We start from the raw sequence: 56,866 nt of genomic DNA, 5'->3' as shown, positions 1-56,866 counted from the left end.
AGCTGGCGCAGCTGCGACTCCAGGTACGACTTCAGGCGCGTGCGGTACTCGCGCTCGAAGCCACGCAGGTCCTCGACCTTGCGCTCCAGCGTGGCGCGGGCGGACTCCAGGGAGCCCATCGCGACGCGGTGCTTCTCCTGCGCGTCCCGCTCCAGGGCGTCGGCCTTGGCACGGGCGTCACGCTCCAGACCCTCGGCGCGGCTGCGGGCCTCGCCGACGATCTTGTTCGCCTCGGAGCGGGCCTCGGCGATCGCCTGGTCGGCGGTCTGCTGGGCCAGCGAGAGGACACGGGCGGCGCTGTCGCCACCGGGGCCCTGACCGGGGCCGCCCATCGGGCCGCCCATGGGGCCGCCCATCGGGCCGCCCATCTGCTGCATCGGGGGCTGACCACCCATGGGCCCCTGGCCCATGCCCTGGCCCATGCCCTGGCCCATACCCTGACCCATGCCGGGGCCCTGGCCCATCGGACCCTGGCCCATCGGACCGGGACCCTGCGGACCGCCCTGGCCACTGGGACCGGCCGGCAGCTGCGGAGCACCGCTGGGCAGCTGGGGCGGGCCTCCCATGGGGCCACCCATCTGCTGCTGCGGCGGGCCCGATATGCCGGCGGGCACCGGAGCGCCGGGACCTCGCATCCCCTGCTGAGGCATGCCGGGAGGTCCGTCCTGCTCCGGAGGCTTGCGCATGTTCTGCTGGTTCTGGGCAGCAGCACGCGTCGCCGCGGCCAGTTTGGCGCGCAGGTCCTCGTTCTCGCGAAGCAGTCGGGTCAGCTCGGCTTCGACCTCGTCGAGGAAGGCATCGACCTCGTCCTCGTCATAGCCTTCTCGGAGGCGGACGGTCGTGAACTGCTTGTTCCGCACGTCCTCGGGGGTCAACGGCATCTCTTCACCTCAACGTAGTCGTCGGCATCGGCAAGACGGTAGTTCACATCGCTCACAGCCGGCTCACGATCGAGATCAGGATGTAGACGATGATCATCAGTACGAAGAAGGACAGGTCGAGCGCCACGCCCCCGAGACGCAGCGGCGGAATGAACCGCCGCAGAAGCTTGAGCGGTGGATCGGTGACAGTGTAGGTGGCCTCCAGAACGACCACCATCGCCTTGCCGGGTTGCCATGAGCGGGCGAACTGGAAGACATAGTCCATGACCAACCGGAAGATCAGCACGATGAGGAAGCACATCAGCGCGATGTAGATCACGTCCAGGAACACGCTCATGGTCCGTGCTTCCCTCTCCCCTGTTTCCGTGCGTTCGACCGGTCTGCGTCTCAGCTCTGGTTGAAGAACCCGCCCTCTGCGATGCGGGCCTTGTCCTCCGCCGTGACATCGACGTTAGCAGGCGACAACAGGAACACCTTCTGCGTCACCCGCTCGATGCTGCCGTGAAGACCAAACACCAAACCAGCCGCAAAGTCGACAAGTCGCTTCGCGTCTGTGTCGTCCATCTCAGTCAGATTCATGATCACCGGGGTGCCCTCACGGAAGTGTTCCCCGATGGTACGGGCCTCGTTGTAGGTCCGGGGGTGCAGTGTGGTGATCCGGTACGGCTCTCGTTCCGACACGACCTTGGGCATGATCACCGGTGCGTTCTTCTCCAGGGACTGACGTTCTTGTGTGATGGACGCCACGGGCGCGATCCGCGCGGGGCGCCCGGAATCCGCAGGCAGCGAAGCGGCGTGGGACACCGGTTCGCGTTGCGCGGGCGGCTGCACCACTCGCACCGCTTCGTCCCTTTGGGACTGATGTGCGGCGTGTGACTGATGTGACGGCTCGTGCCGCCGGTGGTCCCGCTCGGGCTCCGGGTCCAGTTCGGGCTCGAAGTCGTCGTCGGGGTCGAATCCGCGGCCGTCGTACCCATCGTCCTCCACGAGGCCGAGGTAGACCGCCATCTTGCGCATCGCGCCGGCCATGCTCTGAGTCCTCCGCTCTGTGGTGGATCGGCTGACGACTGCCAAGTCCCGCGATCCACGAGGTCGTTGTGCCCGCCTTCGGCGGCATTGACCATATTTTCTGCTGTGGTCCGACTTCCTGGCGACGTTACCCGAGGCTGGGGCGGACTCCGAGTACCGCGGTACCGACGCGCACATGTGTCGCCCCGGCCGCCACGGCCTCCTCGAGGTCCGCACTCATCCCTGCAGAGACCATGTTCGCAGCCGGATGGATCCGGCGCAGGTCAGTCGACAAATCCATCAACCGCTCGAACGCAGCCTGTTGACGTCCCGCGTATTCGCCGGTGAGCGGAGCGACGGTCATCAGTCCGTCGAGCCGCAGCCCCGGAGCACGGGCGACCAGGTCGGCCAACTCTTCGATTCCGCCGGGTGCCACGCCACCGCGCTCGCCCCGGCCGGCCGCGCCCGCGTCCAGCGCGACCTGGATGAGGCACCCGACCTCGCGTCCGGCCCGCTCGGCCTCGTTCGACAGAGCCGTGACAAGTCGGGAACGGTCGACGGACTGCACGACATCCGCGTAACCGACCACGGATCGCACCTTGTTGGTCTGCAATTGGCCGACAAAGTGCCAATTAAGGGACAGATCCGAACAGGCGGCGGCCTTGGGGGCCGCGTCCTGGTCGCGGTTCTCGGCCACGTGACGCACACCGAGTTCCGACAGCATTCGTACATCGCTCGCCGGATAGGTCTTGGTGACCACGATCAGGGTCACCTCTTCCCGCTTGCGCCCGGCGGCCGCGCACGCGGCGGCGATGCGTTCCTCCACCTTCGCCAGGTTTCGGGCGAGTTCAGTCTTACGGTCCGTCATGCCCCATCAGTCCAGCCACACATAGCCCGCGAGCCGTCCGGTGGTGCGGTCGCGTCGGTACGAGAAGTGGTCGCCCGACTCGAGCGTGCACACCGGCGACTGCTCCCGGTCGTGCACCCCGAGCCGTTCGAGCTGCGCGTGCACTCCGGCGCTCACATCGACCGCCGGTGTGCCCCAGCTCGTCTCCGAGTGCGCCGTCGGTTCGACGGCGGCGACCTCGGCGCGCATCGCCTCCGGCACTTCGTAGCACCGGCCGCAGACGGCGGGCCCGGTGCGGGCGACGATCCGGGACGGCTCGGCGCCGAGCTCCACCATGGCCCGTACGGCGGCGGGGACGACCCCGGCCACCATCCCGGGACGGCCCGCGTGGGCCGCGGCGGCGATCTTGGCGACCGGATCGGCGAGCAGCACCGGCACACAGTCGGCGGTGAGCACGGCCAGGGCGAGTCCGCGGCGGGCGGTGACGACCGCGTCGACCGAGGGGATCTCGGCGGCGGGGTCCCAAGGTCCGTCCACCACGACCACGTCGGCGCCGTGCACCTGCTTCATCCAGACCACTCGGCCCGGGTCGACCCCCAGGGACTCGGCCGCGAGTTCGCGGTTGGCCCGGACGGCGGCGGGGTCGTCGCCGACCGCGCCGCCGAGGTTGAGCTCTTCGTACGGAACGGCGCTCACCCCGCCCCACCTGTCGGTGAAGGCGAAGTGCGCGCCGTTCACGGTGTCGCGCTGTCCTATCACTTCAGGAAGTCCGGCACGTCCAGTTCCTCGGCCGCGCTGTCTGCGTAGGTCCGCGGCGCCGGGGTGATCGGCGGGACGGCCGGGGTCTCGTTCACCGGGGCGGGAACGGGCTCCGGCTCCTCCTTCGGGGTCACGCTGCCGAGCGAACCGAAGGACGGGCGGCTCTCCGGCTGCCGCACCGGAGCGGGCTCGTCACGACGGGCGGAGGCCGAGGCCGAGCCGAGGACGTTGTCCCGGCGGGCCGGCGGCTGGCCGCCGTCGAAGCCGGCCGCGATCACGGTGACCCGGACCTCGTCGCCGAGGGCGTCGTCGATGACCGCGCCGAAGATGATGTTGGCCTCGGGGTGGGCGGCCTCGCTGACCAGCTGGGCGGCCTCGTTGATCTCGAACAGACCGAGGTCGGAGCCACCGGAGATGGACAGCAGCACGCCCCGCGCGCCATCGATGGAAGCTTCGAGCAGCGGAGAGGAGATCGCCATCTCGGCCGCGGCCACCGCACGGTCGTCGCCGCGGGCCGAGCCGATGCCCATGAGGGCGGAGCCGGCCTCGGACATGACCGACTTGACGTCGGCGAAGTCGAGGTTGATCAGGCCGGGGGTGGTGATGAGGTCGGTGATGCCCTGGACACCGGAGAGCAGAACCTGGTCGGCCGACTTGAAGGCGTCGAGCACCGAGACCTGGCGGTCCGAGATGGACAGCAGCCGGTCGTTCGGGATGACGATGAGGGTGTCGACCTCTTCGCGGAGCTCGGCGATGCCGTCCTCGGCCTGGTTCGCCCGGCGCCGTCCCTCGAAGGTGAACGGGCGCGTGACCACGCCGATGGTGAGGGCACCCAGGGAGCGCGCGATGTTGGCCACGACGGGCGCGCCGCCGGTGCCGGTGCCGCCGCCTTCACCGGCCGTCACGAAGACCATGTCGGCCCCCTTGAGGACCTCCTCGATCTCCTCGCGGTGGTCCTCGGCGGCCTTGCGGCCGACGGCCGGGTTGGCTCCGGCTCCGAGTCCGCGCGTCAGTTCGCGGCCGACGTCGAGCTTGACGTCGGCGTCGCTCATCAACAGCGCCTGCGCGTCGGTGTTGATGGCGATGAACTCGACACCCTTGAGACCGACCTCGATCATCCGGTTGATGGCATTGACACCACCGCCGCCGACACCGATGACCTTGATGACTGCGAGGTAGTTCTGCGGTGCTGCCACGTCGAAGGCCTCTCGCCTCGAATTACGTTGCCGTCGTCTCGCGGGTCCGCCGCGCTCCGCCGACTGATGCCGAATGGGACGGTCCGAGCGCCGACCCGAACCCTAACGCTGAAGTTTAGGGTTACCAGTGTTTCCGTTCCTTGGAGTCTTCTGAACAGGACACTAAGTCGACAAGTGGCGCACGTTCAACGAACACGCCGAACCTCCCGTTTTTCTTTTCACCCTATGTGATCAGGCATAGCGGTGCCCAACCAGGGTGCTGGCCTGCGCTGATGTGCGTCAACTCCCCGCTGACGCAGGGGCGGTGGGAACACTGACATCGAAGTGCCGTGCGCCGGGCGAAGCTTTCATCAGTGCGGTGAGGGTGCGGGCCTTGGCGCGGCCGCTCTCGGAGCTGCCCCAGGCGACCGTGCGGCCGCCGGTCAACTCCAGCGAGATGTCGTCGTAGGAACGGACCTTGACGGCTCTCGTGTCGTGCGCGACGGCGGCCGGAATGTCGCCGGCGACCCGGACCGCCTCCCGCACGAGCCGGTCCGGCCCGAAGCGCCGCAGGCTCGCGGTGGCCGAACCCCGGCGAGGTGCCTTCAATTCCAGCGTCGGAACGCCTTTCGGCGCCTGTGAAACCGTGGCGAAACGGACACCTTCGTCGTCCACTTCGACAAACTTTCCGGCCTTTTGGACAAGGAGGACCGCGGTACGCTCGGTCACTTTCAGCCCGATTCCCCCGGGCCAGGAACGGACCACATCAACCGTGTCAATTCGGGGCAATTTCTTGCGGAGTCGGGCCCCGATCGCATCGGTGTCGACCGAAATCAGCGGCTCCCCGACCGGCACATCGGCGGCCTCGCGCACCTGTGCGGGCGTCAGGACACGGGTCCCGGAGACCGACACATGGTGCACGCGCAGCCACTGCGAGCCGTACAACAGCCAGACGGAACCGGCACCGAGGAGCCCGACGACGACCGCCAGGATGACGATCGTACGAACGCGGGGATTCTTCAACCGTCGGACGAGCGGCGGGCCGGACGACTCCTGCTGGCGGTCACCACGCTCGGTGGTGGTCGGTCCGGCCACGCGCGCGCTCCTTCACGGCTCGATTGCCCTCCGGGGCGCCCCTTCGGACTAGCGGCGGTGCGAGGCGATCGCCTCGTACACCATGCCGACGAGCAGGTCGTCGGCGTCCCGGCGGCCGAACTCACCGGCGGCGCGGGACATCTCGTACAACCGGTGCGGATCGGCGAGCACGGGCAGGACGTTCTGCTGGACCCACTCGGGGGTCAGCTCCGCGTCGTCGACCAGCAGTCCGCCTCCGGCCTTGACCACCGGCTGGGCGTTGAGCCGCTGTTCGCCGTTGCCGATGGGCAGCGGGACATAGGCGGCCGGGAGTCCGACGGCGGAGAGCTCGGCGACGGTCATCGCGCCGGCGCGGCAGAGCATCATGTCGGCCGCGGCGTACGCGAGGTCCATCCGGTCCAGATAACTTACCGGGATGTAGGGGGGCATCCCCGGCATCTGCTGCACGTGCGGCAGTTCGTTCTTCGGGCCGACCGCGTGCAGGATCTGGATGCCGGCCTGCTGGAGCCAGGGAGCGACCTGCTGGACCACCTCGTTGAGGCGGCGGGCGCCCTGCGAGCCGCCGGAGACGAGCAGCGTGGGCAGGTTCGGGTCCAGGCCGAAGCGGGCGCGGGCCTCGGGACGCATGGCCGCGCGGTCCAGCGTGGCGATGGAGCGGCGCAGCGGGATGCCGATGTAGCGCGCGTTGCGCAACTTGCTGTCCGGCGTGGAGACGGCGACCTGGGCCGCGTACCGGGAGCCGATCTTGTTGGCGAGTCCGGGCCGGGCGTTGGCCTCGTGGATCACGATCGGCACACCGAGGCGCTTGGCGGCGAGATAGCCGGGCAGGGCCACGTAGCCGCCGAAGCCGACCACGCAGTCGGCCTTGGTGCGCTCCAGGATCTGCTCGGTCGCCTTGATCGTGCCGCGCAGCCGGCCCGGGACGGTGATCAGCTCCGGCGTCGGCTTGCGCGGCAGCGGCACCGCAGGAATCAGCGCGAGCTCGTAGCCGCGCTCGGGCACGAGCCTGGTCTCCAGGCCGCGCTCAGTGCCCAGGGCCGTGATCCCCACGGTGGGGTCCTGCCTGCGCAGGGCGTCCGCGAGGGCGAGCGCGGGCTCGATGTGGCCGGCGGTCCCCCCACCGGCGAGTACGACATGCACCGAAATTCACCGCTCTCCGGACGAGCGCGCCGCAGAGGCACGCCGTCGCATCGTGTTCCATCTCCGGGGTCCCGGAGTACCCCCGGCCCGCTTTCTACCAAACCGAGGTTGCCGCATGGCAAGTGCCGCCCGCGCGGCGGGCTCGTCGCGCGCGAAGGCGACCAGCAGCCCGATGGCGAACATGGTCGGCAGCAGGGCGGAACCTCCGTAGGAGAACAGCGGGAGAGGGACGCCGGCGATCGGCAGCAGACCGAGCACCGCACCGATGTTGATCACTGCCTGCGCGGTGATCCAGGTGGTCACGCCTCCCGCGGCGTACCTCACGAAGGGGTCCTCCGTGCGTCCGGCCACGCGGATACCCGCATAGCCTAGAGCCGCGAAGAGGGCCAGTACCGACAGCGTCCCGGCGAGGCCCAGTTCCTCACCGGTGACGGCGAAGATGAAGTCGGTGTGGGCTTCGGGTAGTTGGCCCCATTTTTCCACGCTCGCGCCGAGGCCGGAGCCGAAGAGCCCGCCGGAGGCGAGGGCGTAGATGCCGTGCACGGCCTGCCAGCAGTCGGTGACCCCGGAGCGCGGCTCGGTGGCGCCGATGCAGGCGAGCCGGGCCATGCGGTTGGGGCTGGTCTTGATCAGGATCACACCGATCGCGGAGGCGACCGAGAGCACGCCGACGAACAGCCGGGTGGGCGCTCCCGCCAGCCACAGCAGCCCGAACAGGATCGCGGTGAGGATGATCGCCGTGCCCATGTCGCCGCCGAGCATGATCAGCCCGAGCAGCAGGAAGGCGACCGGGACCAGCGGCACCAGCATGTGCTTCCACTGGGTCAGCAGCTTCTTCTCCTGCTTGCGCGCGATCAGGTCCGCGCCCCACAGCACCAGCGCCAGCTTGCCGAACTCGCTCGGCTGGATCTGGAAGGAGCCGCCGAGGGAGATCCAGTTCTGGTTGCCGTTGACCGCCATCCCTATCCCCGGCACCTGCACCAGGACCATCAGGAACACGGCGCCGGCGAGGATCGGGTAGGCCAGCGCCCGGTGCAGTTTCACCGGCATGCGGGAGGCGGCGAACATCAGACCGCCGCCGATGACGGCGGCCAGGAACTGCTTGCGGAAGAAGTACGAGCCCGGCAGCGCCAGCTGGAGCGCGGTGATCTGGGAGGCCGAGTAGACCATCACCAGGCCGAGCACTGTGATCAGCAGGCTGCCGCCGAGGATCAGGTAGTACGCGGTCAGCGGCCGGTCCCAGGCCTTTCGCGCGCGCGTGTAGAGCCGTCGTACGGGGTTCTCACGCGGGACGCGGGGGGCCGTGGGCCGTCCGGCGGTCCGCCGGACCGGCGGACGCCCCGTACGACTACCGGACATCCCCGGCTCCTCCCGGCCCGATCCACATGCGAGTCACGCGTCCCTCCCAGGGTCCCGAAGCACCCGCTGTGGCCGAGACCCGCCGTCAGGCGCCCGCGCCGAGTTCGCGAACCGCCTCCGCGAACGCGTCACCGCGCTTGTTGTAGTTGGTGAACATGTCCATGGAGGCGCAGGCCGGGGCGAGGAGCACCGTGTCGCCGGGCCGCGCGAGCCGCTTCGCCTCCTGGACCGCCTGGAGCATCGCCCCAGTGTCGGTCCGGTCGAGGTCGACGACGGGTACTTCCGGGGCGTGTCGCGCGAGGGCGTCGCGGATCAGGGCGCGGTCGGCGCCGATGAGGACGGCGCCGCGAAGCCGCTTCGCCGACTTGGCGACCAGCTCGTCGAAGGTCGCGCCCTTCGCCAGACCGCCCGCAATCCATACGATCGACTCATATGCCGCCAACGAGGCTTCCGCGGCATGCGTGTTGGTGGCCTTGGAGTCGTCGATGTACGCGACCCCGTCCACGTCGGCCACGTGCGCGATGCGGTGCGCGTCCGGCCTGAAGGCCCGCAGCCCGTCCCGTACGGCCGTGGCGGGCACCCCGAAGGCACGGGCGAGGCCCGCCGCGGCAAGGGCGTTGGCGATGTTGTGCGGGGCGGGCGGGTTGACGTCGGAGACCTCCGCCAGCTCCTGCGCGTTCTTGTGGCGGTTCTCGACGAAGGCGCGGTCGACCAGGATGCCGTCCACGACACCGAGTTGGGAGGGTCCCGGGGTGCCGAGGGTGAAGCCGACGGCCCGGCAGCCCTCCTCGACGTCCGCCTCGCGCACCAGGTCCTCGGTGAGCTTGTCGGCCACGTTGTAGACGCAGGCGACCCGATTCCCCTCGTAGATACGGCCCTTGTCGGCGGCGTACGCCTCCATGGAGCCGTGCCAGTCGAGGTGATCGGGCGCCAGGTTCAGTACGGCGGCCGAGTGGGCGCGCAGCGACGGCGCCCAGTGGAGCTGGTAGCTGGAGAGCTCGACGGCCAGGACGTCGTACTCCTCCTCGCCGAGGACGGCGTCGAGGAGCGAGACGCCGATGTTGCCGACGGCGGCCGTGCGCAGGCCCGCCGCCGCCAGGATGGAGGCGAGCATCTGGACGGTCGTGGTCTTGCCGTTGGTGCCGGTGACGGCCAGCCAGGGGGCGGCGTCCGGGCCGCGGAGCCGCCAGGCCAGCTCGACGTCGCCCCAGATCGGCACGCCCGCCTCGGCCGCCGCCGTGAACAGCGGCTTGTCCGGCTGCCAGCCGGGTGCGGTGACGATGAGCTCGGTGCCCTCGGGCAGGGTCGCGCCGTCGCCGAGGCGCACGGTGATGCCGAGCGCCTCCAGGTCGGCCGCCTGGGCGCGGGCACGCTCGTCGTCGCCGTCGTTGACGACCGTGACGAGGGCGCCGAGCCCGTGCAGCACCTTGGCCGCCGGGACGCCGGAGACGCCGAGCCCGGCGACGGTGACGTGCTTGCCCCGGAATTCGAACGCGCCGGAAGACGCCGAAGCCGCCGAGGACACCGATGAGGTCACTTGTCCGCTGCCCATCCCGCGTAGAAGAGGCCCAGTCCGACGATGACACAGATGCCCTGAATGATCCAGAATCGGACCACTACGAGGACTTCGGACCAGCCTTTGAGTTCGAAGTGGTGCTGGAGTGGTGCCATCCGGAAGACGCGCTTGCCGGTGAGCTTGAAGGAGCCGACCTGGATGACGACCGACATGGTGATCAGGACGAACAGGCCACCGAGGATGGCGATCAGCAGCTCGGTGCGGGAGCAGATGGCGAGACCCGCGAGCACACCGCCGAGCGCGAGCGAACCGGTGTCACCCATGAAGATCTTGGCGGGCGAAGTGTTCCACCACAGGAAGCCGAGGCAGGCGCCCATCAGCGCGGAGGAGACGACCGCGAGGTCGAGCGGGTCGCGCACCTCGTAGCAGGCGTTGGGGTTGGTCAGGGTCCCCGCGTTGGCGCAGGACTCCTGGAACTGCCAGACGCCGATGAAGGTGTAGGCGCCGAAGACCAGCACGGAGGCGCCGGTGGCGAGACCGTCCAGACCGTCGGTGAGGTTCACGCCGTTCGACATCGCCAGGATCATGAACAGCGCCCAGACCACGAACAGCACCGGGCCGATGGTCCAGCCGAAGTCGGTGATGAACGACAGCTTGGTGGAGGCCGGGGTGTTGCCGCGCGCGTCCGCGAACTGGAGCGAGAGCACGGCGAAGGCGATGCCGCCGAGCAGCTGGCCGGCCATCTTGGCCTTGGCCCGCAGACCCAGCGAGCGCCGCTTGACGATCTTGATGTAGTCGTCGAGGAAGCCGACCAGACCCATGCCGGTCATGAGGCCGAGCACCAGGAGGCCGGAGTAGGTCGGCGCGTAGCCGGTGATCACCTTGGACAGGAAGTACGCGGCGATCGTCGCCAGGATGAAGGCGATACCGCCCATGGTCGGCGTACCGCGCTTGCTGGCGTGCTCGCGGGGGCCGTCGTCGCGGATGTACTGGCCGTAGCCCTTGCGCGCGAGGAGCTTGATCAGCAGCGGGGTGCCGATCAGGGTGAGGAACAGACCAATGACACCCGCGAACAGGATCTGCTTCATCATCGGGCGGCAACCTCACCCTCGGCACCGGACTCGAGCAGCGCCTGGGCAACGCTCTCCAGACCCACCGAACGGGACGCCTTCACGAGTACGACGTCCCCCGGGCGCAACTCGCTGCGCAACAGGTCGACCGCCGCCTGTGCGTCGGACACGTGCACCGACTCCTCACCCCACGAACCCTCGTTATATGCGCCCAGTTGCAGCCAGGACGCTTCCCTGTCCCCGACCGCGACGAGCTTGCTGACGTTGAGCCGGACGGCGAGCCGTCCGACCGCGTCGTGCTCGGCGAGCGCCTCGTCCCCGAGCTCGGCCATCTTGCCGAGCACCGCCCAGGTCCGCCGCCCCTTGCCCATGGCCGCGAGCGCGCGCAGAGCGGCTCGCATGGACTCGGGATTGGCGTTGTAGGCGTCGTTGACGATGGTCACGCCGTCCGGGCGCTCGGTGACCTCCATCCGCCAGCGGGAGAGGGTGCCCGCCTCGGAGAGCGCGGTGGCGATCTCTTCCGCGGACATGCCCAGCTCATGGGCGACGGCGGCCGCGGCGAGCGCGTTCGACACGTGGTGCTCACCGTACAGGCGCATGGTCACATCGCTTGCACCGGAGGGTGTGTGAAGCCTGAAGGAGGGCTGTCCGCTGTCCGTGAGTCGTACGTTCTCGGCGCGTACGTCCGCTTCGGCCGACTCTCCGAAAAGGATCACCTTCGCCTTGGTACGGGAGGCCATGGCCCGGACCAACGGATCGTCGGCGTTGAGGATCGCCGCTCCGTCCTCGGGAAGCGCCTCCACGAGCTCGCCCTTCGTCAGGGCGATCTGCTCGCGGCCGCCGAACTCGCCGATGTGCGCGGTGCCCACGTTGAGCACCAGGCCGATCCTCGGCGGGGTCAGCTCGGTGAGGTGACGGATGTGGCCGAGGCCGCGGGCGCCCATCTCCAGCACGAGGAACTTCGTCTCCTCGGTGGCGCTGAGGGCGGTCAGCGGCAGCCCGATCTCGTTGTTGAGGGAGCCGGGGGTGAAGACGGTCGGCGCCTTGCTGCGCAGCACCTGGGCGACGAGGTCCTTGGTGCTGGTCTTGCCCGCCGAGCCGGTGAGGGCCACGAGGGTCGCGCCGAGGCGGCCGACGACATGCCGGGCCAGGGCGCCGAGGGCGCGCTGGACGTCGTCGACGACGATCGCGGGCACGCCGACGGGGCGCGTCGCCAGTACGGCGACCGCGCCCGCCTCGACGACGGCCGCCGCGAAGTCGTGGCCGTCCACGCGTTCGCCGGCGAAGGCGACGAAGAGGCTGCCGGGCACCACCTCGCGGGAGTCCCGGACGACCGGTCCGGTGACCTGGACGGACGGATCCGGTATGTCGTGCGTCTGCCCGCCGACGACTGCTGCGATCTCGGCGAGGGAGAGGGCGATCACAAGTTCATCCCTGGGTCTTCTGGATAGCTTCGCGGAGCACCTGGCGGTCGTCGAAGGGACGGACCACTCCGGCGATGTCCTGGCCCTGCTCGTGCCCCTTGCCCGCGACCAGCACCGTGTCGCCGGGCGCGGCACGGCCCACCGCGGCGGCGATCGCGGCGGCCCGGTCCTCGAAGAGGAGCACCTCACCGCGCTCGTGCACGGGTACGGACGCCGCGCCCTGGAGCATGGTGGCGAGGATCGCCAGGGGATCCTCTGAACGGGGGTTGTCGGAGGTCAGTACGGCCGTGTCGGCGAGCCGCGCCGCGGCGGCGCCCATCGGGGAGCGCTTGGTCCGGTCGCGGTCACCGCCGCAGCCGAGGACGACGTGCAGCCTGCCCTTGGTGACCTTGCGCAGCGCCTTGAGCACCGATTCGACCGCGTCGGTCTTGTGGGCGTAGTCGACGACCGCGAGGTACGGCTGTCCGGCGTCCACCCGCTCCAGGCGGCCCGGCACGCCCGGTACGGCGGCGACGCCGTCGGCGGCGGTCTGCGGGTCGAGGCCCGCGGCGGCGAGGGCGACCACGGCGGCGAGGGTGTTCGCCACGTTGAACGGGCCCGGCAGCGGCGACTTCGCGGTGATCCGCTCGCCCCGGGGGCCGACGACGGTGAACGTCGAGTCCATCGGGCCGATCCGGACGTCCTCGGCACGCCAGTCGGCGTCGGGGTGTCCCTCGGCGGAGAAGGTGACCACCGGGACGGAGGCCTCCTCGGCGAGCCGGCGGCCGTATTCGTCGTCGAGGTTGACCACCCCGCGTTTGCTGCGCTGCGGCGTGAACAGCTGTGCCTTGGCCCGGTAGTAGTCCTCCATGTCGGAGTGGAACTCCATGTGTTCCGGGCTGAGGTTGGTGAAGACGGCGATGTCGAAGACGCAGCCGTCGACCCGGCCGAGGACCAGGGCGTGGCTGGAGACCTCCATGGCGACCGCCTCGACGCCGCGCTCGCGCATGACGGCGAACAGGGCCTGGAGGTCGGTGGCCTCGGGGGTGGTGCGCTCGGACTTGATGCGCTCGTCGCCGATGCGCATCTCGACCGTGCCGACCAGACCGGTGGACTTCACCGTCCTGAGGCCGCCCTCGACGAGATAGGCGGTGGTGGTCTTGCCGGAGGTGCCGGTGATGCCGATCTGGAGCAGATCACGGCCGGGACGGCCGTAGATCGTGGCCGCCAGCTCGCCCATCCGCGCGCGCGGGTCGTCGACCACCAGGACCGGCAGGCCGGTCGCGGCGGCGCGCTCGGCGCCCGTCGGGTCGGTCAGCACGGCGACCGCGCCCAGGCCCGCGGCCTGGGTGACGAAGTCGGCGCCGTGCAGCCGGGCACCCGGGAGGGCGGCGTACAGGTCGCCGGGGCGGACGGCGCGCGAGTCGTGGGTGATGCCCGTGACCTCGGCGGCAGGGTGCGAAGTGGCGGCACCCAGCTGATCGGCGAGCTCCGCGAGGGGTGTGGCGGAGACCTGAACCGGTCGTGGCGGCCCCGGGTAGGTCACGGAAGCGCCCTTCTGGGTGGTTTGGGACTGATCAGCGTGTGGCACGGCGGTGAGCGTACCGGGCGCACCCGCCGTGGAGCGAAGCGAGGGGCCGGAGGGGCCGTGGTTCCCGGGATCCTGGGTGATCGTTCTCACGAGCTCGTTCCTGGTGGTCTGTGCGAGGTACCGGTGCAGGTCAGGGCTTGTAGGTGACCGGCAGGTTCGCGGCCTTGGCCCCGGTCGGCGGGATCTGGAGGGTCTTCAGGGCGAACTCCATCACCTGCTTGTAGATGGGGCCGCAGATCTGGCCGCCGAAGTAGCTGCCGGCGGTGGCGTTCTGGATGGCGCAGTAGACGGTGATCCGGGGGTTGTCCGCGGGTGCGAATCCGGCGAATGAAGAGGTGTAGCCGCGGTACTTGCCGGTGGCCGGATCCACGCGGTTGGCCGTACCCGTCTTGCCCGCGACGCGGTAGCCGGGGATGCGCGCCTTGGTGCCGGTGCCCTCCCGGTCGTCCACGACGGACTCCAGCATCTGGGCGACGGTCTTCGCCGTCTTGTCGCTGATCACCCGGGTCTTCTCGGGCTTGGCGGCGGGGGTGAAGCGGCCGTCGGCGCCCTCGGTGCCGCGCACCAGGGTGGGTTCGATACGGACGCCGCCGTTGGCGATCGTCGAGTAGACGGAGGCCGCCTGCATGGCGTTGAGGGACATGCCCTGGCCGAAAGGAATCGTGTACTGCTGCGACGTCGACCACTTGTCCGCGGGCGCGAGGATGCCCTTGGTCTCACCGGGGAAGCCGAGTCCGGTGTAGCTGCCGAGGCCGAACTTCTTCAGATAGGAGTAGAGGACGTCGTTGGCCTCCCGCTGGGTCTTTCCGAGCTGGCCGGCGGCCAGGATGGTGCCGATGTTGCTGGACTTGGCCAGGACGCCGTTGAGCGTGAGGTACCAGGTCCCGTGGTCGACGTCGTCCTGGAAGAGGCGGTCGCCGCGGTGCAGCCGGTTGGGGACGACGACATGGGTGAGCGGGGTGGCGGCGTTCTCCTCCAGTACGGCCGACATCGACATCACCTTGGCGGTGGAGCCGGGCTCGTAGGCGTCCTGGAGGGCCGGGTTGCCCATCGCGGCGGAATCCGCCTTCGACAGGTCGTTCGGGTCGAAGCCGGGTGAGTCGGCCATGGCGAGGATCTCGCCGGTACGGGTGTCCTGTACGACGACATAGCCGCGGTCGGCCCTGGACTTCTTCACCTGCTCGGCGATGGCGTTCTGCGCGGCCCACTGGATGTCGCGGTCGATGGTGAGCTCGACGTCGGCTCCGGGCACGGCGGGGGTCTCGGTGGAGCCCGCGGTGGGCACCTCGCGGCCGCCGGACTGGGCGTAGCGGATCTTGCCGTCCGTGCCGGTCAGCGTCTTGTTCAGCTGCTGCTCGATGCCGCCGCCGCCCTTGCCCTCGGCATTGACCCAGCCCAGTATCCCGGCGGCGAGGTCGCCGTTCGGGTACACGCGCTTGCTGCTGGGGTCGGAGAAGACACCGGCGAGGACGTTGACGGTGGTCTTGTCGGTGCTCGCCTTCTGGGCGAGCGCGCTCCTCAGGTCCTTGATCTGGTTCCAGACCTGCGGGGTCCGGCGGCCGGCGAGTTTGACGTAGCGCAGGTCCTTGTTGGCGGGCCGCAGCTTGCGGACGAGTGTGTCCTGGTCCTGCCCGACGATCGGCGCGAGGAGTGCGGCCGCCCGCTCCGGGCCGTCGTCGATGCCGAGCTGCTTGCGCGTGAACATCGTCGGGTCGGCCGTGATGTCGTACGCGTCCTCGCTGATCGCCAGGGCCACGCCGTTGCGGTCGGTGATCCCGCCGCGCTCGGCGGCGAGGGTGTGGACGACATACCGGTTCTGCTCGGCCTTGGCCGCGTACGCGCTCGCGTCGACGGCCTGCACCTGGAGCAGCCGCACCACGAAGGCGAGCAGCACCAGGGTCAGCGCGAGACTGACCATGCGCAGGCGTGGGCGGTGGCTGCCGAGGCGCAACGGGCGGGCGGCCGCCGGGCGGGCCTGCTGGGGGCGGCGGACCGGGCGGGCCCCGGGCCCGGGACCGGGTTGCCGACGGCCACCGTTCCCGGGCCGGGACGGCTTGGCGGGGCCGGGCACGCGGCGGCGCGGCGGTTCCCTGTCGGACACTTCCGTCACCTGCCGGGGGTCGGGGTCGTGGCGGGCTGGGGGGTGGAGGCGGGCGTCGGTGGCGCCGCGGAGGCGGGGGCCGGTGAGGTGGGGACCGGGGAGGTGGGGGTCGGGGCGCCCGGTGTGGTCTGCCGGGCCGGGGACGCGGGGGCGGGGGCGGGGGCGGCCGGGAGGATCGCCTCGGGCGGGAGGGGCGCGGTCGTGGTCGTGGCGGACTGCCGCAGGGCGGCGGGGCCGGGGACGCCCTTGACGGTGCCGTCGGGGTCGAGGAAGGCCGGGTCGCCGCCGGGCACCATGCCGAGTTCACGGGCACGGCGCTGGAGGGCGTCGGGGGCGGAGTAGGCGTCGATGTCCCGCTGGAGGGCCTGCTGCTCGTCGGTGAGGTTCTTCGTCTGTTTCTGGAGGTCGTCCAGCCGGAACGAGCCTTCGCTGAGCGCCGAGTTCAGCACCAGGAGCCCGATGAGACCACCGGCGAGGAGCAGGACGACGAGGAGGACGAACGGCGTCCGGGCCGCCTGCCCCCGCCCGGCCGGAAAGAGCCGTGCGAGCCGGGCGGCCCTCCCCCTCAGTTCGGGTTTCCTACTCACATGCCCTCCGGTGAGTTCGGGTACCCAACTCACTCACGCCCCTCATACGACGTCTTCCCTGATGCGCTGGGCCCCGCGCAGCCGCGCCGGAGCCGCCCGGCGGTTCTCGGCGACCTCTTCCTCGGTGGGAAGTTCGGCACCGCGCGTGAGCAGCTTGAGCCGGGGCTGGTAGCGCTCGGGCACGACCGGTAGTCCGGGTGGCGCGGTGTTCGCGGCACCGGCCGCGAACACCTGCTTGACCAGGCGGTCCTCCAGCGAGTGGTACGACAGCACGGCGATCCGCCCGCCCACGTCGAGCGCCTTGACCGCGGCCGGGATCGCCCGCTCCAGGACGGACAGCTCTCCGTTGACCTCGATCCGCAGCGCCTGGAAGGTGCGCTTGGCCGGGTTGCCGCCGGTCCGCTTGGCGGCCTGCGGCAGGGCATCGCGGATCAGCTCCACGAGCCGCGCGCTGTTGTCGAACGGCTCCTTGTCGCGCTCGCGGACGATCGCGGCGACGATCCGCTTGGCCTGCTTCTCCTCGCCGTACGCCCGCAGGATCCGCACCAGCTCGCCCGCCGGGTAGGTGTTGAGGACCTCGGCCGCGCTGATGCCGGTCGTCTGGTCCATGCGCATGTCGAGGGGCGCGTCCTGGGCGTAGGCGAAGCCGCGGTCGGCCTCGTCGAGTTGCATGGAGGAGACGCCGAGGTCGAACAGGACGCCCTGCACGCGCGTGATGCCGAGCCGTTTCAGTACGTCGGGGAGCTCGTCGTACACGGCGTGCACGAGGGTGGCCCGCTCACCGAAGGGCGCGAGCCGCTCGCCGGACAACCGCAGGGCCTCCTTGTCCCGGTCGAGGGCGACGAGCCGGGCCTCGGGGAACCGGCTCAGCAGCGCCTCGCTGTGGCCGCCCAGGCCCAGGGTGCAGTCGACGACCACCGCTCCCGGCCGCTCCAGTGCGGGCGCCAGCAGATCCAGGCACCGCTGGAGCATCACCGGGACGTGTCGACTCTGGCTCAAGGGGGCCTCTCAGGTCCGGCGCGGGCCGTACGCACCGCCGGGTCCCCGCCCGCTCGTGAAGGGGAGGCCTGCCGGCGCCGGAAGCGTCAGCCGACCGGGAGCGGGAGGAGGCCGAGCCGTACGTACGCGCCGCGCACGTGGGGAGACGGTCCGGACGGAGCCGGGATCTCCGGGGAAGTCAGTCCAGCAGGGAGAGTCTCGCCTCCCGCTTCGCGTCACTTTAGTCCACCCTGTCTCGCGGTCAATCAACCGGCCTGCGCGTCGCGGACCGCGCCTCGGGCAGGAGCGCATTTCGACGGCAATCACCCGTCCGGCACAGGTTTGCCCTCCGTGTGGGTTAGCTCACAACAAGCCACGATGACGTTCTTTGTCCACTCTCACAACAGGCTCGTACCAGCGGTGACCAGTAACGTCATGGGTATGACGACTTCCGCAGCAGTTCCCACTGGATCCGAAGGCGCCATAACTCACGGCGGCACCGTGACGGATCGCCTGGTCGAGGCCAACCAGCACTACTCCGCCGCCTTCTCCGACCCCGGCATGGACGCGCACCCCGTCCTCCATGTCGCCGTCGTGGCCTGCATGGACGCCCGGCTCGACCTGCACGCCGCGCTCGGCCTGGAGCTCGGCGACTGCCACACCATCCGCAACGCGGGCGGCGTGGTCACCGACGACGTGATCCGCTCGCTCACCATCAGCCAGCGCAAGCTGGGCACGCGCAGCATCGTCCTCATCCACCACACCGGCTGCGGCCTGGAGTCCCTCACCGAGGACTTCCGCACCGAACTGGAGATGGAGGTCGGCCAGCGCCCGGCCTGGGCCGTGGAGTCCTTCCGGGACGTCGACCAGGACGTACGGCAGTCCATGCAGCGGGTGCGCACCTCGCCGTTCCTGCTGCACACCGACGATGTGCGCGGCTTCGTGTTCGACGTCAGGACGGGTCTGCTGCGCGAGGTCGACCCGGCCTGACCGGCCCGCCGACGGCCCGTCCGCTACGCAACGTCCCGCCACCGGCATCGAAAATGCCGGTCGAAAGCGCCGTAAGACCGACATAGTGCAGGCAGTTGTCCACAGGCGAGTGACACGAATCGGTAACGGCAGCAAGAATGCGGGGTGTGGCGTCACGCGGAACCATTCACGCGTGGTGTCCGTGTTCGGGGTGGGCCGGTCCGCATCGCAGAGCGACGGCCCGGAGTAAGAACGGGCCGAGGAGGGCCGGGTGACGACCTATGACGATCGAGCGAGCCTCACTGATCTGACTGCCACTGTGGAGCGGGTCCGCAGTTCGGTGGAGGGAGTGATCGAGGGCAAGCCCGAGGTCGTACGGCTTTCGCTGACCGTGCTGCTCGCCGAGGGACATCTTCTGATCGAGGACGTTCCCGGGGTGGGCAAGACCATGCTGGCCAAGGCGCTGGCGCGGTCCATCGACTGTTCGGTGCGGCGTATCCAGTTCACGCCCGACCTGCTGCCGTCGGACATCACCGGCGTGTCCATCTGGGACCAGCAGCGGCGGGACTTCGAGTTCAAGCCGGGCGCCATCTTCGCGCAGATCGTGATCGGCGACGAGATCAACCGCGCCTCGCCCAAGACCCAGTCCGCGCTGCTGGAGTCCATGGAGGAGCGCCAGGTCACCATCGACGGGCAGACCTATGAACTGCCCAGCCCGTTCATGGTGGTGGCCACGCAGAACCCGGTCGAGATGGAGGGCACCTACCCTCTGCCCGAGGCCCAGCGCGACCGTTTCATGGCCCGGGTCTCCGTCGGCTACCCCAGTGTGGAGGCCGAGTTGCAGATGCTCGACATCCACGGCGGGGCGAGCCCGCTGGAGGACCTCCAGCCGGTGGCCCACGCGCACGACATCGTGAAGCTGATCGAGGCCGTGCGGGGCGTCCATGTCGCCGAACCGGTCCGGCGGTACGCGGTGGACCTGGTCGCCGCCACGCGTACGCACCCCGATCTGAGACTCGGCGCCTCACCGCGCGCGACGCTGCACCTGCTGCGCGCGGCGAAGGCGTCGGCCGCCCTCAGCGGCCGGGAGTACGCGCTGCCGGACGATGTGCAGGCCCTCGCCGTGGCGGTCCTGGCACACCGGCTGCTGCCGACGGCCCAGGCCCAGCTCAACCGTCGTACCTCGGAGCAGGTCGTCCAGGAGATCCTGCAGCACACCCCGGTGCCCGCGGCGCCCCAGCAGCAGTCCGGCTTCGGCGGCCTGGTCCGGGGCACGCCCACCTATCCCTCGCAGCCTCCGCGGAGGCTGTGATGACGGCCGGGGGAACCGGGCAGGCGGAGACCGAGCGCGACGAGAAGGGCGGCGTCCGTACGGCCCTGGCGGGGCTGACCACCCGCGGGCGGTCCTTCCTGGCCGCGGGCATCGCGGCCGCGATCTGCGCCTACGTCCTCGGGCAGAGCGATCTGCTGCGGGTCGGGCTGCTGCTGGCCGTCCTGCCCCTGATCTGCGCGACCATGCTCTACCGCACCCGTTACCGGGTGGCCGGCAGCCGTCGGCTCGCCCCCTCGCGGGTGCCGGCCGGCAGCGAGGCCCGGGTCCATCTGCGGATGGACAACGTCTCGCGGCTGCCCACGGGACTGCTGATGCTGCAGGACCGGGTGCCGTACGTGCTCGGTCCCCGGCCCCGCTTCGTCCTGGACCGGGTGGAGCCGGGCGGCCGCCGCGAGGTGTCCTACCGGGTCCGCTCGGACCTGCGCGGCCGCTATCCGCTCGGCCCGCTCCAGCTGCGTCTCACGGATCCGTTCGGGATGTGCGAACTGACCAGGTCCTTCTCGACGTTCGACACCCTGACCGTGATCCCGCGCGTGGAGTCGCTGCCGCCGGTCCGGTTCAGCGGTGAGGCGAAGGGGTACGGCGACGGGCGGCAGCGCTCACTGGCCCTGGCGGGCGAGGACGACGTGATCCCGCGCGGGTACCGCTACGGCGACGACCTGCGCCGTGTCCACTGGCGTTCCACCGCCCGCTACGGCGAGTTGATGGTGCGCAGGGAGGAGCAGCCGCAGCGCTCCCGCTGCACGGTGCTGCTCGACACGCGCGGCATCGCCTTCGCGGGCGCGGGTCCGGACTCGCCCTTCGAGTGGGCGGTGTCGGGCACCGCGTCGGTCCTGGTCCACATGCTCGAACGCGGCTTCTCGGTGCGGCTGTTGACCGACACCGGCAGCGCCGTGCCCGGCGAGGGCACCGACGGGTTCGCGGGCGCCAGCCAGGAGACCGCGGACGCCGCCGGGCTGATGATGGACACCCTCGCCGTGATCGACCACTCGGACGGCTCGGGGCTCTCCCGGGCCTACGACGTGCTGCGCGGCGGCAACGAAGGACTGCTGGTCGCCTTCCTGGGCGACCTCGACGACGAACAGGCCGCGGTGGTGTCCAAGATGCGCCAGCGCAGCGGCGGCGCGGTCGCGTTCCTGCTGGACAGCGACGCGTGGATGCGCGAGCCGATCGATGTGCCCGCCCCTACGGCGCAGCAAGGGGAGCGGCTGCGCCTGCTGCGGGAGTCGGGCTGGACCGCCGTGAGCGTCCCCCGGGGCGCCTCACTGAGCGAACTGTGGCGCCAGGCGGACCGCGAACGCACGGGCGTCGCCGCGGTGTCCGGCGGAGAGGCACTGTCATGAGTGGGCGGGCACGGCTGGCCATCTGTGCCGCCGCGGCGACGTTGATGGCGGCGTGTGCGCTGCTGCCGCTGGTGGACAAGCCCACGTGGCTGCTGCAGGCGGTCTTCCTGGTGGCGATGCAGACGGGGGTGGGCGCGGCGACCCGCCGGGTGCCGCTGGCCCGGCCGCTGACCGTGGCGGCACAGGCGCTCACCACGCTGATGCTGCTGACCCTGATGTTCGCCCGGGAGCACGCGATCGCCGGGCTGATCCCCGGTCCGGACGCGATCCGGCACTTCGCCGATCTGTTCCAGCAGGGCTCGGAGGACGTCAACCAGTACGCGATCCCGGCACCGCTGTCCGACGGCATCCGGCTGATGCTCGTCGGCGGCGTCCTGGTGATCGGGCTGATCGTGGACACCCTCGCGGTGACCTTCCGCAGCGCGGCCCCGGCCGGGCTGCCCCTGCTCGCGCTCTACTCGGTGGCCGCGGGGTTGTCCGACGGCGGCGCCGACTGGCTGTGGTTCCTGGTCGCGGCGGCCGGCTATCTGATGCTGCTCCTGGCCGAGGGCCGGGACCGGCTCTCCCAGTGGGGCCGCGTCTTCGGCGGCGCGCCGCGCGCCCCGGGCGAGCCCGCGGGCAACGCGGTGGCGCCGGTCCGCACCGGCCGCCGTATCGGCGCGGTCGCGCTCGGCGTCGCCCTGTTCGTGCCGCTCGCCCTGCCCGCGATGCAGGGCGGCCTCCTGGACGGCACCGGAACCGGCGTGGGCGCGGGCAACGGGAACGGCGGCACGATCTCCGCGGTCAACCCCCTGGTGTCGCTGCGCGACAGTCTGAACGTGAACCAGGACCGCCAGGTCCTGTCCGTGAAGACCGACACCAACGACATCTCCGACCTGTATCTGCGCATCGTCTCCCTGGACGACTTCGACGGCGTCACCTGGAAGCCGTCCCAGCGGCACATCGTCGGCGTACCGGACCGGTTCCCCACGCCGATCGGCCTGGGCCAGGGGATCAAGCGCACGACGGTCACGACCACCATCTCGGCGGCGGACTGGTACGCCCAGGACTGGCTGCCGATGCCCTACCCGCCGAGCAGCGTGAAGGTCGGCGGCAGCTGGCGCTACGAACCCGTGGGCATGACGCTCGTCGGCGACCACGGCCAGAACACCCGCGGCGCGACCTACCGGGTGACCAGCCTGGACGTACAGCCCTCCGCGGAGCAGCTGGCCACCGCGCCGGAGCCGTCGGCGGCGCTGAAGCGCGACTACACCAAGGTGCCCTCCTCGCTCCCGTCGGTCGTGGCCAAGACCGCCAGGGAGGTCACCGACGGCGCGACGAGCCACTACGACCAGGCGGTCAAGCTCCAGGACTACTTCGCCGTCACGGGCGGCTTCCAGTACGACACCCAGGTGGAGGTCGGCAGGGGCCGCAACGCGATCGCCGCCTTCCTGCAGAAGAAGCAGGGCTTCTGTGTCCACTTCTCCTTCGCGATGGCCGCGATGGCCCGCACGCTGGGCATCCCGGCCCGGGTCGCGGTGGGCTTCGCGCCCGGTTCCCCGCAGGCGGACGGCTCGGTGTCGGTCGGTCTGAAGGACGCGCACGCCTGGCCCGAGCTGTACTTCGAGGGCGTGGGCTGGACCCGCTTCGAGCCGACCCCGACCCGCGGTACGACCCCCTCGTACACCCAGACGGACACGCCCGGCAGCTCCCTGCCGGACCAGGTGCGCCCGTCCCAGGCGGCGAGCGCGGTGCCCTCGACGGAGGCCTCGCCGAGCGAGAGCTGCACGGCCCAGCAGCGCAAGCAGGACGCGTGCTCCAGCCCGTCCGCGGCGGCCGTGCCGCACACGGACGACAACGGTCCCCGGTGGTGGGAGTACGCGCTGTGGGCGCTCGGCGGGCTGGCCGTCGTGACGATCCCGCTGGCGCCGATGCTGTGGCGGATGCGGCTGCGGGCCGTGCGGCTGGGCGGGCATGCCCGTACCGACGAGGGCGCGGCGGCCCACGCGCTGGCGGCCTGGCAGGAACTGACCGACACCGCATGGGACTTCGGCATCATGCCGGACGACTCGCAGACCCCGCGCAAGGCGGCCGCCCGGATCGTCCGGCTCGGGCATCTGGACCCGGTGGCCGGGGCCGCGGTGCACCGGGTGGCCGACGCCGTGGAGCAGGTCCTCTACGCGCCGCGGCCGCGCGCGACGGCGGGGCTCGCCGAGGACGTGCGCCGGGCCGTCGGCGGGCTGAAGGGCACGGTCGGCCGCGGTACGCAACTGCGCGCGCGGTTCGCCCCACGGTCCAGTGTGCGGGTGCTGTGGGCGGTCTCGGCCCGGTGGGCGTCGCTCAGGGCCCGCACGGCGGCGGCCCGGCCCACCCTGCGCAGGCCGTCGGGCCAGCGGGGCTGAGGACGGACCAGCGGGCGCCGAGGACAGAACTGAGGGGTGACCACCGGTGGGTGGTCACCCCTCAGGGCGTCTCGCTCGGATCTTCCGGCGAAGCAGGCGCGGTACTAGTGGCCTTGTTCGTCCCGGCGGCGCTGCCAGCGCTGTTCGATGCGGTCCATCATGGAACGCTTCGGCCGTCCCTGACGGCGGGCATGCGGGGTGCCGGCGGGCTGTTCGCCCGGCTTGGGAGCCTTGCGCCACCCCGTTACGGCGAGTACCGCACAGCCCAGCATGACGAGGAAGCCCACCACGCTGACCCAGATCTGCTGTGCGACCATTCCGGCCATGAGGAGCGCGATACCTACGAGGAAGCCCGCCACCGCCTGGTAGACCCGTCGCCGGGTGTACGTGCGCAGCCCGCTTCCCTCAAGCGCTGTCGCGAACTTGGGATCTTCGGCGTACAGCGCTCGCTCCATCTGCTCGAGCATGCGCTGCTCGTGCTCCGAGAGCGGCACGGAGTCCTCCTCATCGTGCAGTCGCCGGGGCGACCCGGGGGTCCCTTCAGGATAGGCAGGGAATCGCCCCCGTGAAACCCGCCCCTCTACGCCAATTGGCCAACCGGAATCCCGCCATGGCCGGCCCGGCTCGCTGAGGCTTCCATTCCCCGGCGGCCGACCCGTCATGCCGGGCGGTCTCCCTCGATCATACGGCGCAAACCGCTCGATCGGGGGGCCTGTGGCGTACTCCATGTGCGCCCGCGGCGCTGATCAGCAGCGTGACTCGGGGGGGGCGGCTCAGGCCCCGGTCGCACCGCTCGTCTCGCCCAGGACGTGCAGCTGGGTGGCGACGGAGTGGAACGCGGGCAGCTCGGCCGCCGCGGCCTCCAGCTTCAGCAGGGCGTCCAGGGCCCCGGGCTCGGTGTCCACGAGGACGCCGGGTACCAGGTCGGCGAAGACCCGTACGCCGTGCACGGCGGCCACCCGCAGGCCCGCGGCCTCGACCAGTTCGGTGAGCTGCTCGGCGGTGAAGCGCCGCGGCATCGGGTCGCCGGTGCCCCAGCGGCCGGCCGGGTCCTCCAGCGCCTGCTTGGCCTCCGTGAAGTGGCCCGCGAGGGCGCGGGCGAGCACGGCGCCGCCGAGGCCGGCCGCGAGGAGGCTGAGGACGCCCTCGGAGCGCAGGGCGGCCACCGTGTTGCGGACGCCCTCGGCCGGGTCGTCCACGTACTCCAGGACGCCGTGGCACAGCACCACGTCGTAGCCGCCGCGCTCGACCACGTCGAAGAGCCCGTGGGCGTCGCCCTGCACGCCCCGGACCCGGTCGGCGACCCCGGCCTCGGCGGTCCGGCGCTCCAGCGCGAACAGCGCGTTCGGGCTGGGGTCGACGACGGTGACGCGGTGGCCGAGGCGCGCCAGGGGCACGGCGAAGTTGCCGCTGCCGCCGCCGGTGTCCAGCACGTCCAGCGAGTCCCGGCCCGTGGCCTTGACGCGGCGGTCCAGGGCGTCCTGGAGGACCTCCCAGACCACGGCGGTACGGAGGGAGGAACGGGGGCGCATCGGATCCGACACGGCAGTTGACTCCTCGGCACGGCACCGCCTGTTGCCCGGCGGCGCGAACGGGGTGCCTCCCCGGCCCGGGGTACCGGAGGAGGGAAGGCTGCAGGCGCTCTCCACCCTATTGCCTCCGGTGCCGTACCAGCTCACCGCGATGGTGTCCCGCCGCGTCCGTCTCGCACGGCGGACACCGGTCGCCCTCGGCCCGCTCCGCGGCGGGTGGTCAGCCCGCGTCCGGGAGCTCTCCGCGGGCGAGGGGGCGGTCCGGCCCGTCCGTGTCCTGGCGTGGCTGTGGCAGGACCGGCTGGAGCACCAGCATCCGCTCGACGAGGCGGACGAACATCGCCACGTCCCGTATGAGGTCGTCGGCGTCCCGCTGGGTGGCCGCGCCCTGGATGCCGGCCTCGGCCCGGGCGCGGCGCCGGGCGCCGGAGGCGAACAGCGCGCTCCACTCGGTGAGCTCGGGCGCGATCTCGGGGAGCACTTCCCAGGCGCTCCTGATGCGGGGGCGGCGCCTGGTGGAGGGCTCCGGGCGGCCTCGCGCGGCGAGGACGGCGGCGGCCGTGCGCAGGGCGGCGAGATGGGCCGTCGCATAGCGCTCGTTCGGTGTTTCGAGGACGGCGGCCTCGTCGAGTCCGGCGCGGGCCTGGGCGAGCAGGTCGAGGGCAGCGGGCGGGGCCGTGGTCCGGCGGAGCACGGGGTGCACATCGCTCGCCGGGCCGGTCAGTGAGGGGGCAGGGCCGGTGGCGCTGCGCCGACGTGCGGCGGCTGCGGACGAGTTGGCCATGACGAACCTCCTGTCGTCTGGGTGACGGCACGACCTGTCCGGTGATGCCGTATGTGCCCATCGTGAGGTATGCCACTGACAATCCGTTCTGACCTGGGGTTTTGCTTCGATCGAAAGTTCGGGCTAGTTTTTGCACTGACCAGTCAGTTCAAATGGGGAACGATCGGGGACGCGGGGAACGTCCCCGGGCCCCAGGGATGGGGGAGCTGTGAGCAGTCCGCCAGGACTCGCCGTCGCCGCCCGGGACTTCGGCCTCAAGGGCCCCCGGGGCTGGGCGTTCCAGGGGGTCTCCGTCGACGCGGAGCCCGGCTCGCTGATCGCCGTCGAGGGACCGTCCGGCTCCGGCCGGACGTGTCTGCTGCTCGCGCTCACCGGCCGGATGAAGGCCACCACGGGAACCGCGGCCGTGGGCCCGGCCCATCTGCCCAAGCAGCTCGCGGTGGTGCGCCGCCTCAGCGCGGTGGCCAACGTCGCCGGTGTCACCGACCTCGAACCGGCCCTGACCGTCGGCGAGCACCTGCGTGAACGGGCGCTGCTGCAGCGGCGGTTCGGGGATTCGCTGCGCGGGCTGATGCGGCCGCACCGGGAGCGGACGCTGGAGGCGAGGCTGAGGATCGACGCCGCGCTGGGTGCCGCCGGGCTCGACCGGGAGGCCCTGCCCAAGGGTTCCCGCACCGCCGTACGCGATCTGGAGCGGCTGGAGGCGCTGCGCCTGTCCGTCGCCCTCGCGCTCATCGGCAGGCCCCGGCTGCTCGGGGTGGACGACGTCGACCTGAAGCTCTCGGACGCCGAACGGGCCGAGGTCTGGGCCCTCCTGAGGTCCCTCGCCGAAGCCGGGACGACGGTCGTCGCGGTGTGCAGCCAGGCCCCGGACGACGCCGTGGTCATCTCGACCGGGACCACGAAGGAAACAAAGACCGAGACCGAGACCGAGACCGAGGCCAGCACCGGCAGCGGCACCGACACCGACACCGACACCACGATCGACGACCTGGCGAAGGAGGACGGCGATGCGCTCGCCGAGGCTGGCCGCGCTTGAGCTGAGGCGCTTCGGCCGGGGGAAGCTGCCGCGTGCCGCCCTGGTCGCGCTCCTGGTCCTGCCGCTGCTGTACGGCGCCCTGTACCTGTGGTCCTTCTGGGACCCGTACGGCCGTCTGGACCGCATCCCCGTGGCCCTCGTCAACGACGACAAGGGGGCGACCGCCGGCGGGAAGAGGATCACGGCGGGCGACGACATCGTCGGCGGGCTGCGGGACAGCAAGACCTTCGAGTGGCACGAGGTCGACGCGGCCGAGGCACGCAAGGGCGTCGAGAACGGCACGTACTACCTGTCGCTGACCATGCCGGCCGACTTCAGCCGGCGCGTCGCCTCCAGCTCGGGCGACTCCCCGGAGACGGGCGCCCTCCAGGTGCGTACGAACGACGCGAACAACTACATCGTCGGGCAGATATCCCGGACGGTCTTCAGCGAGGTGCGCACGGCCGCGTCCACCAAGACCTCCCGGTCCTTCCTGGACCGGATCTTCATCTCCTTCTCCGACATCCACGGGCAGACCGTGAAGGCCGCGAACGGCGCCGACAGGCTCAAGGGCGGCATCGGGAAGGCGGAGAAGGGCTCCAAGGACCTGGCGGACGGGCTGACGGACGCCAAGAGCGGCAGCGGCAAGCTGTCCAAGGGCCTGAAGAAGCTCAACACGGGCGCCGGCGACCTGGAGGACGGTTCGCAGCAGGTCTCCGAGGGCACGCAGACGCTCGCGGACAACGTCAACGGGGTCTACGACAAGGTCGGCCCGTTCCTCAAGGACAACGAGAAGACCATCGGTGACACGGCACAGCTGGTCGCCGACTCGGCCAAGGCGGTCGGCCACAACCTCGACGTCCTGGTGAAGGCCGCCCCGGGCGCCGCCAGGACCGCCCACGCGGCCTCCGAGGCGCTCGACGAGGTCTACCGGACGCACTGCGAGGCAACGGTGCTGCCCGACCCGATCTGCCCCGATCTGAAGAAGGCCAAGGAGGCCGCCGCGGACGTGGCCACGGTGGCCGACGACCTCAACACGCTGATCGCCGACCAGGACGGCGACCTGAAGACGCTCCGCGCCAACCTCGGCACGCTCCAGAAGCAGGCCCAGGCCCTGGCCGACCGCTCGCCGCACCTCTCCGAGGACGTCGACGACGCCGTCAAGAAGATCAACAAGCTGAACGACGGCGCGGGCAAGGTCGCCGCGGGCGCCAAGAAGCTGCACACCGGGCTGGGCACGGCCCGGACCGGCGCCGCCGATCTGGACGAGGGCGTCGGCAAGCTCAAGACGGGCGCCGAGGACCTCAACGGCGGCATGTACAAGCTCGTCGACGGCTCGGGGAAGCTGGCCGGCGGACTGCACGACGGGGCCGGGCGGATCCCCGACTACGACAAGAAGGACCGCGACCAGCGCACCGAGGTGATGGCCGACCCGGTCCAGCTCGCCTCCAGGGACCTGCACAAGGCGCCCAACTACGGCACCGGGTTCGCCCCGTACTTCATCCCGCTGTCCCTGTGGGTGGGCGCGATGGTGGCGTACATGCTGATCCAGCCGCTCAACCGGCGTGCCCTGGCGGCCGGTTCCGCCGCCTGGCGGATCGCGCTGGCGGGCTGGCTGCCGGTGGTCGCGGTCGGCGTGCTGCAGACGGCGGCGCTGATGGCGGTGCTGCACTGGGCGATCGGTCTGCAGATGGCCCGGGCGGCCGGGACGGTGGGCTTCCTGTTCCTGGTGGCGGCGTGCTTCGGGGCGCTCGTGCAGTGGCTGAACGCGCGCTTCGGGGCGGCGGGCCGGATCCTCGTGCTCGCCCTGCTGATGCTCCAGCTGACGTCGGCGGGCGGCACGTACCCCGTACAGACCAGTCCGGGCTTCTTCAACGCGATCCACCCCTTCCTGCCGATGAGCTATGTCGTCGCGGCGCTCAGAAGGCTGATCACCGGCGGCGGCCTGGGCCCGGTGTGGCAGGCGTGCGCCGTTCTGATCGCCTTCACGGCCGGTGCCCTGGCGCTGACCGCCCTGTCGGCCCGCCGCAGCCAGGTGTGGACCCTGGACCGGCTGCACCCGGAGCTGAGCCTGTGACAACCTCGCGTATGACCTCGGCCTCCACGCCCTCCAGGACCACGGTTCCTGTGACAATCGGGCCCATGGAAAGCAGCAGCACCACGTCGGGCGGCCGCACGCGCCGCGAGGCCACCCGGCAGAAGCTCTACGAGGCGGCCGTCACACTCATCGCCGAGCAGGGCTTCTCCGCCACCACCGTGGACGAGATCGCCGAGCGGGCCGGGGTCGCGAAGGGCACGGTCTACTACAACTTCGCGAGCAAGTCGGTCCTCTTCGAGGAGCTGCTGCGACACGGCGTGGGCCTCCTCACCGCCTCCCTCCGGGAGGCGGCCGAACGGACCGAGCGCGAGGGCGGCAGCAAGGTCGACGCCCTGGACGAGATGGTCCGCGCCGGGCTCGTCTTCATCGACCGGTACCCGGCGTTCACCCAGCTGTACGTGGCCGAGCTGTGGCGCACCAACCGGGCCTGGCAGTCCACCCTGATGGTGGTCCGGCAGGAGGCCGTCGCGGTCGTCGAGGGCGTGCTGCGCGAGGGCGTGGCGAACGGCGAGTTCAGCGAGGAGATCGATGTCCAGCTGACGGCGGCCGCGCTGGTGGGCATGGTGCTGGTGGCCGCGCTGGACTGGAAGTCGTTCCAGCCGGAGCGGTCCCTGGACGATGTCCACGCGGCCCTGTCCCGGCTGCTCCAGGGACGGGTGAGCGGACGGCGCTGAACGCGAAAACGCCGGTCCGCCGTGGCCGCGTCCCCCGCGGGCCACCGTCGGACCGGCGCCTTCCGTACTCCCCCGTTGGAACCCCCGTTCCGGTCTTCCCCCGGGTCTCCCCCTTGCTCCCCCCGTGTCTCGCTTCCGCCGACGAATCGGCGGAAGGAGCGGACCAGGGCGCGACTGCCGTTCCGCCGCCCCGTGTCGGCGGTGCCGGACGTGGCGCCCTTTCCGTGTCTCCACTGTCTCGTTCGCGCCGGTCGGCCCCCATCCGCGCGCGTACTCATCTCACTCCCTAGGTACGCGTACTCAGGCCTGCGCGCTCATGCCCAGGACGCGCCGATGCCAGCTGGTTACGATCGCGTCCGTGTCCGTACTCCCTCTCGTCTTCACGAGCGGCTGGGCCAGCGGTGTCAACGCCTACGCCGTGGTGCTGCTGCTCGGCGTCTTCGGCGCGACGGGGCTGAGCGACGACGTCCCCGAGACGCTGCAGCGGCCCGAGGTCCTCATCGCGGCGGGCGTGTTGTTCCTGTGCGAGGCGGTCGCCGACAAGATCCCGTTCGTCGACTCGGTGTGGGACTCCGTGCACACGGTGGTCCGGCCGGTCGCGGGAGCCTGGGTCGGGGCGCTGCTCGCCGGGCACAGCGGTTCGCCGTCCGATGTGGCGGCGGCCCTGGTCGGCGGCTCGACGGCGCTCGCCAGCCATACGGTCAAGGCCGGCACCCGCATGGCGATCAACACCTCGCCGGAGCCCTTCAGCAACATGATCATGAGCCTGGCCGAGGATCTCGGGGTGGCCGGCATCGTCACGTTCGCCATGTTCCATCCGGGGGCGGCGGCGGTGATCGCGGCGGTCCTGCTGGCCGCCGGACTGCTCGCGCTGTTCTTCCTGGTCTCACGGATCCGCCGCTTCCTGCGGCGCAGGGCCCAGCGGCGGGAGGAGCGCCGGCTGGCCGCGCACGAGGGCCGACCACCGGACTGACCCACGGCGGCCCTTCCGGCCGCCGGACCGACCACGCCACCCTTCCCGCCCTCACAGAGCCCCCACTTACCGCGCCCAGAGCCCGCCGAGCAGAGCGGCAGCCGACCGCGCACCAGAGCCTGTCCCGGACCGACCCACGGCGGTCCTTCCGGCCGCCGGACTGGTCGCGCTGTTCTTCCTGCCCTCGCAGAGCCGCCGCCGCTTGCAGCGGCCCAGAGCCCCCCGCCGGGAAGAGCGGCAGCCGGTCGCGTACGAGGGCCGGCCGCTGGACCGACCGCCCGCGGGCGGGATTGTCAGTGGCGGTCGATAAAGTCGCGGGCATGGCACGGATTGCGGTGATCGGCGCCGGGATGGGCGCGATGGCGGCTGCCGCCCGGCTGGCCGTCGCGGGCCACCGGGTAGTGGTGTATGAGCGCACGGAGACATACGGCGGCGCGCTGCGCCGGTTCGAGCGGGACGGGTTCCGCTTCGACACCGGTCCCGGGCTGCTGCCGCTGCCCGCCGTGTACCGCGACCTGTTCGTCAAGACCGGCAAAGAGCCGCTGGAGGACTGCGTCGAGCTGGTGCAGGTCGATCCGTCGTCCCGGCATGTGTTCGCGGACGGCACCGCCGTGTCCCTGCCCAACGCCTCGCGCGCGGGCGTGGTCTCCGCCCTGGAGGAGGCCCTCGGAGCGGGCACGGGCCAGCGCTGGGGCGACTTCCTCGTCAGGGCCCGGGAGGCCTGGGACCGCACCCGCCGGCCCCTGCTGGAGGAGCCGCTGTGGCCCGACTGGGGGGTGCTGGCGGAGCGTGAGCCCTATCCGTCCGTCCCCCACAGGCGTCTGCTGCGCACCCGCCGGGCGGTCACGCTCGCCGAGGTCGGCACCTGGGAGCTGCGCGACCCGCGGCTCGCGGCGCTCCTGGAGAGCCACGCCCTGGCGTACGGCCTCGATCCCCGGGTGGCTCCGGCGAGCGCGGCCGTGCTGCCGTACATGGAGCACGCCTTCGGCATCTGGTATGTCCGCGGCGGCATGCGGGAGTTGGCGCGCGCGGTCCACGAGCGGTGTCTGGCCCGCAGGGTGGAGTTCGTCTTCGGCGCCGAGGTCACCGGGATCCTGGAGAAGGACGGCCGGGCGGCGGGGGTGGAACTCGCCGACGGAAAGGTCGCCGAGGCGGACCATGTGGTGGCGGACGTGGATCCGGTACGGCTGCGGGGGCTGACGGGGCATCCGCTCGACGCGCAGGGCGACGTACGAGCCGAGACCGCGGCCGCCCGGCCCGGACGGTTCACCGTGCTGCTGGCGCTGCGCGGCGCGCGCGAGGCCGGTGCCGCGCACCGCACGGTCGTGCACGCGCCCGACCGGGACGCCGAGTTGGACTTCCTGACCTCGCCGGGCGCCGGGCCGGCGCGCCCCACGGTCACCGTGCTGCGGCCCGCCGACCCCGCCCTGTGCCCGGACGCGGACCATGAGTCGGTGGTCGTGTCGGCGACCGTGCCGACGGAGGCCGGCTGGGAGCGGGAGAGCACCGTCGACGGCTTCGCCGACATGGTGGTGGAGGCCGCGGGGGCGGCCCTGCCCGGGCTGCGCGAGCGGATCATCTGGCGTGAGGTGCGTACGCCCGGCCACAGTGCGGACGAGACCGGCGCCGGGCCGGTGCCCGCTCCCGCGCTCGCCGCGGGCGGGGGGCGCTTCCTGCATCCGGCGAACACCACGCGCCTGCCGGGCCTGTACCGGGTGGGCGGCTGGTCGCACCCGGGCGGTGGACTCCCCCACGCGGGCATGTCGGGCGCGCTGGTCGCGGGGCTGATGGTGGAGGGACCGGACTTCCGGGGCTCCCAGTGAGGCCCCGCTAGCCTTCAGAAACGGTACTGCTCGTCGTAGCCGTTCCCCGGCCGCTGGCCGTTGCCCTGCTGGTACGGGTACTGCTGCTCCTGCGGCAGCTCGCCGCCGTACGTCTCGTCGGTGCGCTGCTGCGGGACCCAGACTCCGCCGGCCGGGGTCTCGCCGTAGCCGCCGGTGGCGTACTGGTCCTGGCCGTAGCCCTGCTGGGCGTACTGCTGGCCGCCGTAGCCGTTGTCGTACGAGGCACCGCCGTAGGTCTCGTTGCCCACGTACGGGTCGGAGTAGTTGGCGTACTGCTGCTGGCCCGTGGTGTCGTAGCCGTACTGCTGCTGGCCGTAGCCGGAGTAGTCGTACGCGTAGTTCTGGTCGGTGCCCTGGGCGGCGGTCGCGTAGCTCTGGTCCTGGGGCTGGCCCGCGGTCGCATAGGCGGGGCCGCCATATATGCCGTACGAGCCCGTGTCGTCGGGGAGCGGCTGCGGCTCGTAGACGGCGGTCGCCTCGGCGGCGGTGGGCTCGGCGGAGCGGGTCGGCGCGAACACGTCGTCGCGGTCGTAGTCGTCGTCGCCGTACGAGACGCTGTCGCGGCGGTAGGCGCCGTCCCGGTCGTCGTCCCCCTCGGCCTCTTCCAGGTCGGAGACCTCAAGGGTGGGGTCGACCGGCTCACCGCGGCGGCGCTTGCTGCTGCCGCCCGCGGCCGGGCCGCGGACCGCCCAGCCGGCCGCGAAGCCACGGCGGAACGACAGCGTGACGTAGGTCTGGCCGATCGCGAAGGCGGCCGCGCCCAGTCCGATGACCACGACGGAGGGGATCAGCACGCCGAGCACGACGCCGAGGAAGCCGACGAAGGCGAGCAGGCGCCAGCGCAGGCGCGCCTTGTACTGCAGCAGCACCTCGCCGAGCAACCACAGCGCGACGATGCCGAACGCGATGTAGAGGACCGTCCAGCCCATGTACGCCCCTCTCCCAGTGACCGCTACGCAGTGTGTCGTATACCCGTGCGGCCGGTCTAGGCCTGCGGGGGGTGGTGCAGGCCCAGGTTCTCGTAGATTTCCAGCGGTGCCGTGGAGTTGTTGAGCGTGATGAAGTGCAGTCCGGGGACTCCCTCGGCCAGCAGCCGTGCGCAGAACTCCGTGGCGAATTCGATGCCAATGGAGCGTACCGCCGCCGGATCGTCTTTTGCTGTGAGGATCCGCTCTTTCAGGGCTTCCGGGAACATGGCGTTGCTGAGCTTGGGCAACCGCTCCAGCATCTTCACGCTCGTGACCGGCAGGACCTCGGGGATGACCGGCGTCTCGCAGCCCGCGGCCACGACCCGGTCGCGGAGCCGCAGATAGGAATCCGGCTGGAAGAACATCTGCGTGATCGCGTAGTCGGCGCCCGCGCGGCACTTGTCGACGAAGTGCTCGACGTCCGTGTCCCAGTCGCTGGAGCGCGGGTGCATCTCCGGGAAGGCGGCGACGCCCACGCAGAAGTCGCCCGACTCCTTGATGAGACGGACGAGTTCGGCCGCGTAGGTCAGGCCCTTGGGGTGCGGCACCCAGTCGCCCATCGGGTCGCCGGGCGGGTCGCCGCGCACGGCGAGCATGTTGCGGATGCCCGCGTCGGCGTACTGGCCGATGATGTTGCGCAGTTCGGCGATGGAGTGGTCGACCGCGGTGAGATGGGCGACCGGCGTGAGCGTCGTGTCGGCGACGATCTGCTGGGTCTCCTTGACCGTGCCCGCCCGGGTTGAGCCGCCGGCGCCGTACGTCACGGAGACGAAGTCGGGCGCGACCGCCTCGACCCTGCGCAGCGCGCTCCACAGGTTCCGCTCGCCCTTGGGGGTCTTCGGCGCTGAGAACTCGAACGAGTACGTCTTCTTGCCGGTGCCGAGGATGTCGCGCACGGTGCGTGCGCGATCCGTCCTGGTCGATGCGGTTCCGAGGGCCATACCGGCAGGTTAGCCAGGGGCGGGCGGAGGCCCAACCGAGGGCCGGAGATTTGCCCGTTTTGTCGACCTTCTGTCCACTCCTTGGACAGCAGACGGGCAGGAATACGGACAGTGACGGGTACTACACCTGCCGCAGCCGCTTCCGGAACTCGGCCGCCGCCGCTCCCGGGTCTTCCGCCTCCGTGATCGCACGGACGACGACCACCCGGCGGGCGCCCGCGTCGATCACCTCGTCGAGGTTGCCGAGGTCGATGCCGCCGATCGCGAACCAGGGACGCTCGGTGCCGAGGGAGGCGGTGTGGCGGACCAGGTCGAGGCCGGGGGCGTGGCGGCCGGGCTTCGTGGGAGTCGGCCAGCAGGGGCCCGTGCAGAAGTAGTCCACGCCTTCCTGCACCGCGGCCGCGGCGGCCTCCCGCTCGGCGTGGGTGGACCGGCCGATCAGCACCTCGTCGCCGAGCACGGCCCGGGCGGCGGGCACCGGAAGGTCCCCCTGGCCCAGGTGGAGCACGTCGGAGGCGGCGGCGTGGGCGACGTCCGCGCGGTCGTTGACCGCGAGCAGCCTGCCGTGCCGTGCGCAGGCCTCGGCGAACACCTGGAGGTGCTCCAGTTCCTCGGCCGCCTCCATGCCCTTGTCCCGCAGCTGCACGATGTCGACGCCGCCGGCCAGCACCGCGTCCAGGAACTCGGCGAGGTCGCCCTGCCGTCTGCGGGCGTCCGTGCAGAGGTAGACCCGGGCGTCGGCGAGACGGGCACGTGCGCTTGCGGTGTCGGGCATGGGTTGACTCCCCCGGTTGTCGGTGCGAAGCGAAGCGATGCGATGCGGTCCGATGGCGATGCGATGCGGTCCGATGCGATGGCGGCGCGGGCGCACGCCACCCAGGGGCCGGGCCGGGCCACGGCCCCTCGGCGTACGTCGCTGCGGCGTATCGGTGTGTTGGGATCAGACGGCGAGCGCCTGGGCGCGGCGCTTCACCTCCGTGCCGCGGTTCTCACTCAGTGCCTGGGCGGGGGTGCCGGGCAGGCTCGGGTCGGGAGTGAAGAGCCACTCCAGCATCTCTTCGTCCGTGAAGCCGTCGTCCCGCAGCAGCGTCAGGGTCCCGGACAGGCCCTTGACCACCTTGTCCTCGTCGATGAAGGCGGCGGGGACGTGCAGCGCGCGGTTCTCGCCACGGCGTACGGCGATGAGCTGGCCCTCCTTGACCAGCTGCCGCACACGTGTCACCTCGACGCCGAGTTGTTCGGCGATGTCGGGCAGCGTGAGCCAGGCGGGGACGAGAGCATCGATCTTTGCGTCAATCTCGGTCACGGAAACAGCCTGCCATCCCGGACTGACACTCGGAAGCCGGGCCCGTCCGAGCTGGGCTTTTTCACTACCGTGCCGCGGCCTGTTTCAAGGGCCGCGCCGGATCCGTCAGCAGCTCCGCGACCACCGGCGTGCCCGCCTCGATCAGCCGCCGCCCCTGGGCCAGGTCCCGTGGCCGGCCCACCGCCAGCAGGGCGACGAGGCGGCCCTCGCGGAGCCAGCAGACGGTCCAGGCGGGCCCGAGCGGGTCGCCGCGCCACAGCAGCGTGTCGGCGGACGCGTGGTGACCGGCGTACTGGACGAAGCGGCCGAACTGCTCGGACCAGAAGTAGGGCACGGGGTCGTAGACGGCCGGTTCCTCGCCGATGATGTTGGCGGCGACCGTGCGCGGGCCCTGGAGGGCGTTGTCCCAGTGGTGGACGAGCAGCCGCTCGCCGTACCGGGCCGACGGGAAGGAGGCGCAGTCGCCGACCGCGTACACGTCGGGGGTGGAGGCGCGCAGATGGTCGTCGGCCACGATCTCGCGGTGCGCGCCGAGTTCGATGCCGGAGCCGGTGAGCCAGTCGGTGGCGGGGCGCGCGCCGATGCCGACCACGACGGCGCCCGCGGGCAGCCGCGCGCCGTCGTCGAGCACCACCGCGCCCGGCTCGATGCGCTCCACGCGCGCGTGGGTGCGCAGCGCGGCTCCGCTGTCGGCGTACCAGGCGGTCATCGGCGCGGCCACCTCGGCGGGAAGGGCTCCCGCGAGGGGGCGGTCGGCGGCCTCGACGACCGTCACCGCACAGCCCGCCTCGCGGGCCGCCGTGGCGAACTCGGCGCCGATCCAGCCCGCGCCGACGACCACGATGTCGTGCTGCTGGGAGAGCACGGGCCGCAGCCGTTCGGCGTCGTCCAAGGTGCGCAGCAGATGCACTCCGGGGACGCCCTCCGTGCCGGGCAGGCGGATCGGTTCGGCGCCGGTCGCGACGACCAGGACGTCGTACGGAACGGGCCCGGACTCGGTGTCCAGCTCGTGGTCGGCGGGGCGCGCGCCGTCCGCCTCGCACCCCAGTCGCAGTTCGATGCCGAGCGACTCGAAGTCGACGTCGAAGGCGGAGCCCTCGGCCTTGCCGAGCAGCACGGCCTTGGACAGCGGCGGCCGGTCGTAGGGCTGGTGCGGCTCCGCGCCGATCAGCGTGACGGTGCCGGTGAAGCCCTGTTCCCGCAGGGCGACCGCGGTCTGCACCCCGGCCATGCCCGCGCCGACGACGACCACGCGCCGTGCCTGTGACGTGCCCCGTTGCTGCGTCTGCTCGCTCACCAGATCACCATAGACAACTGACAAACTGTCAGTCAGGGGGCGTGCTGGGTGACCTGCTCCACAACGCTCGTTCCGCTGGGCCCGCCGCGCCTCCCGATCGGGCCGTGGACGGAGGCTCCCTTACCCGGGCGAAGCTCCGCGGGCTAGGGTGGCCACCGTACAAGCACTCGCGGGAGCCCGGACGCACCGGGCTGAGAGGGAGGCTGGCGGCCTCCGACCGTACGAACCTGATCCGGGTCATGCCGGCGAAGGGAGGGGCTGGACGCCCATGTCGTCACGTACGTCAGACGTCCTCGTCGTGGGGGGCGGAATCATCGGCCTGGTCACGGCCTGGCGGGCCGCGCAGCGCGGGCTCGTCACCGCCGTGGTGGATCCCGAGCCGGGCGGCGGGGCCGCCCAGGTGGCGGCCGGGATGCTGGCCGCGGTCACGGAACTGCACTACGGCGAGCAGACCCTGCTGGGCCTGAACCTCGCCTCGGCCCGCCGCTATCCGGACTTCGTGGCCGAGCTCACCGAGGTCACCGGCCACGACGTCGGCTACCGGCGGTGCGGCACGCTCGCCGTCGCGCTGGACGCCGACGACCGCGCCCATCTGCGCGAACTGCACGCCCTGCAGCAGCGGTCGGGCCTGGAGTCCGAGTGGCTGTCGGGGCGGGAGTGCCGGCGCCTGGAGCCGATGCTCGCGCCCGGTGTGCGCGGCGGGCTGCGGGTGGACGGCGACGATCAGATCGATCCGCGGCGGCTGACGGCCGCGCTGGTGGCCGCGTGCGAGCGCGCGGGGGTGGTGTTCCACCGCACGTGGGCGGAGCGGCTGTCGGTCGTACGGGACCGGGCCGCCGGTGTCGTCACCCGTGAGGGAGACGTCCTGGGCGCGGACCGGGTGGTGCTCGCGGCCGGCAGCCTGAGCGGGCGGCTCGCGGGCGTGCCGGACGGTCTGCTGCCGCCGGTGCGGCCGGTGAAGGGGCAGGTGGTGCGGCTGACGGTGCCTCGGCGGTACGCGCCCTTCCTGAGCCGTACCGTACGGGCCGTGGTGCGCGGCGGGCATGTCTACCTGGTGCCCCGGGAGAACGGCGAGCTGGTCGTGGGGGCGACGAGCGAGGAGCTGGGCTGGGACACGACGGTGACCGCGGGCGGTGTGTACGAACTGCTGCGGGACGCCCATGAGCTGATGCCGGGGATCACCGAGCTGCCGCTGGTGGAGACGCAGGCCGGACTGCGCCCCGGCTCCCCGGACAACGCGCCGATGCTCGGTCCGACCGCGCTCGACGGGCTGCTGATGGCCACCGGGCACTTCCGCAACGGCGTGCTGCTCACACCGGTCACCGGCGATGTCATGGCCCACGTCCTGGTCACGGGTGAACTCCCGGACCTGGCCCGCCCCTTCACACCGCAGCGGTTCGGAAACGCAGTCGCCGTCCCGTCGGCCCCGGTCCCTTCGGAGCAGCCCGCATGAACATCTCGGTCAACGGGGAGCGCCGGGAGGTCGCGCCCGGCACCGCTCTCGACACCCTGGTGCGGTCGCTCACCGCGGCACCGCGCGGAGTGGCCGCCGCGCTCAACGAAACCGTCGTCCCGCGCGCGCAGTGGTCCGCCACGGCCCTGCGCGAGGGAGACCGCGTCGAAGTCCTCACCGCCGTGCAAGGAGGCTGACCCATGGCCGACGATCCCTTTGTCCTCGGTGGTACGCCCCTCTCCTCCCGGCTGATCATGGGTACGGGCGGTGCGCCCAGCCTGGATGTGCTGGAGCGGGCACTGGTCGCCTCCGGCACGGAGCTGACGACGGTAGCGATGCGGCGGGTCGATCCCGGGGTGCACGGCTCCGTGCTGTCGGTGCTGGAGCGGCTCGGCATCCGGGTGCTGCCGAACACGGCGGGGTGTTTCACCGCGGGTGAGGCCGTGCTCACGGCGCGGCTGGCGCGGGAGGCGCTGGGCACCGATCTGATCAAGCTGGAGGTCATCGCCGACGAGCGGACGCTGCTGCCGGATCCGGTCGAGCTGCTGGACGCGGCGGAGACGCTGGTGGACGACGGCTTCACCGTCCTGCCGTACACCAATGACGACCCCGTGCTGGCCCGGAAGCTGGAGGACGTCGGCTGCGCCGCGGTCATGCCGCTGGGCTCGCCGATCGGCTCCGGGCTCGGCATCCGCAATCCGCACAACTTCCAGCTGATCGTCGAGCACGCGCGCGTGCCGGTGATCCTGGACGCGGGGGCCGGCACCGCCTCGGACGTGGCGCTGGCGATGGAATTGGGGTGCGCGGGTGTGATGCTCGCCTCGGCGGTGACGCGGGCCCAGGAGCCGGTGCTGATGGCGGAGGCGATGAAGCACGCGGTGGAGGCGGGCCGGCTGGCACGCCGGGCGGGCCGCATCCCGCCCCGGCACTTCGCGGAGGCCTCCTCCCCCTCCGAGGGGCGCGCACACCTGGATCCCGAGCGCCCCGCCTTCTAGTCGCACAACAGTCACAGCTCTGCTGCATTCCGTCCCCGGATCGGCGTAACCCCCGGCCCTGTCGGTCGCGGCTCGTACACTCACCTGCGTGGATACGACCCTTCAGGACCCTCTCGTCGGGCAGGTGCTCGACGGCCGTTATCGCGTCGAGGCGCGGATCGCGGTCGGCGGGATGGCCACGGTCTACCGGGCCCTGGACACCCGTCTGGACCGGGTGCTCGCGCTCAAGGTGATGCATCCGACGCTGGCGGCCGACGGGTCGTTCGTGGAGCGGTTCATCCGCGAGGCGAAGTCCGTGGCGCGGCTGGCGCACCCCAACGTGGTGCAGGTCTTCGACCAGGGGGCCGACGGGTCGTATGTGTATCTCGCGATGGAGTACATCGCCGGGTGCACGCTGCGTGACGTGCTGCGCGAGCGCGGTGCGCTGCAGCCGCGTGCGGCGCTGGACATCCTGGAGCCGGTGCTCGCCGCGCTCGGCGGCGCGCACCGCGCCGGGTTCGTGCACCGTGACATGAAGCCCGAGAACGTGTTGATAGGGGACGACGGGCGGGTCAAGGTCGCCGACTTCGGTCTGGTGCGGTCCGTGGACACGGTGACGAACACCACGGGCACCGTGCTGGGCACCGTCTCCTATCTCGCGCCGGAGCAGATCGAGCACGGCACGGCCGACCCGCGGGTGGACGTGTACGCGTGCGGTGTCGTCCTGTACGAGATGCTGACCGGCGAGAAGCCGCACGCCGGGGACTCCCCGGCCACGGTGCTCTACAAGCACATCCACGAGGACGTGCCGCCGCCCTCGGCCACCGTGCCCGGACTGCCGTACGAGCTGGACGAGCTGGTGGCCGAGGCCGCCGCGCGCACCCCGGACCTCCGGCCGCAGGACGCCGTGGCGCTGCTGGCCCGGCTCCGCGAGGCCCGCGCGGGGCTCACCGACGAGCAGTTGGACGCCGTGCCGCCGCAGGCGCTGTCCGCGGAGCACGACAACGCCGAGGACCGTACGAGCGTGATCCCGCGCTCGCTGACCGTGCCCCGGCTGCTGCCGGTCAACGAGGACGACGCCCCGGTGGGGGCCGTCGACCGCACCAGCCGGCTGCAGGCCCCGCCCGTGCCCGACCGGCGCGGCCCGGCCCGGCCGCGGCGGACGCTGCTCACGGTCATCGCCGCCGTGCTGCTGGTCTTCGGTGTCGGCGCCGGTGTCTGGTACATCAACTCCGGTCAGTTCACCCGGGTCCCGCCGCTGCTGGCGAAGACCGAGGCGGAGGCGAAAGCGCGGCTGAGCGAGGCGGGGCTCGACGCCAAGGTCGAGCGCGCCTACGACGACACGGTGAAGCGGGGCACGGTGATCCGCACCGACCCGGCGGCCGGCGCCCGGATCCGCGGCCACAACGCGGTGACGCTGATCATCTCGAAGGGCCCGGAGACCGTGAACGTGCCCGACGTCCAGGGCATCCCGCTGGCGAAGGCCAGGGCCCGGCTGACGGCGGACGGGCTGGCGCCCGGGATGGTGACCCGGGAGTTCAGCGACAGCGTCGCGAAGGGCTCGGTGATCAGCACCGACCCGACGGCCGGTACGAAGCGGCACGCGGGCTCGGCGATCGCACTGGTCGTCAGCAAGGGCAGCCCGATCGACGTCCCGGACGTCACCGGTGACGACCTGGCCGACGCCCAGCAGGAACTGGAGAACGCCGGTCTCAAGGTGGAGATCGCCGCGCAGCAGGTGAACTCCGAGTACGACAAGGGCAAGGTGGCCCGGCAGACCCCGGCGGGCGACAGCCGGGCCGCCGAGGGTGACACGGTGACGCTGACGGTCTCCAAGGGCCCGGAGATGATCCAGGTCCCGGACGTGGTCGGGGACAGCGTCGACGACGCGCACAAGGCGCTGGAGGGTGCCGGCTTCAAGGTCGACGAGGACCGCGGGCTGCTCGGGCTGTTCGGGGACACGGTGAAGAAGCAGTCGGTCGCGGGCGGCGACACGGCGCCCAAGGGGTCGACGATCACGATCACCATCAGGTGACGGGAGCGGCCGGCCGGGGCGATCTGTGGGCGTGACACCCTGAACGGGTGAGCAGTCAGCATTCCTCCGGTGCCGTCCCCGGCCCCTCCCGCAACCCCGTCGGCGGTCATGTCCCCGTGGCCGGCGGCCTGCACTCCGTGGGCCTGTCGTACGCCCATGACCTCAAGGCCGAGACCGTGCAGGTCTTCGTAGCCAACCCGCGCGGCTGGGCCACCCCGGCGGGCAGTCCGCGCCAGGACGAGGCGTTTAGGGCGGCGTGCGCCGAGGAGTCGGTCCCCGCGTATGTGCACGCCCCGTACCTGATCAACTTCGGCTCGCACACCGAGGCGACCGTCGAGAGGTCGGTGGAGTCCCTGCGGCACTCGCTGCGGCGCGGGCGGGAGATCGGCGCGCTGGGGGTCGTCGTGCACACGGGAAGCGCGACCGGCGGCCGGGAGCGGGCGGTGGCGCTGGAGCAGGTGCGCGAGCGCATGCTGCCGCTGCTGGACGAGCTGACCCACGACGACGATCCGTTCCTGCTGCTGGAGTCGACCGCCGGGCAGGGCTCCTCGCTCTGCTCCCGCACCTGGGACTTCGGGCCGTACTTCGAGGCGCTGGACGCGCATCCGAAGCTGGGCGTGTGCCTGGACACCTGTCACATCTTCGCCGCCGGGCACGATCTGACCGGTCCGGACGGCATGCACCGGACGCTGGACCTGCTGGTCGGCACGGTCGGCGAGGGGCGGCTGAAGCTGATCCACGCCAACGACTCCAAGGACGTGGTGGGCGCGCACAAGGACCGGCACGAGAACATCGGCTCCGGCCATATCGGCGAGGACCCGTTCCGGGCCCTGATGACGCACCCCGCGACCGAGGGCGTACCGCTGATCATCGAGACGCCCGGCGGGAAGGAAGGGCATGCGGCGGATGTGGAGCGGCTGAAGAAACTGCGCGACGGATAACGCATTGAGGAATACCCCAGGGGGGTATACGGTTCCTGCTCGGTGCGGGAACCGTTACCTGACATTGGGGGCACTCATGCAGCACGAGGCACACGCACACGCGGACACACACACGCATACACACACGCACACGCACGCCGGCCACCACGGGCCGGCCGTGACCACCTGGTCCGTCGCCGCCCGGGCCACCCTGCACTGCCTCACCGGCTGCGCCATCGGCGAGGTACTGGGCATGGCCGTGGGAACGGCACTCGGGTGGGGGAACCTGCCGACGATGATCCTGGCGATCGTGCTGGCCTTCTTCTTCGGCTACTCGCTCACCCTGCGCGGGGTGCTGAAGGCGGGCGTCGACTTCCGCACCGCTTTCCGGGTGGCGCTGGCCGCGGACACCCTGTCCATCGCGGTGATGGAGCTGATCGACAACGGTGTGATCGTGCTGTGGCCGGACGCGATGGACGCACAGCTGGACGACCTGCTGTTCTGGGGCTCACTGCTGATCTCGCTCGTGGTGGCCTTCGTGGTCACGACGCCGGTCAACAAGTGGACGATCGGCCGGGGCAAGGGCCATGCGGTGGTGCACCAGTACCACCACTGAGCGGCCGGCCAGGAGAGGTCAGAGAGGTCAGAGCTCGGGGCCGTCCCCGGGCTCCTCCTGGTAGGAGTAGCGCTGTTCCTTCCAGGGGTCGCCTACGTTGTGGTACCCGCGCTCCTCCCAGAAGCCGCGGCGGTCGGCGGTCATGTACTCCACGCCCCGGACCCATTTGGGCCCCTTCCAGGCATAGAGGTGGGGCACCACGAGGCGGACCGGGAAGCCGTGCTCGGCGGTGAGGAGTTCACCGTCCTTGTGAGTGGCGAAGATCGAGCGGTCGGAGGCGAAGTCCGCGAGGCGCAGGTTCGAGCTGAAGCCGTACTCCGCCCAGACCATCACATGGGTGGCGTCGGTCGCGGGCGGGGCGATCTCCAGGATCGTCCGGGCCGGGATGCCGCCCCACTCCGCGCCGAGCATGCTGTATTTCGTCACGCAGTGCAGATCAGCCATGACGGTGGTGTAGGGCAGGGCCGTGAACTCCTCGTGGTTCCAGCAGTGCTTCTCACCGTCGGCGGTGGCACCGAAGACCCTGAACTCCCAGCGCTCGGGCCGGAACTTGGGTACCGGACCGTAGTGCGTGACGGGCCAGCCGCGCTGCAGTCGCTGCCCCGGCGGAAGCTCGGACCCTGCCGCTTCTCCAGATTCGCGCTCCACCGGATGACCCATGACTCCATCCTGACAGACCCGGAGCAGTGCACCTGACCAGCCCTGCCCCGAATCGGACAACCAATGGCAAGCATGGACTTACTTACTAAGTACGCACTTACTGGACGATCTTCGACGCCGGTGCAATCATGCGGCCGCAGCCTCCCCATTTCCCCCATGCGGAAGGAGCCCGTGCGATGCAGGGCGATCCCGAGGTCATCGAATTCCTCAACGAGCAGCTCACCGGTGAGCTCACCGCGATCAACCAGTACTTCCTGCACGCGAAGATGCAGGAGAACTTCGGCTGGACGAAGCTCGCCAAGTACACGCGCCACGAGTCGTTCGACGAGATGAAGCACGCCGAGGTGCTCACCGACCGCATCCTGTTCCTGGAAGGGCTGCCGAACTACCAGCGGCTGTTCCATGTGCGGGTGGGGCAGACCGTCCGGGAGATGTTCGAGGCGGACCGGGAGGTCGAGGTGGAGGCGATCGACCGGCTCAGGCGCGGGATCAAGGTGATGCGCGAGAAGGGCGACATCACGTCCGCGAACATCTTCGAGGACATCCTCGCCGACGAGGAGCACCACATCGACTACCTGGACACCCAGCTGGAGCTGGTGGAGAAGCTCGGTGACGCGCTCTACATCGCGCAGCTGATCGAACAGCCGGAGAGCTAGGCGGCCGCGGCCGGCTCGGCCCCGTCGAGCTCAGCCCCGCCGAGCTTGGCCAGGATCGGCCTGCCCTGGTCGGCCGGCTCACGGCGCGGGCAGGCACCACGGCCGAGGATCGACTGGATGCGCCGTACGCACGAACCGCAGTCCGTGCCCGCCTTGCACTGCGAGGCGATCTGGCGCGGGGTGCACGCGCCGTCCTCCGCGTGCTTCTTGACCTGCGCCTCGGTCACACCGAAGCAGCTGCACACGTACACGCGGATTCACCTCCCGACGGGATCGATGACTGGCGCCGTCCCGTTTGATCGGTGAGGCAAACCTAACCTTACCCATCACTCAGGAACCGCAAAAGTGGGCAGGGGCGCGGATCGTATGTGATCCGCGCCCCACTTCACTTGTCCCCGACGGGCAGGTCCGTCACTGGTCCCGGTACATCTCGGCGACGAGGAACGCCAGGTCGAGCGACTGGCTGCGGTTCAGGCGCGGGTCGCAGGCCGTCTCGTAGCGCTGGTGCAGGTCGTCGACGAAGATCTCGTCGCCCCCGCCCACGCACTCGGTGACATCGTCACCGGTGAGCTCGACGTGGATGCCGCCCGGGTGGGTGCCCAGCGCCTTGTGGACCTCGAAGAAGCCCTTGACCTCGTCGAGCACGTCGTCGAAGCGGCGGGTCTTGTGGCCGGAGGCCGCCTCGAAGGTGTTGCCGTGCATCGGGTCGGTCACCCACGCCACCGCGGCACCGGACGCCGTGACCTTCTCGACCAGCTCGGGGAGCTTGTCGCGGATCTTGTCGGCACCCATGCGGACGATGAAGGTCAGCCGGCCCGGCTCGCGCTCGGGGTCGAGGCGGTCGATGTACTGCAGCGCCTCCTCGGCCGTGGTGGTCGGGCCGAGCTTGATGCCGATCGGGTTGCGGATCTTCGAGGCGAACTCGATGTGCGCATGGTCCAGCTGCCGGGTGCGCTCACCGATCCACACCATGTGCCCGGAGACGTCGTACAGCTTGCCGGTGCGGGAGTCGACCCTGGTCAGGGCGGACTCGTAGGCCAGCAGCAGCGCCTCGTGCGAGGAGTAGAACTCGACGGTCTTGAACTCCTCCGGGTCGGCCCCGCAGGCGTGCATGAAGTTCAGCGCGTTGTCGATCTCGCGGGCCAGCTGCTCGTAGCGCTGGCCGGACGGCGACGAGCGCACGAAGTCCTGGTTCCAGGCGTGCACCTGGCGCAGGTCCGCGTAACCGCCGGTGGTGAAGGCGCGCACCAGGTTCAGCGTCGAGGCGGACGCGTGGTACATCCGCTTCAGCCGCTCGGGGTCCGGGATCCGGCTCGCCTCGGTGAAGTCGAAGCCGTTCACGGAGTCGCCCCGGTACACCGGCAACGTGACGCCGTCACGGGTCTCGGTCGGCTTGGAGCGCGGCTTGGAGTACTGGCCGGCGATACGGCCGACCTTCACCACGGGCACCGAGGCGGCGTACGTCAGCACGGCGCCCATCTGGAGCAGCGTCTTGAGCTTGTTGCGGATGTGGTCGGCGGACACCGCGTCGAAGGCCTCGGCGCAGTCGCCGCCCTGGAGGAGGAACGCCTCTCCCTTGGCGACAGCAGCCAACCGGGCGCGCAGCTGGTCGCACTCGCCCGCGAAGACGAGCGGCGGATACGACTCGAGGTCCGCGATCGCTGCGCGCAGAGCCTCGGCGTCGGGGTACTCGGGCTGCTGCGCCGCGGGCAGGTCTCGCCAGGTGTTGCCAGCGCTCGCGCTGGTCTTAGCGTTCACGGTCACGCACTCAACACTACGGGGTCGTGTCGTGTCGTTTTCTCCCGGCTCGACAGGTGAGACGGTTGTGCGCTCACCTGTGGACGCACCGGAGATCGGGTAAGGTGCACCGCATGTTCGCGCTTTCGACCCAGAACTGGTGGTGGACCGCTCATCCGGCGGCCCACTGACTGCGCGTACGCAAGACTTCGCGAAGGCCGCCCGAGGGGCGGCCTTCGGTGTTTCCGGGGTCGTTCCTCTCCGTCAAGAAGATCGAGAAGGATCACCGACCCATGAACCTGCTGGACCTGCTGTCCGACTCACGTCCCTTCGCCCTGCTCCGCCGCCGCACCCCGGGCCACGACGAGAACACCGTGGAGGTGTTCCTGGGTCCCGTCACCACGTACGACCGGCTCGCGGACCTGCCCGACGAGGGCCTCGCGCTCGTCCCCTTCCGGCAGATCCGTGAACGCGGCTTCGACGTGCGCGACGACGGCACACCGCTGGCCGTGCTGATCCCCGAGGAGACCCGGACCCTGCCGCTGGCCGACGCCCTGGCGCAGCTGCCCGCGCACGAGGTGCGGGTCGAGGGCGGGGGCTTCGACGTCGGCGACGAGGAGTACGGCGAGATCGTCGGCCGGGTGCTGCGCGACGAGATCGGGCGGGGCGAGGGCGCGAACTTCGTCATCCGGCGGACGTACGGGGGTGAGATCCCGGGGTTCGGACGCGCGGACGCCCTCGCGCTGTTCCGGCGGCTGCTGGAGGGTGAGCGGGGCGCGTACTGGACCTTCGTCGTCCATACCGGGGAGCGCACGCTGGTCGGGGCGAGCCCGGAGGTGCACGTCCGGATGTCCGGCGGCACGGTCGTCATGAACCCGATCAGCGGCACGTACCGCTACCCGGACGGCGGCCCGACGCCCGAGCACCTGCTGGACTTCCTCGCCGACGGCAAGGAGATCGAGGAGCTGTCGATGGTGGTCGACGAGGAGCTCAAGATGATGTGCACGGTCGGTGACATGGGCGGGGTGGTGGTCGGCCCGCGGCTGAAGGAGATGGCGCACCTCGCGCACACCGAGTACGAGCTGCGCGGCAAGTCCTCCCTGGACGTACGGGAGGTGCTGAAGGAGACCATGTTCGCCGCCACGGTCACCGGCTCGCCGGTGCAGAACGCGTGCCGGGTCATCGAGCGGCACGAGGTCGGGGGCCGCGGCTACTACGCGGGCGCGCTGGCCCTGCTCGGCCGCGACCCGGGCGGCGCCCAGACGCTGGACTCCCCGATCCTCATCCGCACCGCGGACATCGACGCGGCAGGGCGGCTGCGCGTCCCGGTCGGCGCCACCCTGGTCCGGGGATCGGACCCGGCGGGCGAGGTGGCGGAGACCCACGCCAAGGCGGCGGGGGTGCTGGCGGCTCTCGGGGTACGGCCCTCCCGGCCCCGCGGGGAGCACACACGCCCCGGGCTGGCCGACGACGCCCGGGTGCGGGCGGCGCTGGACGGGCGCCGGGCCTCGCTCGCGCCGTTCTGGCTGCGGATGCAGGAGCGGTCCGAGGCCCTCGCGGGCCATGCGCTCGTCGTCGACGCGGAGGACACCTTCACGGCGATGCTCGCGCACGTGCTGCGGTCGAGCGGGCCGACGGTGACCGTCCGGCGCTACGACGAGCCGGGGCTGCGGGAGGCGGTGCTCGCGCACGAGGGCCCGGTCGTGCTGGGCCCCGGGCCCGGTGACCCCTCGGACCTCGCCGACCCGAAGATGCGCTTCCTGCGGGAGCTCACCGCCGAGGTGATCCGGGGGCACCGGCACGGCGTCCTCGGTGTCTGCCTCGGGCACGAGCTGATCGCGGCCGAGCTGGGGCTGGAGATCGTACGCAAGGAGGTGCCGTACCAGGGGGCGCAGACGACCGTCGACCTGTTCGGACGGCCGGAGACCGTCGGCTTCTACAACAGCTTCGTGGCCCGCTGCGACGAGGACGCCCTCGGGGAACTCGCGGCCCACGGCGTCGAGGTGAGCCGGGCCGCGAACGGGGAGGTGCACGCGCTGCGGGGGCTCGGGTTCGCCGGGCTGCAGTTCCACCCCGAGTCGGTCCTCACCCTGAACGGGGCGGTGATCGTGCGGGAACTGATCGGCCGGCTGCGCGGGACGAGTACAGCGCCGGACGGACCGGGTTTCGCCGACCGGCGCTGAGAAGCGAGCCCTTGGTCGGCCCGCGCGGGTCAGCCGAAGAACACGCCGACTTCCTCGTACAGCTTCGGGTCCACGGTCTTCAGCTTGGCCGTGGCCTCGGCGATCGGGACGCGGACGATGTCGGTGCCGCGCAGCGCGACCATCTTGCCGAAGTCGCCGTCGCGGACCGCTTCGATGGCGTGCAGCCCGAAGCGGGTGGCCAGCCAGCGGTCGAAGGCGCTCGGGGTGCCGCCGCGCTGGATGTGCCCGAGGACGGTGGTCCGCGCCTCCTTGCCGGTGCGCTTCTCGATCTGCTTGGCCAGCCACTCACCGACGCCGGAGAGCCGCACGTGCCCGAAGGAGTCCAGCGACTCGTCCTTGAGCACCATGTCGCCGTCCTTCGGCATGGCGCCCTCGGCGACGACCACGATCGGGGCGTACGACGCCTTGAAGCGGGAGGTGATCCAGGCGCACACCTGGTCGAGGTCGAAGCGCTGCTCGGGGATGAGGATGACGTTCGCACCGCCCGCGAGCCCGGAGTGGAGGGCGATCCAGCCGGCGTGACGGCCCATCACCTCGCAGACCAGGACCCGCATATGGGACTCGGCGGTGGTGTGCAGCCGGTCGATGGCCTCCGTGGCGATGCCGACGGCGGTGTCGAAGCCGAAGGTGTAGTCGGTGGCGGAGAGGTCGTTGTCGATGGTCTTCGGCACGCCGACGCAGGGCACGCCGTACTCGTCGGACAGCCGCGCCGCCACGCCCAGGGTGTCCTCGCCGCCGATGGTGACGAGTGCCTCGACCTCCTGCTTGGCGAGGTTGTCCTTGATGCGGCGGATGCCGCCCTCCATCTTGAGGGGGTTGGTCCGCGAGGATCCGAGGATCGTCCCGCCGCGGGGCAGGATGCCGCGCACGGCCGGGATGTCGAGGCGGACGGCGTCGCCTTCGAGGGGTCCGCGCCAGCCGTCCCGGAAGCCGACGAAGTCATAGCCGTACTCCTGCACGCCCTTGCGCACGATGCCCCGGATGACGGCGTTGAGCCCGGGGCAGTCGCCGCCTCCGGTCAGTACTCCGACCCGCATGGAAAAGTCCCTTCGCCGCGGTTGCCTGATGCAGGTCACGCTAATGGTGATCCCGGTCACACAGGGATGGGCGGGAAGCGCAATTCCGGTGAAAAGTCAGGCGGTTGGTTGACGGGACCGGTCAGGCGTCGTCGAGCCCGCGCTCTATCGCGTACCGCACCAGCTCGACCCGGTTGTGCAACTGGAGCTTGCCGAGGGTGTTCTGGACGTGGTTCTGGACCGTGCGGTGGGAGATGACCAGCCGTTCGGCGATCTGCTTGTAGCTCAGGCCCTTGGCGACCAGCCGCAGCACCTCGGTCTCACGCTCGGTCAGCCGGGGCGCCCCCGGCTCGTCGGCGTCGGCGGCGGGCGCGGGCTCGGAGGCCAGCCTGCGGTACTCGCCGAGGACCAGACCGGCGAGCCCGGGGGTGAACACCGGGTCGCCGACCGCCGTACGGCGCACCGCGTCCAGCAGTTCCTCGGTGGAGGCCGACTTGAGGAGATAGCCGGTCGCGCCCGACTTCACGGCCTCCAGTACGTCGGCGTGCTCACCGCTGGCCGACAGCACCAGGACGCGCAACGCGGGGTTGGCGCCGACGAGTTCCTTGCAGACCTGGACGCCGGGCTTGGCGGGCAGGTTGAGGTCCAGGACGAGGACGTCCGGCGCCGCGGCCCTCGCGCGGCGCACCGCCTGCTCGCCGTCCCCGGCGGTGGCGACCACCTCGAAGCCGGACTCGGTCAGGTCGCGGGCGACCGCGTCGCGCCACATGGGGTGGTCGTCGACCACCATCACCTTGATCGGGCCCTGCCGCTGCGTCATCGCTTCTCCGCCTTCCCCCGGGAGACGTCCGGGTCCTTCGGGGCCTTGGGTACCTTCAGCTCGACTTCCGTGCCCTGCCCCGGAGTCGAGAGCAGCTCGGCGCTGCCGCCGAGATCGCGCAGCCGCCCCCGGATCGACAGGGCGACCCCGAGCCGCCCCTCTCCTTCGGCCTGCGCGAGCCGCCCCTCGGGGATGCCGGGTCCGTCGTCCCGGACGGTCACCACGACCTCGTCCGGCTCGTCCTCGACGAGGATCCAGGCCCGCGCGTCCGGACCCGCGTGCCTGCGCACATTGTCCAGGGCCGCGCCGACGGCGGCCGCCAACTCCCTGGCCGCACCGGGCGGCAGCGGCACCGGGGCGCCGGGCTCGGCGAAGCTGACCCGGGCACCGGCGTACGGGACGAGCAGGGTGCGCAGGTCGACCGGCCCCGCGGTGTCGTCGGGCTCCTCCACGGTCCGTACGACCGCCCCCTCGGCCGCGTCGTACGACACGCGCGGGACCGGAACCAGACCGCCGGAGACGAGCGCGCGCAGCGCCGCCTCCTGCTCCCCCGCCATCCGGCCCAGCTCGGCCGCCTCCCCGCCGATGACCGCGCCGCGCCGCTGCACCATCGCCAGCACCTGCAGCACGCTGTCGTGGATGTCCCGGGCCAGCCGCTCCCGCTCCCGGGTGGCGGCCTCGATCTCCAGGGCGCGGGCGAGGGTGCGCTCGGAGGCCCGGGCGACCTCGACGACGTATCCGATGGCGATGGAGGCGACCCAGACGAGGATCACGTTGTGGACGGTGTCGCGGGCCGGCCTGCCGCGCTCGACGAGGTTGGCGACGGCCACGGGCGTGGAGGCGAACGCGGCCCAGCGCCAGCCGCCCTTGATGGCGAAGGCGAGAACCGAGCCGGCCGTCCAGATCGACGGCAGGGTGGGGCCGCCGCGGTCGATGTGGTGGTCGGTGACCACCCACGGGGTGAGGACGATACCGGTGAGCGCGATCGCGAGGTCCACGGCGAGGAAGCGCTTGGTGCAGGCCACCGCGTTGCGCACCCGGGGCAGCGTGGCGAGCGTCCAGGCGCACAGGAGGACGTAGTAGGCGATGGCGACGACGGGGCGGTCGTACTCGTGGTACGCGGAGGCGAACAGGCCGACCGCGTACAGCATCGTCAGGACCCGGTAGCCGGCGAGCGCACGCCACAGCGGCAGCTCGACCGACATCCTCATGACCTTCTCGCGCTTCGGCACGCGCTCCCCCACCCCGGTCCCGGACTCCCCCGCCCGGGCCCCCTGTCTAGGATTCCTTCTTCTGCTTCTCCGCCTTCTCGGCCTTCTGCTTCTCCGCCTTCTCGGCTTCCTTCGAGGCCTTCGCCGCCTCCGCGATCTGCCGCTTGGCGGCGGTCGCGTAGATGTCGACGTACTCCTGGCCGGAGAGCTTCATGATCTCGTACATGACCTCGTCGGTCACCGCGCGGAGCACGAACCGGTCGTGCTCCATGCCCTGGTAGCGGCTGAAGTCGATCGGCTTGCCGATGCGGATGCCGGGCCGCATCAGCTTCGGGACGACCTTCCCGGGCGGCTGGATCTTCTCGGTGTCGATCATCGCGACGGGGATGACGGGCGCGCCGGTGGCGAGGGCCACGCGGGCGAGGCCGCCGGGCTTGCCGCGGTAGAGGCGGCCGTCGGGCGAGCGGGTGCCCTCCGGGTAGATGCCGAACAGCTCACCGCGCTCCAGGACCTCTATGCCGCTCTTGATCGCCGCCTCGCCCGCGCCGCGCGCGCCGGAGCGGTCCACCGGGAGCTGGCCGACGCCCTTGAAGAAGGCCGCCGTCAGCCGTCCCTTCACGCCGGGCGTCGTGAAGTACTCCGCCTTCGCGATGAAGGTGACCTTGCGGTCGAGGACCGCGGGCAGGAAGAACGAGTCCGAGAACGAGAGATGGTTGCTCGCCAGGATGGCGGCACCCTCGGCGGGAATGTTCTCCAGGCCTTCCACCCAGGGTCTGAAGGCGACCTTCAGCGGTCCCCCGATGGCGACCTTCATCGTGCCGTACAACAACCGAGTGCCTCCTGTTTCCGTAGATCAGACCTTAACCCGGAGCGCTCGCAAAGGAGCCGACGACCCTGGTCGGTGTCAGTGCGGTCGCGTACGGTGAAGCACACCGGAGTCGTTCACGCCCTTCTCATGGACAGGAGACCGAAAGGTGCCGGTTCTCCCCGGAGCCGAGCCGTACCGCCACGAGGGCGGGGAGGTTGGTGTTCTCCTCTGCCACGGCTTCACCGGCTCGCCCCAGTCGCTGCGCCCCTGGGCGGAGCATCATGCCGCGCGGGGCCTGACCGTGTCGCTGCCGCTGCTGCCCGGGCACGGCACGCACTGGGAGGACTTGCAGCTCACGGGCTGGCAGGACTGGTACGCGGAGGTGGACCGCGAGCTGCGCGTGCTGCGCGAGCGCTGCGCGCGGGTGTTCGTGGCCGGCCTGTCGATGGGCGGCGCGCTCGCCCTGCGGCTGGCCGCGAAGCACGGGGAGGCGGTCGACGGCGTGGTGGTCGTCAACCCGGCGAACAAGGTGCACGGCCTGTCGGCGTACGCCCTTCCGGTGGCCCGGCACCTCGTGCGGACGACGAAGGGCATCGCCAGCGACATCGCCAAGCCGGGCGCCGCGGAGACGGGCTACGACCGGGTGCCGCTGCACGCGGCCCACTCCCTGCGCACCTACTTCCGGCTGCTGGACGGCGAGCTCCCGCAGGTGACCCAGCCTCTGCTGCTCCTGCACAGCGCCCAGGACCATGTGGTGCCGCCGGCCGACTCGGCCCGCATCCTGAGCCGGGTGTCCTCCCTGGACGTAACGGAGGTCGTGCTGGAACAGAGTTACCACGTGGCGACGTTGGACCACGATGCGGACCGGATCTTCGAGGAGAGCCTCGCCTTCATCGGCCGGCTCGCACCCAGTGTCGGCAAGGAAGGGACGGCCTCAGTTGGCTGAGCACGACTCCGACCGCGAGGACCGCGAGCCGGACGAGAAGGGCGTGCCCTTCGACGAGGAGGCGGCCTGGGCGGCGATCGTCGCCGGATACGGCGCTGAACCGCCGGACCCGCCGGGCGCCAGGCCGTTCAAGTCGATCGAGGATCTCGCGCTGCCCGAGACCGGGCCGGACGAGGACGACGACACCGAGGCACAGCAGCCCGCGAAGCCGCTGGGCAGCTCCGTCTCCTTCGCGCCCGGCGTCGGGCCGCGCGACTACGCGGCGCCGGAGCCGTCCGACGACGACTTCGACGAGGACGACGAGGGCCACTTCGTGCCGCCCGAGCCGCCGCCGCTGCCCGCCGCCGACACGACCGCCAAGTTCGCCTGGCTGGGGGTGGTCGGCGGCCCGATCCTGCTCCTGCTGGCCGTGCTGCTCGGCTGGGACATGACGTGGTGGCTGACGACGCTCGGCATCGGCGGCTTCCTCGGCGGCTTCGTCACGCTGGTGACACGGATGAAGACGGACGACGACGAGGATGGTGACCCTGGGCGGGGCGCAGTCGTCTGAGCGACGCCTTACACCGCTGGGATTCTGAGGGCGGCCAGGACCGGAAGGTGGTCCGTGGCCGCCCTCAGGTCTGCCCGGGTCACTCCGGGGTGGCCGAGGGGTACCCCGCAGCCGAGTACCTCGATGCCCTTGGTGGCGAAGATCGCGTCGATGCGCTGGTGGGGGTCGGTCGGGGTGGAGGTGTATTCGCTGCCCCAGGGCGCGGTGGCCCAGCAGTCCGTCAGTCCGTCGGCCAGGCGCCGGAAGGTGCGTCCGGTGGGGCGTTCATTGAGGTCGCCGCCCGCGACGGCGTGCTCCACGCCCATCCCGGCCAGCCGGTCGAGGAGCATGCCGGCCTGCTCGTGACGCTCGTCCTGCTGCAGGCTGAGGTGACAGCTCAGGACGCCGAGCCGGGCGCCGCCGAACTTGACGACGGCGGTGGCGAAGCCCCGTCTGTGCAGTCCCGGCGTGAGCGGGAGGAGTACGTCCTCCGTCCGCTCGACGGTGGCCCGCAGGCCGCACAGGATCGCCGGTCCCGCCGCGGTGGCGCCCCCGGTGAGGATCACCTGCCCGGACGCGGCCGCGAGCCGGGCCAGTTTCTTGCGCCAGCGGAAGAAACGGGGGGCTTCCTGGACGAGGACCAGGTCGGGGGCGCAGGCGGTGATCACACGGGCGAGGGCGGCGGTGTCGTCCCTCATCGAGCGGATGTTGTAGCTGAGGACGCGGATGACCGCGGAACCGTCTGGCTCCGTGCGGGAGTTGGGGAGCAGCGCCATGTGGATCAATGTACGCCCAGTAGCTCGGGGCGCGAGGTGCGTGCGCGACTGACGGTTCGTCGTGGCTTGTCGCGCCCACGCGGCGGAGCCGCAGATCTACACAGCCTCGCGCCCCTGCACAGCACAGGTCACTTACATGATCGGGTCCGGCTCCCGGGCCAGGTCGGCCGCGCCCACCAGGCCCGCCTTGTTGCCCAGCTGGGCGGCGATCACGTCGGCGACGGGGCGCCAGTTGCCGCCGACCAGCCAGCGCTTGTACGACTTGCGGATCGGGTCGAGGACCAGCTCGCCCTCGTCGGAGAGGCCGCCGCCGACGATGAACGCGGAGGGGTCGAAGAGGGAGGCCAGGTCGGCCAGGCCCGCACCGGCCCAGCGGGCCAGCTCGCGGTAGGAGTCGACGGCGACCGGGTCGCCCTGGCGGGCGGCCATGGAGATGTGCTTGCCCTCGATGCCCTCGGGGGTGCCGTCGCCCATGCCGAGCAGGATCTCGGCGCTCTCCGGGGTGGCGTTGGCGCGCTGCTTGGCGTATCTGACCAGGGCACGGCCGGAGGCGTACTGCTCCCAGCAGCCCTGCGAGCCGCAGCCGCACAGCAGGCCGTCCGGGACCATCCGGATGTGGCCGAACTCGGCGGCCACGCCGAAGTGCCCGCGGCGCAGCTTGTTGCCGATGATGATGCCGCCGCCGAGGCCGGTGCCGAGGGTGATGCAGATGACGTTGCGGTGGCCCTTGCCCGCGCCGAACTTGTACTCGCCCCACGCGGCCGCGTTGGCGTCGTTCTCGACGACGACCGGGAGGCCCACGCGGGCCTCGACCTCCTGCTTGAGCGGCTCCTGGCGCCAGTCGATGTTGGGGGCGAAGTAGACGGTCGAGCGCTGCCGGTTCACGTAACCGGCCGCACCGATGCCCACGCCGACGATGTCGTGACCCGCATGTGCGCCCTCCACGGCCGAGGCGATGGCGTCCACGATCGCCTCGGGCGTGCCCGGGGTCGGCACCTTGTGGGTCGAGAGGATGTTGCCTTCCTCATCGACCACGCCGGCCGCGATCTTCGTGCCGCCGATGTCGACGCCGATGGTGAGTCCCATGAATCCCTCAGTTTCGGTCGAGCCCCGCTACGGCCAACCGTACCCGAGGCCCTACCGGCGGGGGCTGTCAGTCCAAGTCGATGCGTTCTCCTGAGCCGGTGCCGTCGCCCCGGTCCTTCAGGTCTTCCGTGCGGGACGTCCAGCGCTGTTCCTGTGCCTGGACGGCGGAGCGGTACGCGGCGAGCAGTTCGTTGCCGGCCGCCGCGAGGTGGTCGAAGACATCTGGGTTGCGCTCCATGACGGGCTCGACGGCGGCCTTGGCCTGCTGGACCACCTGCCGCACCATCTGCTGTGCGGCGGGCCCGGCGACCGCCCCGAGGAGCGGGGACTGGAGGCCGGACAGCTTGTCGGCGACGGCGTCGACGAGTTTGCGCAGTTCCTCGGCGGCCGATCCCTGAGGAGAGCCGTACTGGGCACGACGGCGGGCCCGCTCGGCCTCCAGGTCCTCGGCGCAGGCCTTGGACCAGGCATCGGCGTCGGTCGCCCGAACCTCTTCGTCCGCCTCGGGGGCGTCAGGTGTGGGGCGCTCTTCGCTCATGACGGACTCCTGACTACGGTTCGTCTCTACGACGTTACCCGAATGGGCGTGCGGGGTTCACCGTCGGCGCGGCCGGATCGGCCGCCGCTCCGGCGCCGGGCGAGCAGGAATCACTTCCCGCGCGCCCACAGACCCGGATCCGGCGCGAACCGGATACGCAACTCCCCCTCGCACAACCCCGCACCGCCGACGGTACAGCGACGCAGGGCGACCGCGAGGGCCACGATCCGCCGCAACGGGCCGACCGTCATCCCGACCCCGTCGCCACGCCGGATCGGCCCCCGCCTCGCCGCCCGACGAGCGGGAACCACGGCCCGCGCGGCCACAAACCCGGAACCCGCACGAGCCGGATACAGCTCCCCTCGCGCAGCGCCGCGCCGGCGCTGGTGCAGCGCCGCAGAGCCGACGGGAGCGCCGCGAACCGACGGAACCGGCCCGGCGTCATCACGATCCCCTCACCTCGGCCGGACTCGGCCCCCGCCCCGCCACCCGACGAACGGGAACCACTACCCGCGCGGCCACAGGCCCGGATCCGGGGCGAACCGGATGCGCAGTTCGCCCTCGCGCAGGGCCGCACCGGCGACCGTGCAGCGCCGCAGAGCCGACGGAAGCGCCGCGAACCGACGGAACCGGCCCGGCGTCATCACGATCCCCTCACCTCGGCCGGACTCGGCCCCCGCCCCGCCACCCGACGAACGGGAACCACTACCCGCGGGCCACAAACCCGGAACCCGCACAAGCCGGATACAGCTCCCCCTCGCGCAGCTCCGCGCCGCGCCGGCACTGGTGCAGCGCCGCAGAGCCGACGGAAGCGCCGCGAACCGACGGAACCGGCCCTGCGTCATCACGATCCCCTCACCTCGGCCGGACTCGGCCCCCGCCCCGCCGCCCGGCGAGCGGGAATCACTGC

Annotated in this window: 55 protein-coding genes, 3 pseudogenes and 1 riboswitch (2 of these 59 running past the window's edge); of the genes and pseudogenes, 20 read left to right on the top strand and 38 right to left on the bottom strand. The window is 71.3% G+C overall.

The features are described from left to right. From AB0I54_RS18530 to rsmH, 16 genes are all read right to left on the bottom strand, one after another. Positions 1–881, bottom strand: partial view of a DivIVA domain-containing protein gene (locus tag AB0I54_RS18530; RefSeq protein WP_363297057.1) — the 5' portion only. It extends 292 nt beyond the left edge of the window; the window shows 881 of its 1,173 coding nt (coding positions 1–881); its start codon is at positions 879–881; its stop codon lies off the left edge, out of view. 52 nt (positions 882–933) lie between these two features. Then, on the bottom strand, positions 934–1,218 hold the full coding sequence (locus AB0I54_RS18525) for a YggT family protein (RefSeq protein ID WP_263207749.1): 285 nt from the start codon (positions 1,216–1,218) through the stop codon (positions 934–936). Between the two features lie 50 nt (positions 1,219–1,268). Beyond that, complete coding sequence (sepF, locus tag AB0I54_RS18520) at positions 1,269–1,910, bottom strand: cell division protein SepF (RefSeq protein ID WP_363297056.1); 642 nt, start codon at positions 1,908–1,910, stop codon at positions 1,269–1,271. Between the two features lie 127 nt (positions 1,911–2,037). After that, on the bottom strand, positions 2,038–2,757 hold the full coding sequence (locus tag AB0I54_RS18515; protein WP_363297055.1) for a YggS family pyridoxal phosphate-dependent enzyme: 720 nt from the start codon (positions 2,755–2,757) through the stop codon (positions 2,038–2,040). Between the two features lie 6 nt (positions 2,758–2,763). Continuing rightward, positions 2,764–3,495 (bottom strand): peptidoglycan editing factor PgeF, encoded by a 732-nt coding sequence (gene pgeF / locus AB0I54_RS18510; RefSeq protein WP_363297054.1) that lies wholly within the window; start codon positions 3,493–3,495, stop codon positions 2,764–2,766. Further along, on the bottom strand, positions 3,492–4,691 hold the full coding sequence (gene ftsZ, locus AB0I54_RS18505; protein ID WP_363297053.1) for a cell division protein FtsZ: 1,200 nt from the start codon (positions 4,689–4,691) through the stop codon (positions 3,492–3,494). Before ftsZ ends, pgeF begins: the two co-directional genes overlap by 4 nt. Positions 4,692–4,970: 279 nt before the next feature. After that, the gene (locus tag AB0I54_RS18500) at positions 4,971–5,765 is read right to left on the bottom strand and encodes an FtsQ-type POTRA domain-containing protein (protein WP_363297052.1); all 795 of its coding nucleotides are present in this window, start codon (positions 5,763–5,765) and stop codon (positions 4,971–4,973) included. Between the two features lie 48 nt (positions 5,766–5,813). Beyond that, positions 5,814–6,905, bottom strand: a complete 1,092-nt coding sequence (murG, locus tag AB0I54_RS18495) for an undecaprenyldiphospho-muramoylpentapeptide beta-N-acetylglucosaminyltransferase (RefSeq protein WP_363297051.1) — start codon at positions 6,903–6,905, stop codon at positions 5,814–5,816. A gap of 6 nt (positions 6,906–6,911) precedes the next feature. Further along, positions 6,912–8,264 (bottom strand): putative lipid II flippase FtsW, encoded by a 1,353-nt coding sequence (gene ftsW, locus AB0I54_RS18490; protein WP_363297050.1) that lies wholly within the window; start codon positions 8,262–8,264, stop codon positions 6,912–6,914. A gap of 85 nt (positions 8,265–8,349) precedes the next feature. Beyond that, entirely contained in the window at positions 8,350–9,816 is a 1,467-nt protein-coding gene (murD, locus tag AB0I54_RS18485; RefSeq protein ID WP_363297049.1) for a UDP-N-acetylmuramoyl-L-alanine--D-glutamate ligase, read from the bottom strand. After that, positions 9,798–10,868 (bottom strand): phospho-N-acetylmuramoyl-pentapeptide-transferase, encoded by a 1,071-nt coding sequence (mraY, locus tag AB0I54_RS18480; protein ID WP_263216381.1) that lies wholly within the window; start codon positions 10,866–10,868, stop codon positions 9,798–9,800. The genes murD and mraY overlap by 19 nt, the downstream gene beginning before the upstream one ends. After that, a complete protein-coding gene (gene murF, locus AB0I54_RS18475; RefSeq protein ID WP_363297048.1) occupies positions 10,868–12,274 on the bottom strand; it encodes a UDP-N-acetylmuramoyl-tripeptide--D-alanyl-D-alanine ligase in 1,407 nt (468 codons plus the stop codon). Before murF ends, mraY begins: the two co-directional genes overlap by 1 nt. Before the next feature lie 4 nt (positions 12,275–12,278). Further along, positions 12,279–13,934 carry a UDP-N-acetylmuramoyl-L-alanyl-D-glutamate--2,6-diaminopimelate ligase gene (locus AB0I54_RS18470; protein ID WP_363297047.1) on the bottom strand — a complete coding sequence of 552 codons (1,656 nt, stop codon included), beginning with the start codon at positions 13,932–13,934 and terminating at the stop codon, positions 12,279–12,281. A gap of 40 nt (positions 13,935–13,974) precedes the next feature. Next, complete coding sequence (locus tag AB0I54_RS18465) at positions 13,975–15,945, bottom strand: penicillin-binding protein 2 (protein WP_363297046.1); 1,971 nt, start codon at positions 15,943–15,945, stop codon at positions 13,975–13,977. Between the two features lie 5 nt (positions 15,946–15,950). Further along, on the bottom strand, positions 15,951–16,532 hold the full coding sequence (locus AB0I54_RS18460) for a septum formation initiator family protein (RefSeq protein ID WP_363297045.1): 582 nt from the start codon (positions 16,530–16,532) through the stop codon (positions 15,951–15,953). 42 nt (positions 16,533–16,574) lie between these two features. Continuing rightward, positions 16,575–17,531: a 16S rRNA (cytosine(1402)-N(4))-methyltransferase RsmH gene (rsmH, locus tag AB0I54_RS18455; protein WP_363297044.1), complete on the bottom strand. Its 957-nt coding sequence runs from the start codon at positions 17,529–17,531 to the stop codon at positions 16,575–16,577. A gap of 357 nt (positions 17,532–17,888) precedes the next feature. On the opposite strand from rsmH, the gene AB0I54_RS18450 reads away from it, so the two are divergent. The 4 genes from AB0I54_RS18450 to AB0I54_RS18435 all read left to right on the top strand — a co-directional run bounded on the left by AB0I54_RS18450 (position 17,889) and on the right by AB0I54_RS18435 (position 23,536). Continuing rightward, positions 17,889–18,500: a carbonic anhydrase gene (locus tag AB0I54_RS18450; protein WP_363297043.1), complete on the top strand. Its 612-nt coding sequence runs from the start codon at positions 17,889–17,891 to the stop codon at positions 18,498–18,500. Positions 18,501–18,750: 250 nt separating this feature from the next. Beyond that, entirely contained in the window at positions 18,751–19,791 is a 1,041-nt protein-coding gene (locus AB0I54_RS18445) for a MoxR family ATPase (protein WP_363297042.1), read from the top strand. After that, on the top strand, positions 19,791–21,155 hold the full coding sequence (locus tag AB0I54_RS18440; protein WP_363297041.1) for a DUF58 domain-containing protein: 1,365 nt from the start codon (positions 19,791–19,793) through the stop codon (positions 21,153–21,155). Before AB0I54_RS18445 ends, AB0I54_RS18440 begins: the two co-directional genes overlap by 1 nt. After that, entirely contained in the window at positions 21,152–23,536 is a 2,385-nt protein-coding gene (locus AB0I54_RS18435) for a DUF3488 and transglutaminase-like domain-containing protein (RefSeq protein ID WP_363297040.1), read from the top strand. The genes AB0I54_RS18440 and AB0I54_RS18435 overlap by 4 nt, the downstream gene beginning before the upstream one ends. Positions 23,537–23,640: 104 nt before the next feature. On the opposite strand, the gene AB0I54_RS18430 is transcribed toward AB0I54_RS18435, so the two are convergent. From AB0I54_RS18430 to AB0I54_RS18420, 3 genes are all read right to left on the bottom strand, one after another. Continuing rightward, positions 23,641–24,030, bottom strand: a complete 390-nt coding sequence (locus tag AB0I54_RS18430) for a DUF3040 domain-containing protein (protein WP_363297039.1) — start codon at positions 24,028–24,030, stop codon at positions 23,641–23,643. Between the two features lie 279 nt (positions 24,031–24,309). Beyond that, a complete protein-coding gene (locus AB0I54_RS18425) occupies positions 24,310–25,080 on the bottom strand; it encodes a methyltransferase (RefSeq protein ID WP_363297038.1) in 771 nt (256 codons plus the stop codon). A gap of 208 nt (positions 25,081–25,288) precedes the next feature. Further along, the gene (locus AB0I54_RS18420; RefSeq protein ID WP_363297037.1) at positions 25,289–25,852 is read right to left on the bottom strand and encodes an SAV_6107 family HEPN domain-containing protein; all 564 of its coding nucleotides are present in this window, start codon (positions 25,850–25,852) and stop codon (positions 25,289–25,291) included. 208 nt (positions 25,853–26,060) lie between these two features. On the opposite strand from AB0I54_RS18420, the gene AB0I54_RS18415 reads away from it, so the two are divergent. From AB0I54_RS18415 to AB0I54_RS18395, 5 genes are all read left to right on the top strand, one after another. Continuing rightward, positions 26,061–26,891, top strand: a complete 831-nt coding sequence (locus tag AB0I54_RS18415; protein ID WP_363297036.1) for an ATP-binding cassette domain-containing protein — start codon at positions 26,061–26,063, stop codon at positions 26,889–26,891. After that, complete coding sequence (locus AB0I54_RS18410; protein WP_363297035.1) at positions 26,863–28,947, top strand: YhgE/Pip domain-containing protein; 2,085 nt, start codon at positions 26,863–26,865, stop codon at positions 28,945–28,947. The genes AB0I54_RS18415 and AB0I54_RS18410 overlap by 29 nt, the downstream gene beginning before the upstream one ends. A 65-nt stretch (positions 28,948–29,012) precedes the next feature. Next, on the top strand, positions 29,013–29,642 hold the full coding sequence (locus AB0I54_RS18405; protein WP_363297034.1) for a TetR family transcriptional regulator: 630 nt from the start codon (positions 29,013–29,015) through the stop codon (positions 29,640–29,642). Positions 29,643–30,000: 358 nt separating this feature from the next. Then, on the top strand, positions 30,001–30,615 hold the full coding sequence (locus AB0I54_RS18400) for a DUF4126 domain-containing protein (protein WP_363297033.1): 615 nt from the start codon (positions 30,001–30,003) through the stop codon (positions 30,613–30,615). Between the two features lie 320 nt (positions 30,616–30,935). Further along, the gene (locus tag AB0I54_RS18395; protein ID WP_363297032.1) at positions 30,936–32,438 is read left to right on the top strand and encodes an NAD(P)/FAD-dependent oxidoreductase; all 1,503 of its coding nucleotides are present in this window, start codon (positions 30,936–30,938) and stop codon (positions 32,436–32,438) included. A 14-nt stretch (positions 32,439–32,452) separates the two neighbouring features. Here the strand turns inward: AB0I54_RS18395 and AB0I54_RS18390 are convergent, their stop codons facing one another. The 5 genes from AB0I54_RS18390 to AB0I54_RS18370 form a co-directional block, all read right to left on the bottom strand. Next, positions 32,453–33,388, bottom strand: a complete 936-nt coding sequence (locus AB0I54_RS18390; protein WP_363297030.1) for a hypothetical protein — start codon at positions 33,386–33,388, stop codon at positions 32,453–32,455. Between the two features lie 56 nt (positions 33,389–33,444). After that, complete coding sequence (gene metF / locus AB0I54_RS18385) at positions 33,445–34,368, bottom strand: methylenetetrahydrofolate reductase [NAD(P)H] (protein ID WP_363297029.1); 924 nt, start codon at positions 34,366–34,368, stop codon at positions 33,445–33,447. Positions 34,369–34,489: 121 nt separating this feature from the next. After that, positions 34,490–35,143: a thiamine phosphate synthase gene (gene thiE / locus AB0I54_RS18380; RefSeq protein WP_363297028.1), complete on the bottom strand. Its 654-nt coding sequence runs from the start codon at positions 35,141–35,143 to the stop codon at positions 34,490–34,492. 165 nt (positions 35,144–35,308) lie between these two features. After that, positions 35,309–35,674: an Rv2175c family DNA-binding protein gene (locus tag AB0I54_RS18375; protein ID WP_263207802.1), complete on the bottom strand. Its 366-nt coding sequence runs from the start codon at positions 35,672–35,674 to the stop codon at positions 35,309–35,311. A gap of 64 nt (positions 35,675–35,738) precedes the next feature. Continuing rightward, a complete protein-coding gene (locus AB0I54_RS18370) occupies positions 35,739–36,971 on the bottom strand; it encodes an FAD-dependent oxidoreductase (protein ID WP_363297027.1) in 1,233 nt (410 codons plus the stop codon). A gap of 159 nt (positions 36,972–37,130) precedes the next feature. Next, positions 37,131–37,242: riboswitch (TPP riboswitch) on the top strand. Here AB0I54_RS18370 and thiO point away from each other — a divergent pair. From thiO to AB0I54_RS18340, 6 genes are all read left to right on the top strand, one after another. Then, entirely contained in the window at positions 37,240–38,424 is a 1,185-nt protein-coding gene (gene thiO, locus AB0I54_RS18365) for a glycine oxidase ThiO (RefSeq protein WP_363297026.1), read from the top strand. It overlaps the preceding riboswitch by 3 nt. Continuing rightward, positions 38,421–38,621: a sulfur carrier protein ThiS gene (gene thiS, locus AB0I54_RS18360; RefSeq protein ID WP_363297024.1), complete on the top strand. Its 201-nt coding sequence runs from the start codon at positions 38,421–38,423 to the stop codon at positions 38,619–38,621. Before thiO ends, thiS begins: the two co-directional genes overlap by 4 nt. A gap of 3 nt (positions 38,622–38,624) precedes the next feature. Beyond that, positions 38,625–39,419, top strand: coding sequence for a thiazole synthase (locus AB0I54_RS18355; protein WP_363297023.1), 795 nt, complete (start codon positions 38,625–38,627; stop codon positions 39,417–39,419). Between the two features lie 88 nt (positions 39,420–39,507). Then, a complete protein-coding gene (gene pknB, locus AB0I54_RS18350; RefSeq protein ID WP_363297022.1) occupies positions 39,508–41,433 on the top strand; it encodes a Stk1 family PASTA domain-containing Ser/Thr kinase in 1,926 nt (641 codons plus the stop codon). 47 nt (positions 41,434–41,480) lie between these two features. Continuing rightward, positions 41,481–42,374 (top strand): deoxyribonuclease IV, encoded by an 894-nt coding sequence (locus AB0I54_RS18345; protein ID WP_363297021.1) that lies wholly within the window; start codon positions 41,481–41,483, stop codon positions 42,372–42,374. Positions 42,375–42,450: 76 nt separating this feature from the next. After that, on the top strand, positions 42,451–42,969 hold the full coding sequence (locus AB0I54_RS18340) for a DUF4396 domain-containing protein (RefSeq protein ID WP_363297020.1): 519 nt from the start codon (positions 42,451–42,453) through the stop codon (positions 42,967–42,969). A gap of 27 nt (positions 42,970–42,996) precedes the next feature. On the opposite strand, the gene AB0I54_RS18335 is transcribed toward AB0I54_RS18340, so the two are convergent. Then, a complete protein-coding gene (locus AB0I54_RS18335) occupies positions 42,997–43,629 on the bottom strand; it encodes a sulfite oxidase-like oxidoreductase (protein ID WP_363297019.1) in 633 nt (210 codons plus the stop codon). Positions 43,630–43,805: 176 nt separating this feature from the next. Between AB0I54_RS18335 and bfr the strand changes: the two genes are divergently transcribed. Next, positions 43,806–44,285 (top strand): bacterioferritin, encoded by a 480-nt coding sequence (gene bfr / locus AB0I54_RS18330; RefSeq protein ID WP_363297018.1) that lies wholly within the window; start codon positions 43,806–43,808, stop codon positions 44,283–44,285. On the opposite strand, the gene AB0I54_RS18325 is transcribed toward bfr, so the two are convergent. Further along, positions 44,282–44,536 carry a (2Fe-2S)-binding protein gene (locus tag AB0I54_RS18325; protein WP_363297017.1) on the bottom strand — a complete coding sequence of 85 codons (255 nt, stop codon included), beginning with the start codon at positions 44,534–44,536 and terminating at the stop codon, positions 44,282–44,284. The two genes, bfr and AB0I54_RS18325, sit on opposite strands and share 4 nt — an antisense overlap. A 160-nt stretch (positions 44,537–44,696) precedes the next feature. Beyond that, positions 44,697–46,049 carry a class II 3-deoxy-7-phosphoheptulonate synthase gene (locus AB0I54_RS18320; protein ID WP_363297015.1) on the bottom strand — a complete coding sequence of 451 codons (1,353 nt, stop codon included), beginning with the start codon at positions 46,047–46,049 and terminating at the stop codon, positions 44,697–44,699. Positions 46,050–46,156: 107 nt separating this feature from the next. Between AB0I54_RS18320 and AB0I54_RS18315 the strand changes: the two genes are divergently transcribed. Together AB0I54_RS18315 and AB0I54_RS18310 are read left to right on the top strand one after the other, a co-directional pair. Beyond that, entirely contained in the window at positions 46,157–46,213 is a 57-nt protein-coding gene (locus AB0I54_RS18315) for a trp operon leader peptide (protein WP_078912442.1), read from the top strand. Between the two features lie 102 nt (positions 46,214–46,315). Beyond that, on the top strand, positions 46,316–48,205 hold the full coding sequence (locus AB0I54_RS18310) for an anthranilate synthase family protein (RefSeq protein WP_363297014.1): 1,890 nt from the start codon (positions 46,316–46,318) through the stop codon (positions 48,203–48,205). Positions 48,206–48,234: 29 nt separating this feature from the next. Here the strand turns inward: AB0I54_RS18310 and AB0I54_RS18305 are convergent, their stop codons facing one another. From AB0I54_RS18305 to AB0I54_RS18290, 4 genes are all read right to left on the bottom strand, one after another. Further along, a complete protein-coding gene (locus AB0I54_RS18305; RefSeq protein WP_363297013.1) occupies positions 48,235–49,263 on the bottom strand; it encodes a 6-phosphofructokinase in 1,029 nt (342 codons plus the stop codon). 121 nt (positions 49,264–49,384) lie between these two features. Then, positions 49,385–50,062 carry a response regulator transcription factor gene (locus AB0I54_RS18300; protein WP_363297012.1) on the bottom strand — a complete coding sequence of 226 codons (678 nt, stop codon included), beginning with the start codon at positions 50,060–50,062 and terminating at the stop codon, positions 49,385–49,387. Further along, positions 50,059–51,294 (bottom strand): DUF5931 domain-containing protein, encoded by a 1,236-nt coding sequence (locus tag AB0I54_RS18295; RefSeq protein ID WP_363297011.1) that lies wholly within the window; start codon positions 51,292–51,294, stop codon positions 50,059–50,061. Before AB0I54_RS18295 ends, AB0I54_RS18300 begins: the two co-directional genes overlap by 4 nt. A gap of 46 nt (positions 51,295–51,340) precedes the next feature. Next, positions 51,341–52,099: a lysophospholipid acyltransferase family protein gene (locus AB0I54_RS18290; protein ID WP_363297010.1), complete on the bottom strand. Its 759-nt coding sequence runs from the start codon at positions 52,097–52,099 to the stop codon at positions 51,341–51,343. A 148-nt stretch (positions 52,100–52,247) separates the two neighbouring features. Between AB0I54_RS18290 and AB0I54_RS18285 the strand changes: the two genes are divergently transcribed. Both AB0I54_RS18285 and AB0I54_RS18280 read left to right on the top strand, forming a co-directional pair. Then, a complete protein-coding gene (locus AB0I54_RS18285; protein ID WP_363297009.1) occupies positions 52,248–53,027 on the top strand; it encodes an alpha/beta fold hydrolase in 780 nt (259 codons plus the stop codon). Beyond that, a complete protein-coding gene (locus AB0I54_RS18280) occupies positions 53,020–53,577 on the top strand; it encodes a hypothetical protein (RefSeq protein ID WP_363297008.1) in 558 nt (185 codons plus the stop codon). Before AB0I54_RS18285 ends, AB0I54_RS18280 begins: the two co-directional genes overlap by 8 nt. An 8-nt stretch (positions 53,578–53,585) precedes the next feature. Here AB0I54_RS18280 and AB0I54_RS18275 read toward each other — a convergent pair whose 3' ends face one another. From AB0I54_RS18275 to AB0I54_RS18245, 7 genes and pseudogenes are all read right to left on the bottom strand, one after another. Further along, complete coding sequence (locus AB0I54_RS18275; protein WP_363297007.1) at positions 53,586–54,332, bottom strand: endonuclease/exonuclease/phosphatase family protein; 747 nt, start codon at positions 54,330–54,332, stop codon at positions 53,586–53,588. A 132-nt stretch (positions 54,333–54,464) separates the two neighbouring features. Then, positions 54,465–55,418, bottom strand: a complete 954-nt coding sequence (locus AB0I54_RS18270; protein ID WP_363297006.1) for an ROK family glucokinase — start codon at positions 55,416–55,418, stop codon at positions 54,465–54,467. A gap of 67 nt (positions 55,419–55,485) precedes the next feature. Continuing rightward, positions 55,486–55,956 carry a DUF5304 domain-containing protein gene (locus AB0I54_RS18265; protein ID WP_363297005.1) on the bottom strand — a complete coding sequence of 157 codons (471 nt, stop codon included), beginning with the start codon at positions 55,954–55,956 and terminating at the stop codon, positions 55,486–55,488. Positions 55,957–56,066: 110 nt separating this feature from the next. Continuing rightward, positions 56,067–56,231 (bottom strand): annotated as a pseudogene (locus AB0I54_RS18260) (ArsA family ATPase); the annotation flags it as partial. Continuing rightward, positions 56,204–56,419 (bottom strand): annotated as a pseudogene (locus AB0I54_RS18255) (hypothetical protein); the annotation flags it as partial. The pseudogenes AB0I54_RS18260 and AB0I54_RS18255, both read right to left, overlap by 28 nt. Before the next feature lie 43 nt (positions 56,420–56,462). Further along, a pseudogene (locus AB0I54_RS18250) lies at positions 56,463–56,618 on the bottom strand (ArsA family ATPase); the annotation flags it as partial. Between the two features lie 241 nt (positions 56,619–56,859). Continuing rightward, on the bottom strand, positions 56,860–56,866 hold the final stretch of the coding sequence (locus AB0I54_RS18245; RefSeq protein ID WP_363297004.1) for an ArsA-related P-loop ATPase. It continues 1,163 nt past the right edge of the window; the window shows 7 of its 1,170 coding nt (coding positions 1,164–1,170); its start codon lies beyond the right edge, outside the window; its stop codon occupies positions 56,860–56,862.

It is taken from the genome of Streptomyces sp. NPDC050625 (assembly GCF_040654755.1).
In the GTDB taxonomy this organism is placed as follows: domain Bacteria; phylum Actinomycetota; class Actinomycetes; order Streptomycetales; family Streptomycetaceae; genus Streptomyces.
This window is presented reverse-complemented; position numbering and strand designations above follow the sequence as displayed.

Coding starts and splice junctions, on each gene's coding strand:
- AB0I54_RS18525 (WP_263207749.1), bottom strand. CDS start 1,218: ATGAGCGTGTTCCTGGACGTGATCTACATCGCGCTGATGTGCTTCCTC.
- sepF (WP_363297056.1), bottom strand. CDS start 1,910: ATGGCCGGCGCGATGCGCAAGATGGCGGTCTACCTCGGCCTCGTGGAG.
- AB0I54_RS18515 (WP_363297055.1), bottom strand. CDS start 2,757: ATGACGGACCGTAAGACTGAACTCGCCCGAAACCTGGCGAAGGTGGAG.
- ftsW (WP_363297050.1), bottom strand. CDS start 8,264: ATGTCCGGTAGTCGTACGGGGCGTCCGCCGGTCCGGCGGACCGCCGGA.
- murD (WP_363297049.1), bottom strand. CDS start 9,816: ATGGGCAGCGGACAAGTGACCTCATCGGTGTCCTCGGCGGCTTCGGCG.
- mraY (WP_263216381.1), bottom strand. CDS start 10,868: ATGAAGCAGATCCTGTTCGCGGGTGTCATTGGTCTGTTCCTCACCCTG.
- AB0I54_RS18450 (WP_363297043.1), top strand. CDS start 17,889: ATGACGTTCTTTGTCCACTCTCACAACAGGCTCGTACCAGCGGTGACC.
- AB0I54_RS18440 (WP_363297041.1), top strand. CDS start 19,791: ATGACGGCCGGGGGAACCGGGCAGGCGGAGACCGAGCGCGACGAGAAG.
- AB0I54_RS18435 (WP_363297040.1), top strand. CDS start 21,152: ATGAGTGGGCGGGCACGGCTGGCCATCTGTGCCGCCGCGGCGACGTTG.
- AB0I54_RS18420 (WP_363297037.1), bottom strand. CDS start 25,852: ATGGCCAACTCGTCCGCAGCCGCCGCACGTCGGCGCAGCGCCACCGGC.
- AB0I54_RS18410 (WP_363297035.1), top strand. CDS start 26,863: ATGCGCTCGCCGAGGCTGGCCGCGCTTGAGCTGAGGCGCTTCGGCCGG.
- AB0I54_RS18405 (WP_363297034.1), top strand. CDS start 29,013: ATGGAAAGCAGCAGCACCACGTCGGGCGGCCGCACGCGCCGCGAGGCC.
- AB0I54_RS18395 (WP_363297032.1), top strand. CDS start 30,936: ATGGCACGGATTGCGGTGATCGGCGCCGGGATGGGCGCGATGGCGGCT.
- AB0I54_RS18390 (WP_363297030.1), bottom strand. CDS start 33,388: ATGGGCTGGACGGTCCTCTACATCGCGTTCGGCATCGTCGCGCTGTGG.
- metF (WP_363297029.1), bottom strand. CDS start 34,368: ATGGCCCTCGGAACCGCATCGACCAGGACGGATCGCGCACGCACCGTG.
- thiE (WP_363297028.1), bottom strand. CDS start 35,143: ATGCCCGACACCGCAAGCGCACGTGCCCGTCTCGCCGACGCCCGGGTC.
- thiO (WP_363297026.1), top strand. CDS start 37,240: ATGTCGTCACGTACGTCAGACGTCCTCGTCGTGGGGGGCGGAATCATC.
- thiS (WP_363297024.1), top strand. CDS start 38,421: ATGAACATCTCGGTCAACGGGGAGCGCCGGGAGGTCGCGCCCGGCACC.
- AB0I54_RS18355 (WP_363297023.1), top strand. CDS start 38,625: ATGGCCGACGATCCCTTTGTCCTCGGTGGTACGCCCCTCTCCTCCCGG.
- AB0I54_RS18340 (WP_363297020.1), top strand. CDS start 42,451: ATGCAGCACGAGGCACACGCACACGCGGACACACACACGCATACACAC.
- AB0I54_RS18335 (WP_363297019.1), bottom strand. CDS start 43,629: ATGGGTCATCCGGTGGAGCGCGAATCTGGAGAAGCGGCAGGGTCCGAG.
- bfr (WP_363297018.1), top strand. CDS start 43,806: ATGCAGGGCGATCCCGAGGTCATCGAATTCCTCAACGAGCAGCTCACC.
- AB0I54_RS18310 (WP_363297014.1), top strand. CDS start 46,316: ATGAACCTGCTGGACCTGCTGTCCGACTCACGTCCCTTCGCCCTGCTC.
- AB0I54_RS18305 (WP_363297013.1), bottom strand. CDS start 49,263: ATGCGGGTCGGAGTACTGACCGGAGGCGGCGACTGCCCCGGGCTCAAC.
- AB0I54_RS18300 (WP_363297012.1), bottom strand. CDS start 50,062: ATGACGCAGCGGCAGGGCCCGATCAAGGTGATGGTGGTCGACGACCAC.
- AB0I54_RS18275 (WP_363297007.1), bottom strand. CDS start 54,332: ATGGCGCTGCTCCCCAACTCCCGCACGGAGCCAGACGGTTCCGCGGTC.
- AB0I54_RS18270 (WP_363297006.1), bottom strand. CDS start 55,418: ATGGGACTCACCATCGGCGTCGACATCGGCGGCACGAAGATCGCGGCC.
- AB0I54_RS18265 (WP_363297005.1), bottom strand. CDS start 55,956: ATGAGCGAAGAGCGCCCCACACCTGACGCCCCCGAGGCGGACGAAGAG.